This window comes from Butyricicoccus sp. OF10-2, from assembly GCF_003481925.1.
GTDB lineage: Bacteria > Bacillota > Clostridia > Oscillospirales > Butyricicoccaceae > Agathobaculum > Agathobaculum butyriciproducens.
Genome location: NZ_QUMC01000031.1, coordinates 1 through 41,952 on the forward strand (window position 1 = coordinate 1; position 41,952 = coordinate 41,952).

42 protein-coding genes and 2 pseudogenes are annotated in these 41,952 nt (G+C 59.2%); 42 read left to right on the forward strand and 2 right to left on the reverse strand.

All coding sequences use genetic code 11. The annotated features are described in order from the left end of the window. The first annotated feature begins 254 nt into the window (after nt 1-254). The 34 genes and pseudogenes from DXB00_RS13635 to DXB00_RS13800 all read left to right on the forward strand — a co-directional run bounded on the left by DXB00_RS13635 (nt 255) and on the right by DXB00_RS13800 (nt 31,841). Nucleotides 255-503, forward strand: a complete 249-nt coding sequence (locus DXB00_RS13635; RefSeq protein WP_158581326.1) for a putative Se/S carrier-like protein — start codon at nt 255-257, stop codon at nt 501-503. A 1-nt stretch (nt 504) separates the two neighbouring features. Continuing rightward, nucleotides 505-1,632, forward strand: a complete 1,128-nt coding sequence (locus tag DXB00_RS13640; protein ID WP_119215048.1) for an aminotransferase class V-fold PLP-dependent enzyme — start codon at nt 505-507, stop codon at nt 1,630-1,632. A 127-nt stretch (nt 1,633-1,759) separates the two neighbouring features. Continuing rightward, entirely contained in the window at nt 1,760-2,668 is a 909-nt protein-coding gene (cdaA, locus tag DXB00_RS13645) for a diadenylate cyclase CdaA (RefSeq protein WP_243024021.1), read from the forward strand. After that, nucleotides 2,665-4,035 (forward strand): CdaR family protein, encoded by a 1,371-nt coding sequence (locus DXB00_RS13650; protein WP_117751688.1) that lies wholly within the window; start codon nt 2,665-2,667, stop codon nt 4,033-4,035. Before cdaA ends, DXB00_RS13650 begins: the two co-directional genes overlap by 4 nt. A 5-nt stretch (nt 4,036-4,040) precedes the next feature. Continuing rightward, the gene (locus tag DXB00_RS13655; RefSeq protein WP_242994885.1) at nt 4,041-5,612 is read left to right on the forward strand and encodes an NAD(P)/FAD-dependent oxidoreductase; all 1,572 of its coding nucleotides are present in this window, start codon (nt 4,041-4,043) and stop codon (nt 5,610-5,612) included. Nucleotides 5,613-5,725: 113 nt separating this feature from the next. Beyond that, a complete protein-coding gene (locus DXB00_RS13660) occupies nt 5,726-6,139 on the forward strand; it encodes a SoxR reducing system RseC family protein (RefSeq protein ID WP_158578381.1) in 414 nt (137 codons plus the stop codon). A 165-nt stretch (nt 6,140-6,304) separates the two neighbouring features. Continuing rightward, entirely contained in the window at nt 6,305-6,592 is a 288-nt protein-coding gene (locus DXB00_RS17800; protein WP_119215049.1) for a DUF5685 family protein, read from the forward strand. After that, a pseudogene (locus tag DXB00_RS17470) lies at nt 6,559-7,188 on the forward strand (DUF5685 family protein); the annotation flags it as partial. The gene DXB00_RS17800 and the pseudogene DXB00_RS17470, both read left to right, overlap by 34 nt. Continuing rightward, nucleotides 7,175-7,807 (forward strand): J domain-containing protein, encoded by a 633-nt coding sequence (locus tag DXB00_RS13675; protein ID WP_110435122.1) that lies wholly within the window; start codon nt 7,175-7,177, stop codon nt 7,805-7,807. The pseudogene DXB00_RS17470 and the gene DXB00_RS13675, both read left to right, overlap by 14 nt. A gap of 1 nt (nt 7,808) precedes the next feature. Continuing rightward, on the forward strand, nt 7,809-8,315 hold the full coding sequence (locus DXB00_RS13680; RefSeq protein WP_118730259.1) for a hypothetical protein: 507 nt from the start codon (nt 7,809-7,811) through the stop codon (nt 8,313-8,315). A gap of 18 nt (nt 8,316-8,333) precedes the next feature. Next, nucleotides 8,334-9,209, forward strand: a complete 876-nt coding sequence (locus DXB00_RS13685) for a YicC/YloC family endoribonuclease (RefSeq protein WP_118730260.1) — start codon at nt 8,334-8,336, stop codon at nt 9,207-9,209. Between the two features lie 30 nt (nt 9,210-9,239). Then, nucleotides 9,240-9,503, forward strand: a complete 264-nt coding sequence (locus DXB00_RS13690) for a DUF370 domain-containing protein (RefSeq protein ID WP_110435119.1) — start codon at nt 9,240-9,242, stop codon at nt 9,501-9,503. Continuing rightward, nucleotides 9,496-10,053 carry a guanylate kinase gene (gene gmk / locus DXB00_RS13695; protein WP_118478414.1) on the forward strand — a complete coding sequence of 186 codons (558 nt, stop codon included), beginning with the start codon at nt 9,496-9,498 and terminating at the stop codon, nt 10,051-10,053. Before DXB00_RS13690 ends, gmk begins: the two co-directional genes overlap by 8 nt. Nucleotides 10,054-10,122: 69 nt before the next feature. After that, nucleotides 10,123-10,521 carry a DNA-directed RNA polymerase subunit omega gene (gene rpoZ / locus DXB00_RS13700; RefSeq protein ID WP_118730261.1) on the forward strand — a complete coding sequence of 133 codons (399 nt, stop codon included), beginning with the start codon at nt 10,123-10,125 and terminating at the stop codon, nt 10,519-10,521. 3 nt (nt 10,522-10,524) lie between these two features. Continuing rightward, nucleotides 10,525-11,718: a bifunctional phosphopantothenoylcysteine decarboxylase/phosphopantothenate--cysteine ligase CoaBC gene (gene coaBC, locus DXB00_RS13705; protein WP_117751696.1), complete on the forward strand. Its 1,194-nt coding sequence runs from the start codon at nt 10,525-10,527 to the stop codon at nt 11,716-11,718. A 338-nt stretch (nt 11,719-12,056) separates the two neighbouring features. Beyond that, nucleotides 12,057-14,507 carry a replication restart helicase PriA gene (gene priA, locus DXB00_RS13710; protein ID WP_118730262.1) on the forward strand — a complete coding sequence of 817 codons (2,451 nt, stop codon included), beginning with the start codon at nt 12,057-12,059 and terminating at the stop codon, nt 14,505-14,507. 35 nt (nt 14,508-14,542) lie between these two features. Then, nucleotides 14,543-15,142: a GNAT family N-acetyltransferase gene (locus tag DXB00_RS13715; RefSeq protein WP_117488804.1), complete on the forward strand. Its 600-nt coding sequence runs from the start codon at nt 14,543-14,545 to the stop codon at nt 15,140-15,142. A gap of 4 nt (nt 15,143-15,146) precedes the next feature. Next, nucleotides 15,147-15,638 carry a peptide deformylase gene (def, locus tag DXB00_RS13720; RefSeq protein ID WP_117488802.1) on the forward strand — a complete coding sequence of 164 codons (492 nt, stop codon included), beginning with the start codon at nt 15,147-15,149 and terminating at the stop codon, nt 15,636-15,638. After that, nucleotides 15,638-16,564, forward strand: a complete 927-nt coding sequence (gene fmt / locus DXB00_RS13725; protein ID WP_117488800.1) for a methionyl-tRNA formyltransferase — start codon at nt 15,638-15,640, stop codon at nt 16,562-16,564. The genes def and fmt overlap by 1 nt, the downstream gene beginning before the upstream one ends. Before the next feature lie 77 nt (nt 16,565-16,641). Continuing rightward, nucleotides 16,642-17,355 (forward strand): zinc metallopeptidase, encoded by a 714-nt coding sequence (locus DXB00_RS13730; RefSeq protein ID WP_117488798.1) that lies wholly within the window; start codon nt 16,642-16,644, stop codon nt 17,353-17,355. Further along, nucleotides 17,345-17,869 (forward strand): transcription antitermination factor NusB, encoded by a 525-nt coding sequence (locus tag DXB00_RS13735; RefSeq protein ID WP_119215050.1) that lies wholly within the window; start codon nt 17,345-17,347, stop codon nt 17,867-17,869. Before DXB00_RS13730 ends, DXB00_RS13735 begins: the two co-directional genes overlap by 11 nt. Further along, nucleotides 17,833-18,690 carry a 16S rRNA (cytosine(967)-C(5))-methyltransferase RsmB gene (gene rsmB, locus DXB00_RS13740; protein WP_158581327.1) on the forward strand — a complete coding sequence of 286 codons (858 nt, stop codon included), beginning with the start codon at nt 17,833-17,835 and terminating at the stop codon, nt 18,688-18,690. The genes DXB00_RS13735 and rsmB overlap by 37 nt, the downstream gene beginning before the upstream one ends. Before the next feature lie 68 nt (nt 18,691-18,758). Then, nucleotides 18,759-19,808 (forward strand): 23S rRNA (adenine(2503)-C(2))-methyltransferase RlmN, encoded by a 1,050-nt coding sequence (gene rlmN, locus DXB00_RS13745; protein WP_118730265.1) that lies wholly within the window; start codon nt 18,759-18,761, stop codon nt 19,806-19,808. A gap of 44 nt (nt 19,809-19,852) precedes the next feature. Next, entirely contained in the window at nt 19,853-20,605 is a 753-nt protein-coding gene (locus DXB00_RS13750; protein ID WP_118730266.1) for a Stp1/IreP family PP2C-type Ser/Thr phosphatase, read from the forward strand. A 6-nt stretch (nt 20,606-20,611) separates the two neighbouring features. Further along, a complete protein-coding gene (gene pknB / locus DXB00_RS13755; protein ID WP_119215052.1) occupies nt 20,612-22,714 on the forward strand; it encodes a Stk1 family PASTA domain-containing Ser/Thr kinase in 2,103 nt (700 codons plus the stop codon). A gap of 18 nt (nt 22,715-22,732) precedes the next feature. Continuing rightward, nucleotides 22,733-23,632 carry a ribosome small subunit-dependent GTPase A gene (gene rsgA / locus DXB00_RS13760; protein ID WP_243107239.1) on the forward strand — a complete coding sequence of 300 codons (900 nt, stop codon included), beginning with the start codon at nt 22,733-22,735 and terminating at the stop codon, nt 23,630-23,632. Then, on the forward strand, nt 23,602-24,258 hold the full coding sequence (locus tag DXB00_RS13765) for a thiamine diphosphokinase (RefSeq protein ID WP_118647662.1): 657 nt from the start codon (nt 23,602-23,604) through the stop codon (nt 24,256-24,258). Before rsgA ends, DXB00_RS13765 begins: the two co-directional genes overlap by 31 nt. A 147-nt stretch (nt 24,259-24,405) precedes the next feature. Then, a complete protein-coding gene (locus tag DXB00_RS13770; protein WP_199697301.1) occupies nt 24,406-25,605 on the forward strand; it encodes a pyridoxal phosphate-dependent aminotransferase in 1,200 nt (399 codons plus the stop codon). A gap of 302 nt (nt 25,606-25,907) precedes the next feature. Beyond that, nucleotides 25,908-27,337: pseudogene (gene purB / locus DXB00_RS13775) on the forward strand (adenylosuccinate lyase). A gap of 175 nt (nt 27,338-27,512) precedes the next feature. Beyond that, nucleotides 27,513-29,903 (forward strand): protein translocase subunit SecD, encoded by a 2,391-nt coding sequence (gene secD / locus DXB00_RS13780; protein WP_118730268.1) that lies wholly within the window; start codon nt 27,513-27,515, stop codon nt 29,901-29,903. Between the two features lie 219 nt (nt 29,904-30,122). Continuing rightward, on the forward strand, nt 30,123-30,578 hold the full coding sequence (gene nrdR / locus DXB00_RS13785) for a transcriptional regulator NrdR (protein ID WP_118478438.1): 456 nt from the start codon (nt 30,123-30,125) through the stop codon (nt 30,576-30,578). A 58-nt stretch (nt 30,579-30,636) separates the two neighbouring features. Next, nucleotides 30,637-31,227: an HD domain-containing protein gene (locus DXB00_RS13790; RefSeq protein WP_118730269.1), complete on the forward strand. Its 591-nt coding sequence runs from the start codon at nt 30,637-30,639 to the stop codon at nt 31,225-31,227. Between the two features lie 105 nt (nt 31,228-31,332). Continuing rightward, on the forward strand, nt 31,333-31,578 hold the full coding sequence (locus DXB00_RS13795) for a hypothetical protein (protein WP_118285681.1): 246 nt from the start codon (nt 31,333-31,335) through the stop codon (nt 31,576-31,578). After that, nucleotides 31,575-31,841, forward strand: coding sequence for a phage holin (locus DXB00_RS13800; RefSeq protein ID WP_118478442.1), 267 nt, complete (start codon nt 31,575-31,577; stop codon nt 31,839-31,841). The genes DXB00_RS13795 and DXB00_RS13800 overlap by 4 nt, the downstream gene beginning before the upstream one ends. Nucleotides 31,842-31,912: 71 nt before the next feature. Here DXB00_RS13800 and hisC read toward each other — a convergent pair whose 3' ends face one another. Next, entirely contained in the window at nt 31,913-32,968 is a 1,056-nt protein-coding gene (gene hisC / locus DXB00_RS13805) for a histidinol-phosphate transaminase (RefSeq protein ID WP_119215053.1), read from the reverse strand. Nucleotides 32,969-33,238: 270 nt separating this feature from the next. Here hisC and DXB00_RS13810 point away from each other — a divergent pair, with 270 nt between their 5' ends. Then, nucleotides 33,239-34,489, forward strand: a complete 1,251-nt coding sequence (locus tag DXB00_RS13810; RefSeq protein ID WP_199697303.1) for a replication-associated recombination protein A — start codon at nt 33,239-33,241, stop codon at nt 34,487-34,489. A 50-nt stretch (nt 34,490-34,539) separates the two neighbouring features. On the opposite strand, the gene DXB00_RS13815 is transcribed toward DXB00_RS13810, so the two are convergent. Continuing rightward, nucleotides 34,540-35,478: a S1 RNA-binding domain-containing protein gene (locus DXB00_RS13815; protein ID WP_119215055.1), complete on the reverse strand. Its 939-nt coding sequence runs from the start codon at nt 35,476-35,478 to the stop codon at nt 34,540-34,542. Between the two features lie 120 nt (nt 35,479-35,598). On the opposite strand from DXB00_RS13815, the gene DXB00_RS13820 reads away from it, so the two are divergent. From DXB00_RS13820 to DXB00_RS13845, 7 genes are all read left to right on the forward strand, one after another. Further along, nucleotides 35,599-35,838 carry a FeoA family protein gene (locus DXB00_RS13820; protein ID WP_119215056.1) on the forward strand — a complete coding sequence of 80 codons (240 nt, stop codon included), beginning with the start codon at nt 35,599-35,601 and terminating at the stop codon, nt 35,836-35,838. Then, a complete protein-coding gene (feoB, locus tag DXB00_RS13825) occupies nt 35,835-37,682 on the forward strand; it encodes a ferrous iron transport protein B (protein WP_119215057.1) in 1,848 nt (615 codons plus the stop codon). The genes DXB00_RS13820 and feoB overlap by 4 nt, the downstream gene beginning before the upstream one ends. Before the next feature lie 273 nt (nt 37,683-37,955). Continuing rightward, complete coding sequence (locus DXB00_RS13830; protein WP_119215058.1) at nt 37,956-39,053, forward strand: HD-GYP domain-containing protein; 1,098 nt, start codon at nt 37,956-37,958, stop codon at nt 39,051-39,053. Further along, nucleotides 39,050-39,190 (forward strand): hypothetical protein, encoded by a 141-nt coding sequence (locus tag DXB00_RS16485; protein WP_158581328.1) that lies wholly within the window; start codon nt 39,050-39,052, stop codon nt 39,188-39,190. The genes DXB00_RS13830 and DXB00_RS16485 overlap by 4 nt, the downstream gene beginning before the upstream one ends. Next, on the forward strand, nt 39,187-40,335 hold the full coding sequence (locus DXB00_RS13835; RefSeq protein WP_158581329.1) for a GGDEF domain-containing protein: 1,149 nt from the start codon (nt 39,187-39,189) through the stop codon (nt 40,333-40,335). The genes DXB00_RS16485 and DXB00_RS13835 overlap by 4 nt, the downstream gene beginning before the upstream one ends. Before the next feature lie 14 nt (nt 40,336-40,349). Next, nucleotides 40,350-40,697 carry an Hpt domain-containing protein gene (locus DXB00_RS13840; RefSeq protein WP_118478452.1) on the forward strand — a complete coding sequence of 116 codons (348 nt, stop codon included), beginning with the start codon at nt 40,350-40,352 and terminating at the stop codon, nt 40,695-40,697. A 196-nt stretch (nt 40,698-40,893) separates the two neighbouring features. Continuing rightward, entirely contained in the window at nt 40,894-41,775 is an 882-nt protein-coding gene (locus DXB00_RS13845; RefSeq protein WP_119215060.1) for an aldose 1-epimerase family protein, read from the forward strand. Nucleotides 41,776-41,952 lie beyond the last annotated feature (177 nt).

Genomic DNA, 41,952 nt, shown 5'->3' on the forward strand with positions numbered 1-41,952 from the left:
CGCGGTTCCTTGCGCAGGCTCCGGTCGCGCTGCCGGCGGCTCCTTGTGCAGGCTCCGGTCGCACTGCCGCGGCGCTTTGCGGAAATTTTGTGCCCTGACTTTGGCTTCGGTTCCTTGCGCGAGTTCCGTCCGCGCTGCCGAGATTTCACGGTAATACATCAAGTATTACTGCAAAACTGCGCCTCGTCAGTCCGCAAAATTTACTCACAAATCGCTTTTGTTCAATTATGCGGTATTGCCATAGTTTCTCAGAATTGGGAGGGAGGAGTGCCCTTATGGGCGGTTATGCGCTGTTGATCTGCCGCAGTCAGACCGAGGCCATCGGCCTGCGGCGGCATTTGGCGCGGTTGGGTGTACCGGGAGAGGTCGCGCGCCCGCCGCGTCACGAACGAACCGAATCCTGCGGATGGGCGGTGCGCGTGAGCGCGCAGCAGGCGGACTGGGCTGTGCATCGGCTGCGGCAGCTTGGTGCGCCGCTGTGCCGCGTGCTGCGGGAGGACTGACATGATCTATCTGGATAATGCTGCCACCACCTTGTATAAGCCGCGGGCGGTCGAGCAGGCGGTTCGCCGTGCGATGTACGGCGCGGCAGGCTACGCGCGAGGCGGCTACGCGGCAGCCAATCGAGCGGGAGAGTTGGTGTACGCCTGCCGGGAGCAGGCAGCGGCGCTGTTCGGCGTGGGCGAGCCGGAGCGAGTCATTTTCACGCTGAACGCCACGCATGCACTGAATATTGCGATAAATGCGCTCGTAAAACCGGATTCCCGCGTCATTGTGAGCGGTTACGAGCACAATGCGGTCATGCGGCCGCTGACGGCTCGAAATATCGAGCCGACCGTGTTGGATACGCCGCTGTGGGACGGCGCGGCTATGGTTTCTGCGCTGAAACAGGCGCTGGAACACGGTGCCAACCTGATGATACTGAGCCACGTTTCCAACGTGTTCGGCAGCATTGCGCCGCTGGACGAAATCGCGGAATTGCTGACGGCGGCAGGCGTGCCGCTCATCTTGGATGCGTCGCAGTCGGCGGGCGTGGCAGAGATTGACGTAAAGCGCTATCCGTGTCTTGCGGCGGTGTGCATGCCCGGACACAAGGCGCTGTACGGACCGATGGGCACGGGCATTCTGCTGGCGCTCGACGACCGGATTGCTGCGAAGCCGCTGCTGACCGGAGGAACGGGCAGTCTGTCCGAGAAGCTGCGCCAGCCGGATTTTCTGCCGGATGCGCTCGAGAGCGGCACGCCGAATGTGCCCGGCATCGCGGGACTCGCGGCGGGCATCGCCTTTGTCCGGGCGGTCACGCCGGCGCACATTGCCGGGCAGGAGAGACGGCTGGTGCATGAGCTGGCCCGTGCGCTCTCCCGCGAAAGCAAAATCGAGTGCTTTGCCGGAAAGGAGCAGACCGGCGTGCTGTCCTTCCGCGTTCCCGGCACGCCGAGTGAGGTGCTTGCGGATATGCTCTCGGACGAGGGGGTGTGCACCCGGGCGGGGCTACACTGTGCGCCGCTCGCGCACCGGACGGCGGGCACGGAGGACACCGGAACCGTGCGGCTGTCCCTGTCGTTCTACTCGACGGCGCGGCAGCTGGAGCAGGCCGCAGACAAAGTTTGCAGATTGGTAAAAAAACTGTGAACACGCTATACAGAAAGCCGGATTTGTGGTAGTATAAGTAAGGTAAAACATGGTGTTTGCGTGCAATCTGCTGCGTGCATCCGCAAATGCCCGCGAATATGAGGAACAAGTTAGGATAGGTGACAAAATGGGAGCGCTGCAAAATGTATTCTCACCGAATTTATCATGGCGGACCATGATAAGTTCGTTTTTCAGTGCGTTTGATCAATTCCGCACAATGACGCCGATCGACGTGGTGGATATCCTCGTCGTGGCGTATATCATTTACCGTGTTATGAAGCTGCTGAAGGATACCAGCGCCGCACGACTGGCCAAGGGTATTCTTATTCTGGTGCTTATCATGCTGTTCGCCAGCTTCCTGCGTCTGACCATGATCTCGTGGCTGCTGCGCAACGCGCTCAGCGTCGGCGTATTCGCCGTTGTGGTCATTTTTCAGCCGGAGCTGCGCCGCCTGCTCGAGCAGATCGGTAAGGGCAACCTCAGCCGCATGCTGATTCCGGATACCGACCCGAATGTGGTGGAGAGCATGATCGTTGCAACAGTTTCCGCGTGCGCGGATATGTCCAGGACCAAGACCGGCGCGCTCATCGTGTTCGAGCGCAAGGAGCGTCTCGGCGAGATCATCGCCACCGGCACGAGAGTGGACGCAGCACCGTCTGCCGAGCTCATCAAGAACATTTTCTTCAAGAACAGCCCGCTGCATGACGGCGCCATGATCGTCCGTGCCGGACGGGTGTGCGCTGCAGGCTGCGTGCTGCCGCTTTCCGGCAATCAGGGTCTGTCGCGCGACCTCGGCACACGCCACCGCGCGGCTGTCGGCATGAGCGAGACCGCGGACAGCGTGCTCGTCGTTGTCTCCGAGGAGACCGGCGCGATCTCTGTCGCCATCGGCGGCATGCTTAAGCGCCATCTGTCGCCCGAGATTCTGCAGAAGATGCTCGAGAGCGAGCTGCTCGGCGATGAACTCAGGAACAGGAACGAAAAAAGCCGTATTGCCGCCATCCGCGACAAGTGGAAGGGAGGTGCCGGCAAGTGAAGAAGAATTTTATCAAAAAGCAAGATTTTCTGCTGAAGCTCCTGTCGCTGGCACTGTCTATCGTTCTGTGGGCAGTTGTTATGGATATTGACAATCCTGAGCGCAACATGCGCTTTGACGATGTGCCGGTGCGCGTCATCGGTGCGTCCCAACTGAAAGCATCGACCGGTCTGGAACTCATCGAGGGCGAGAACACAACGGTCACCGTCAGCCTGCGCGGTCAGAGCAAGAGCGTCGGCGAGGTCCGCGCCAGCCAGATCACCGCAACGGTGGATATCTCGGGTCTGACCGAGGCGAATGAATACGATCTTCCGGTCACCGTGTCGGTCAGCAAGTCCGGCGTGGAGACTAACTATGTCAATCCCGGCAAGGTGCACGTCCGCGTGGACCGCGTGGAGAGCAAGGATGTTCCGATCGAGGTCAATGTGACCGGCACACCGGACGACGGCTATCGCGCAGGCAAGCCGACCACGGCAACCAAGAAGGTCACCGTTTCCGGTCCGGCAACCGATCTGGCGCAGGTGTCCAAGGCGGTTGCATCCGTGGATGTTACCGGCCGCAATTCCTCGCTGGCCGACTACGAATGCAAGGTAACCCTGTATGATCAGGACGGTGCGGCGTTCACCTCGAACTATATCACCAGCCAGACCGAAAAGATCAAGGTTTCGGTTCCGATCTACCGCGTCAACAACATTCCGCTGACCGTTACCCTCAAGGACGGCGGCAGCCTGACGCAGAATCAGGTACAGTGCGTCATCGACCCGGAGAACGTAGAGGTTATCGCGAGCAATCAGGCGGTGCTGAGCGACATCAAGGAGATCAACCTCGGTGAGATCGACCTCGGCAGCGTCCACACGGGCACGCCGATCTCCATGTCCATCAAGGATAAGCTGCCGAGCGGCGTTTCGCTCGTCAGCGGTCAGCCGGAAACGGCAAACGTCACAATCTCGGTGGACGGTGTTGCGACCCGCAAGGTTCAGGTCTCCAAGTTCGCGTGGAACGACACCGCGCAGGAGAATACGCCGTACACGGTCAACATCCTCACCAAGTCGGTCGAGATGGAGCTGCGCGGCAGTGAAAGCCAGCTGAAGAAGGTCGATGTGAATAACCTGTCCATCGGTCTGACCTACGATTCGGTATCGCTCGGCGTCGGCAGGCACACGGTCAAGGGCGTGGCTACGACCGTCGGTCTGCCGAGCGGCGTAACGCTCGTCGAGGAGGATATCGAGGTCGAGATTGAGATCACCGACCCGCATGTGTCGGATGAGACGATCACCTCGGATAAGACAGACAGCACAGACGATACGGACAGCACGGTCGCAGAGCCGACCGCGCACCGTACAAGGAAGGGCGGTGGCAGCCAGTGAGCCTGATGGTAACCGGCATCCGTCTGCCGTTTGATCTGCCGGAGCAGGCCGCCATTGCGGAGGCACGCCGGCTGACCGGTCTGACGGCAAACGACATACAAGCGGCGGTCTGCCGCGTCAGCATTGACGCGCGGCGCGGACAGATCAGCCGGGTATATTCGGTGCGTCTGGACGCGCCGTTCGACGAAAAGGCATTTGCGGAAAAACTGCAAATGCCCTTCGTGCGTTATAAACCCAATACGAAAATCGTCATTCCGCACGGCGAAAAGCGGCTCGAGCACCGTCCGGTGGTAGTCGGTCTCGGCCCTGCGGGACTGTTCGCCGCCTATGTGCTGGCAAAGCACGGCTACCGTCCGCTCGTGCTCGAGCGAGGCGGAGATCTGAACGAGCGCGACAAGGTTGTGGATGCGTTCTGGAAGGGCGGTGCGCTCGATACCGACTGCAATATCCAGTTCGGTGAGGGCGGCGCCGGCGCCTACTCGGACGGCAAGCTGACCACGCGCATTGGTGATCCGCTGTGCGACAATGTGCTGGAAATACTTGCCGCGCACGGTGCTCCGGCGGATATCGTCAAAAAGGCGAAGCCGCACGTCGGCACGGATATCCTCAAGAATGTAGTTCGTGAAATGCGCCGCGAGATCATCAAAAACGGCGGTGAAGTGCGCTTCCGCACGCCGCTGACCGGCGTTTCGGTCAAAAACGGTGCGCTCTGCGCCGTCGAGGCGGACGGGCAGGACATCGCCTGCGAGCGGGCGGTGCTGGCCATCGGTCACTCGGCGCGCGACACCTTTGCCGCGCTGCACGGAAACGGCGTGTACTTTGAGCCGAAGGCGTTCTCTGTGGGTGTGCGCATCGAGCACCTGCAGACCGAGATCGACCGCGCTCTGTACGGAAAGGCGGCGGGACATCCCATGCTGCCGCCTGCGGAGTACAATCTCTCGCGCAGAGCCGACGGACGCGCGTGCTATTCCTTCTGCATGTGCCCGGGCGGCGTGGTCGTTGCGGCACAGAGCGAGGAGAACACGGTCGTCACCAACGGCATGAGCTATCATGCGCGCGACGGCAAAAACGCCAACGCGGCGCTTGCCGTGTCGGTTGACCCGAAGGACTACGACGACGGAACACCGTTCGGCGGCGTGGCGCTGCAGCGCCGGATCGAGCACGCGGCGTACACGCAGACCGGCTCGTACCGCGCGCCGTGCCAGAAGGTCGGGGATTTTCTGAACGGCAAGCCGACCCGAAAACTCGGTGCGGTCAAGCCCAGCTATCCTATCGGCGTGGAGCTGGGAGAGGCGGCAGCCTGCCTGCCTGACTTCGCGCAGACCATGCTGCGGGACAGCCTGCCGTATTTCGGCCGGAAAATTCGCGGCTACGACACAGCGGACGCGCTGCTGACCGGTCCGGAAACGCGGACCTCGTCTCCGGTGCGCATGACGCGCGGCGAGGACCTGTTCGGACTCGGCTGCAGCGGCATCATTCCGTGCGGCGAAGGCGCCGGATACGCCGGAGGCATTATGTCTGCCGCCGTGGACGGAATCAGAGCGGCATTTCGGATTATGGAAGAGTTTGCAGATTGAGAATGGAAAATGGAGAATGAATGTGCTTTGGACATGACCATAATTTTCAATTCTCCATTCTCAATTTCCCATTACTGCAACTGGTTTTGAATAATAGAGAGGAAGATTTCAACGTGACCCAACAGGGAACCATCAAAAAGCTGCTGCCGAACGGTCTGGCAGAGGTCGAGGTAACGCGCCGCTCGGCGTGCGGCCACGACTGTGCCAAGTGCGGCGGCTGCGGCGGTCTGGAAACCCAGACGCTTTACGTTACCGCACGCAATCACGCGCATGCGTCCGTCGGCGACCGCGTGCTGCTCGAGGGCGAGACCAGGCAGGTGCTCGGCTTTGCCGTGCTCGTGTATCTGCTGCCGCTCGTGCTGTTTTTTGTCGGCTACGGCGTCGGCGCAGGAATGAAACTTGGCGGCGGACTGTCCGCGCTCATCGGCGGCGTGCTGTTCGTCGGCGGCATTCTGGCGGCGATGTGGTACAGCCATAAGCTGAAGCTCAGAAATGAAGCGCCGTTTGCCATCACCGAGCGGCTTTGATGCGGAATAGAGTCGGCGAAACCGTGGTTTCACGACAGGCAGTTTTAATTTTTTATGAATTTTCGCCAATTTTCTGTGTTCGCCCTTGTCAGATACGCAAAAGTTCGGTAAAATAGATTGAATACGAAAGTCCGTGCACACCGCACGGCGGGAAAGGGCTATGCGATGTTTGGCTTTATCCGTCCGGTGAAGGTCGAGCTGCGGGTGAAGGAGGCTGACCGTTTTCAGCAGGTTTACTGCGGCTTATGCCACGCGATCCGCGCAGAATACGGCAGATTTTACACCTTGTTTTTAAGCTACGATATGACGTTTTTTGCACTTGTTGCAGGAAGTGAGGAGCGGAGACTGCTCCGCCGTGCAGAAAACGATGCGACGCTTCTCCGTTTCGGCGGAAAAGCTGTGCCGAGACAGACGATGCACTTCGTCTGGCGGCGGACGCGAGCATCCTGCTGACCTATCACAAGTTTCAGGATGACCTGGCGGACGAAAAGGGCGCGAAACGCGCGCTTGCGGCGCTGCTGTGCCGCCTCGGCCGCCGCGGCTACGAGAAGGCGCGCGCACGCATGCCCGAAGCGGATGAGGACATCCGGCAGGCGCTCGAGGATCTGCGCCGTCTGGAGGCGGAACGCTGCCCGTCCATGGACCGTGCGGCGGATACGTCCTCGCGCATGACAGCTGCCGTTGTGCCGCGCACCGGAGACACCCGCGAGCGTATTCTGCACCAGATGTTCTATCAGATCGGCAGGTGGATCTACCTTGTCGATGCGGTGCAGGACATCCAAAAGGATATGGAAGAGAACAGCTACAATCCGGTCGTTCTGCGGTATGAACTGCAAACGCCGGACATCTCTGCGGTCAGGGAACCGCTCGAGCGCACGCTCGAACGCTCACTGGCGGATATCTGCATGGCATTTGACCTGCTGAGTCCCCGGAGAGATGCGGACCTGATCCGCAATATCATTTTTCTTGGTATGCCGACCGTTACCCGACAGGTACTGAACGGCACCTACCAGACGAACGAAGGAAGGGGAAAACATGGATCCCTATAAAGTGCTCGGTGTAACACCGCAAACGAGTGATGATGACGTCAAGCGCGCGTACCGTGAGCTGGCGCGCAAGTATCATCCGGATAACTATGTAAACAATCCGCTGGCAGATTTGGCCGAAACCCGCATGAAGGAGATCAACGAAGCGTACGACATGATCATGAACGAACGCAGGAATCCGGCGGGAGGCAGCAGCGGACAGCAGCAGAGCTATGGCGGCGCATACAACGGACAGCAGTACGGCGGCTATCAGCAGCGCACCTACACCGGTGCGAATGCCGCGCTGTACAGTCAGGTGCGGCAGGCCATCAATCAGGGCAACCTCGGCATGGCAGAGGCGCTGCTGCAGAGAGCCGCAGGACGGGATGCGGAGTGGTTCTATCTGACCGGCACGGTATACTACCGCAAGGGCTGGTACGATGAGGCCGCCCGCGCGTACACGCAGGCGTGTCAGATGGACCCGAACAACGCGGAGTATCAGCACGCGCTGCAGAATCTCCATCTGTCCGGCGGCTACGGCGGCTACCGGCCGATGCAGGAGACAAGCATGTGCGACTGCTGTGTGCAGACGCTCATCTGCAACTGCTGCCTGAACATGTGCTGCGGCGGAGGCGGCTGCTGATATGAGCACGCGCGAGATCGCCCGCGGCGGACTTCTGGCAGCGGCGGCCACGGCGTGGCTGTATTTCGGCGGTGTGATGCCGCAGATCGGACCGGCGGCCTGCCTGATAGCAGGTGTGGCCTCGGCGATACCGCTGCTGCGCCGCGCGAACGTAAAAACGGCTGTGCTGCTGTACCTCGTCACCTCGGTGCTGGGACTGCTGCTGACACCGCGCAAGCTGATCGTGGCGGCCTATGTGCTGCTGTTCGGCCTGTACCCGATCGTAAAATATCTGATCGAGTGCCGTCTGCCGGTTTTCACGCAGCTGAGCGGCAAGCTGGCGTATTTTAACGTGGTGCTGGTGCTCGCAGCCGTTCTGGTAAGCTGCGGTCTGTTTCCGCAGGTGCAGATGCCGGGTATTTTCCGGCTTGCCGGACTGTGGATCGCGGCAAATATCGGCTTTATTGTATATGATATCGGGCTGTCAAAGGTGATCGCGCTGCTGCGCCGCACCCTGCCGCCCGAATAAGAAGGGAAAGAGATATCTATGAAGAGTATGACCGGCTACGGACGTGCCAAGCAGGAGCTGCACGGCAGAACCATCACAGCAGAGCTGCGTGCGGTCAACCACCGCTATCTGGACTGCACGGTAAAGGCTCCGCGTCAGTACGGCTTTCTGGATGATGCCGTAAAAAAGGCCGCTGCGGCGCGTATTGCACGCGGCAAGGTTGAGGTTTACATCGGCGTGGAGACGCAGGAGGGCGGCGACATTGCGGTTACGGTGAACAATGCGGTCGCGGAGCACTATCTGGCGGCGCTGCATGAGCTGGCCGACAAGTACGGTCTGCGCGATGACGTGAGCGTGATGAGTCTGGCGAAGCTGCCGGATGTGCTCGGCTCCGAGCGCATCGAGCAGGACGCGGACGAGATGACCCGCGATGTGCTGTCCGTATTTGGCGAAGCCTGCGACAATTTCGACGAAATGCGTACCCGCGAGGGTGCTAAACTGGCTGAGGATGTGCGAAACCGCGCGTCCGAGATCGAGCGCATGGTCGGTGAGGTGGAGGTCCGCTCGCCGGAGCGCGTGCGCGAGTACCGCGAGAAGCTGCTCGCCCGCATGAAGGAGGTGCTGGCGGATACGTCCATCGACGAGACCCGCATCGTCACCGAGGCGGCCATCTACGCGGACAAGACTGCTGTGGACGAGGAAACCGTGCGTCTGCGCAGCCATCTGCAGCAGCTGGACGGCATGCTGAATGAGGTCAAGCCGGTCGGCCGCAAGCTGGATTTTCTCGTGCAGGAAATGAACCGCGAGACCAATACCATCGGCTCCAAGGCAAACGATGTGTCCATGGCGCAGGTCGTGGTCAATATCAAGAGTGAAATTGAGAAGATCCGCGAACAGATTCAGAATATCGAGTAATTTACAGTATATCGAGGAGTGAGGTCAGCGATGAAGCTCATCAATATCGGATTTGGCAATATGGTCGCTTCGTCGCGGCTGATCGCCATTGTCAGCCCGGAATCCGCGCCGGTCAAGCGTACCGTGCAGGAGGCCCGCGACCGCGGCATGGTCGTGGACGGCACCTACGGCAGACGCACCCGCGCCGTGCTCATCATGGACAGCGACCATGTGGTGCTCAGCGCCCTGCAGCCGGAGACCGTTGCGGCTCGTTTTGCGGGCGAGACCGAGGAAGGAGAACCAGAAGATGCGTAAGGGAACGTTGTATGTATTCACCGGACCGTCCGGTGCAGGCAAGGGCACCGTGCTGTCCAGGCTGCTGAGCGAGGACGAGAAGCTGTTCTTCTCGATCTCTGCGACGACCCGTGCGCCGCGTCCGGGCGAAAAGGACGGCGTACAGTATTATTTCCTCACGAAAGAGGACTTTGAGGCGAAGATCGCCGCTAATGCGTTCCTCGAGCACGCGAAGTACGTTGATAACTACTACGGCACGCTGGAGGCTCCGGTGAACGAAAAGCTGGAGGAAGGCTGCGATGTTATCCTCGAGATCGAGGTGCAGGGCGCGATGCAGGTGCATGAAAAGCGTCCGGATGCCGTGATGGTGTTCATTGCGCCGCCGTCGTTCGAGGAACTTGCGAACCGTCTGCGCGGACGCGGCACCGAGGACGAAGCCAAGGTGCAGAAGCGTCTGGAAACGGCGAAGGGCGAACTCGCGCAGCAGGATAAATTCGATTACGTCGTCGTAAACGACACGGTGGAGCGTGCAGTAAACGAACTGCATGAAATCCTTAACAAGCGTCGATAAGCGACAGTATATAAACAGAAACTTTCATAAAATAAAACTATATCTGGTAAATAAGGAGAACTGATTACTATGCTGAACCCTTCTATGCAGGAACTGATGAAACGAGTAGGCAACCGCTATCTGCTGGTAAACCTGGCAGCACAGCGTGCCCGCGATATTGCCGATGAGTCGGAGGAAAAGGGCGAGCCGCTGCCGGACAAGGCTGTTAAGCTGGCGCTCGATGAGATCGCAGCCGGCAAGATCGTTTACCGTCCGGGTCCGCGTGTAGAGACTGCTATTCCGCAGAACAATGCCATTGCAGCCGCTATGGTTGATGTGGACGATACCCTTGATCTGGATGAGGACGAGGAGCACTCCGACTCCGAGGATGACGAGGACAAGGATGAGAACGCGGACGAGGTGCGCCGCCTGAACGAGTTTGACGACGGCTCTCTGAGCGACGGCGACATTCCGGAGGAGGACCTCTAAGCCATGCGTTTTGCAGGGAAAACGGTCGTTCTGTGCGTGACGGGCGGCATTGCGGCCTATAAAGCTGCCGATCTCACCAGCAAGCTGCACCAGAACGGCGCGACTGTCCATGTGCTGATGACCGAGTCCGCGACTCAGTTTATCGCGCCGATGACGTTTGAAACACTGTCCGGCAACCGCGCGGTCGTGGATACGTTCGACCGCAGCTTTCCGTGGGAGGTGGAGCACATTTCGCTCGCGAAGGCGGCTGACGTGTTCGTGATCGCACCGGCGACCGCCAACGTCATCGCCAAGGCGGCGCACGGTATCGCGGACGACATGGTGACGACCACGCTGCTTGCCACCAAGGCGCCGGTCGTTGTCGCTCCCGCGATGAACACCGGCATGTATGATAATCCGGTAACGCAGGAGAATCTGGCTGCGCTGAGAAAGCGCGGCTTCCACATCATCGAGCCGGACGCAGGTCATCTTGCCTGCGGCGACAGCGGACGCGGCAAGCTGCCGGACACGCCGACGCTCCTCTGGGGCATTGAAAAGGCGCTGACCGAGCAGGATCTGGCAGGCAGGCACGTTCTTGTCACCGCCGGTCCGACACAGGAGGCCATGGACCCGGTTCGGTTCCTGTCCAATCACTCCACCGGCAAAATGGGCTATGCGATCGCGGCCCGCGCGGCCATGCGCGGCGCGGACGCAACGCTTGTTTCCGGACCGACGGCGCTCGATACGCCGCACGGCGTCACGCGTGTGGATATTGTTTCCGCGCGGGATATGTACGACGCGGTGACGAGCCGCGCACCCGAGCAGGATTTTATCATCAAGGCTGCCGCCGTCGGTGATTACCGTCCGGCGCAGACTGCGGATGAAAAGCTCAAAAAGGGTGACGGCGAGATGAATATCGAACTGACCCGCAATCCGGATATTCTCGCCGCACTCGGCAAGGATAAAAAGCCGGGACAGCTGCTGTGCGGCTTTGCGATGGAAACGCAGAACCTTCTCGATAACGCCGAGAGCAAGCTGCGCCGCAAGAACTGCGATATGCTTGTAGCGAATTCGCTGCGCGATAAGGGTGCGGGCTTCGGCACGGATACCAATGTGGCTACCTTGCTGTTCAAGGACGGACACAGAGAGACCCCGCCGATGATGAGCAAAGAGGCGCTTGCCGACCTGATTCTTGACCGACTGCTCTCTATGAAATAATTAGTAGTTAGTAATTAGAAATTAGTAATTTTGCGAAGGCAGATGTTTTCGCAATTATCGTAGGGTGCGACGACCTCGGCGCACCGTATCTAACGATTGGCACAATCTTCACCGTAGGGGCGGTCATTGGCCGCCCACGTCCATTTAACGATAATGTGGGAGGTCACTGACCTCCCCTACGGGCTACATAATGCCAATGAATTTACATGCGGTGCGCCGAGTCGTACCCCAGGGCACCTTCTCTTGCGGCGTTGCCGCAATTCACCTTGTCGCACCCTACAGTATAACGAAATCCACATCGTAAAATTGATAAGAAAGATGAGAAAGGTTGTGATTCTATGGCGGAAAAAATCTGTGCGGCCGCCGTGGATGCGGCAACCTATGCCATCGACAAGCTATATTCTTACCGTGTGCCGGACGAGCTGCGGGAACAGGTGCAGATCGGCACCCGCGTTCTCGTGCCGTTCGGCTTTGGCAATAAACGGGCGGAAGCGGTGGTGCTCGCCTTCCGCGAGGATGCGGGCGAGTTCAAACTCAAGCCCATCGTGGAGGTGCTGGACGAAACGCCGATTCTGACCGCTGAGCAGCTGAGACTTGCGGCGTGGATGCGGGAGAGATTGTACTGCACCTACTTCGACTGCGTACACGCCATGCTGCCCGCCGGATTGTGGTTCAAGCGCAACGAGACGTACACGCTCGCGCCGGACGCGGATTTGGCGGCTCTGCGGGAGCGGGACGGCGAAGACGGTCAGGTGCTGGCGCTGTTTGAGCAGCCGGGACAGACGCTCTCGGTGAGTGAGATACGCGATCGGCTCGGCAAAGGCGCGGGACAGACGCTGGACGCGCTGGCAGGCGAGGGGATCCTCATCTACCACAGCAATACGGCGCAGAAAACCGGCGATAAGACCGAAAAAATGCTCCGTCTGGACATGGAAGCAAGTGAAGCCATGTCGCACATCAGCCGCCGCAGTCCGGCGCGGATGGACGTGGTGTCGCTGCTGTCGGACGGCGGCGCGATGAGCCAGAAGGAAATCGTCTACATGACCGGCGTGAGCGACGCCGCGCTGCGCGACATGACGAAAAAGGGCATCCTCCGCGCGGAATACGAGGAAGTGCTGCGCGCACCGGACTTTTCCGAGGTGCCGCGCGCCGCGGCTCCGGTGCTTTCGGCGGCGCAGCAGCAGGCGTATGACGGCATGGCGGCGCTGATGGACGAAAACGCGCCTCGTGCGGCGCTTTTGTTCGGCGTGACCGGCAGCGGCAAGACGCAGGTATACCTGCAGCTGATCGCGCACGCGCTTGAGCAGGGAAAGAGCGCCATTGTGCTCGTGCCCGAAATTGGACTGACACCGCAGCTTCTGCGGCAGTTTGCCGCCCGATTTGGCGAAGAAGTCGCGGTTCTGCACTCGGCGCTGTCCGCCGGTGAGCGGTACGACAGCTTCAAGAAGATAAAAACCGGCAGAGCAAGGGTGGTTATCGGCACACGCTCGGCGGTGTTCGCGCCCGCGAAGAATCTCGGCGTTATCATCATCGACGAGGAGCAGGACGCGGCGTACCGCTCGGAGCAGTCGCCGCGCTACCATGCGCGGGATGTGGCAAAGTACCGCGCGGCACAGACGGACGCGCTGCTCGTGCTCGGCTCGGCAACGCCGTCGGTCGAGACGTATTACGGCGCAAAACAGGGAAAATACCCGGTTTTCACGCTCACCGAGCGGTTTCTCGGTGCCGGACTGCCCGAGGTCATCATCTCGGACATGCGCGGACTGGCCCGCGAGGGACGGAGCGGCATCATCGGCCCGGATCTGGAACGCGAACTGATCAGCACGCTCGAAAAGGGCAAGCAGGCCATCCTGTTCCTCAACCGGCGCGGAAACAGCCGCGTGATCGGCTGCGGCGTGTGCGGCTGGGTGCCCGAGTGCCCGTCCTGTTCGACCACCATGACCTACCATTCGGTGTCCGGCCGCGCGATGTGCCACTACTGCGGCGCTTCCATCAAGATAACCGGCAAGTGCCCGGCCTGCGGCAGCACGAGCCTGTTCACCGAAACGCCCGGCACGCAGAAGCTGGAGGAGGAGCTGCACGAGCGGTTTCCGTCCGCACGGGTGCTCCGCATGGACGCGGACACCATGACCGCCAAGGGCGCACACGAACGCCTGCTGAATCAATTCGGCAAAGGCGAAGCCGATATCCTTATCGGCACCCAGATGGTGACCAAGGGACTGGATTTTGAGAACGTCACGCTGGTCGGTGTGCTGGACGCGGATCAGAGCCTGTACGCGCAGGACTACCGCGCACATGAGCGCACGTTTTCGCTCATCACGCAGGTGGTCGGCCGCGCCGGACGGCGATTTGACACCGGACGCGCCGTGATCCAGACGTACAGTCCGCTGCATCCGGTCATCCTGACCGCCGCGCGGCAGGACTACGAGGCGTTCTACGAGAGCGAAATGCAGACGCGCGAGGCGCTTCGGTGCCCGCCCGTGTGCGATATCACCATGATAACCGCCGTCGGCGAACTGGAGCAGCAGGTGCTCAGCAGTCTGCTCGCGCTCAAAACGCGCCTGCAGAGCCTGATGGAAGGGCAGTTTGCCGATGTGAAAGCGCCCGTGCTCGGCCCCGCCGCGGCGCAGATGGTCAAGGTGATGGGACGGTATCGCTACCACCTCACCATCCGCGCGAAGGACTGTGCAAGATGGCGCAGGCTCATCTCGGGCGTGCTGCGGGAGTTTATGCAGGACGGTAAAAACCGGGGCGTTACTGTGTTCGCGGATTCCAATAATGAAATGTAGCAGTACTTGAGACCCCGGCAAAGAAGGTTAATTCAATGAGCAAATTTGTCATTCGCAGGGCAACAGAAAACGATGCAGAATCGCTTTTGAAGATTTACGAGCCTTACATAACGGATACAACCATCACGTTTGAATATGATGTGCCGACGGCTGAGGCGTTTGCGGGCCGTATCCGCGAAACGGCGGCTGCGTTTCCATATCTCGTCTGCGAGTGTGACGGCGTTATCATGGGTTACGCCTACGCGCACCGCATTCGTGAGCGCGCGGCGTACGACTGGGATGCGGAGCTGTCCATCTATCTGGCACAGGGCACCCACGGACATGGTGTGGGCACGACCGTGCTGGCGTGCCTGATCGACCTGCTCGAGCTGCAGGGGCTGCGCCACCTGTACAGCTGCGTGACCCTGCCGAACGAAAAAAGCATTCGCATGCAGCGCAGACTGGGTTTCGAAGACGCAGGCGTGTGGCACGACTCCGGCTGGAAGTTTGACGGCTGGCACGATGTGGCATGGCTGGAAAAGCATATCGGCAGCGGAAAACCGCAGCCGGTGACGCCGTTTCCGGCGCTCGATGAGAAAAATATACAGGAATGTTTACAAAAATACATGGATAAGCTGAATCAAGTGGAGGAATAAAACAATGGCACTGAGAAAGATTTTGACCGAGGGCGACGAGCAGCTGCTCAAGCACAGCCGCAAGGTAGAGAAGTTTGACGACCGTCTGCACACGCTGATCGACGATATGCGCGAAACGCTCGAGAACTCCGGCGGCGTTGGTCTGGCGGCACCGCAGGTGGGAATCCTGCGCCGCGTTGTCGTGCTGCTGGATGTGAACAAGGAGCCGGAGGAGATGGTCGAGCTGGTAAACCCGGAAGTCATCGAGCAGAAAGGCTCCGAGCGCGTTGTTGAGGGCTGCCTGTCCGTGCCGGGCGTTTACGGCTATGTGACCCGTCCGACCTGGGCGAAGGTTCGCGCACAGGACCGTTTTGGCAACTGGTTCGAGCGCGAAGGCGAGGGCATTGTAGCGCAGTGCTTCTGCCACGAGACCGAGCATCTGGACGGCCATCTGTTCACCGAGAAGGTCGAGGAGTATATCGACCCGGAGGCAATGCAGGGTGGTGACGAGGAATAATGCGTATCGTATTCATGGGCACGCCGGACTTCGCCGTGCCGAGCCTGCAGGCGCTCATCGACGCCGGACATGACGTCTGCGCGGTGTACACGCAGCCGGATAAGCCGCAGGGCCGCAAGCAGATTCTCACTGCACCGCCGGTGAAAACGCTCGCACTCGAGCATGATATTCCGGTTTTCCAGCCGAATACCCTCAAAAATGAGGACGAGCAGGCGCGTCTGCGCGAGCTGGCACCTGAGGTTATCATCGTAGTGGCATACGGCAAGCTGCTGCCCAAGGCGGTACTCGATATCCCGCCGCACGGCTGCATCAACGTGCATGGTTCACTGCTGCCGCGCTGGCGCGGCGCCGCTCCGATCCAGTGGGCGGTTATCGCGGGCGATGAAATGGCAGGCGTTACCACCATGCAGATGGCGGAAGGTCTGGACACCGGCGATATGCTGCTCACCTATGAGACCAAGGTTGGCGAGAAGGAGACCGCAGGCGAACTTTTTGACCGTCTGGCGCAGTCCGGTGCGGAACTTTTGACCCAAACGCTCGTCAAATTAGATGAGATCGAGCCGCGTCCGCAGGACGATGCACAGAGCTGCTACGCCCATATGCTGGATAAGCAGATGGCGGTGATCGACTGGAGCAAATCGGCGCACGAGATCGACTGTCTGATTCGCGGACTGAATCCGTGGCCGATCGCGCTGACTACGCTTTCCGGTGAAAGGCTGAAGGTGTTTGCCGCCGAAAAGGCAGCCGGCAATGGCGAGCCGGGCACGGTGCTCGAAGCTGACCCGAAAAAGGGCCTGACCGTGGCGTGCGGAGAGGGCGCGCTGGGACTGACCGAGATTCAGCTGGTCGGCGGCAAACGCATGAAGGCTACGGACTTTCTGCGTGGGCACGCAATCGAAGTCGGCACTAAGCTGGGAGACGAATGAAAAAGCGTGAGGAGTGAAGAACGGAGAGGACGTAAGCTCCAATCTCCAATTCTCCACTCTGGTATGGAGGTTTTCTTATGCCCTATCATGGTTACTACTACGGCATTGATATGTACTACATCGTACTGGTTCTGCCGTGCGTTTTATTTGCATTCTGGGCGCAGAACAAGGTAAACAGCACGTTTAACCGCTACTCGCGGGTGCAAAATCTGCGGGGACTGACCGGCGCACAGGCGGCGGAGGCGGTGCTGCGGTACAACGGCGTGTCCGGTGTGCGCATTGAGTACGTTTCCGGCAAGCTGACCGACCATTTTGACCCGAGAAGCAACGTCATTCGGCTGTCGAGTGCGGTGTACTCGTCCACGTCGGTGGCGTCCATCGGCGTCGCCGCGCACGAGGCAGGGCATGCGGTGCAGTACGCCATCGGCTATGCGCCGATCAAGCTGCGCGCGGCGATCATCCCGCTGACGCAGTTCGGCTCGATGGCGGCGATGCCGCTGCTGATCCTCGGCCTGATCCTTAACACGAGCACGCTCGTCACGATCGGCATTGCGGCGTTCGGTCTGTCCACGCTGTTCCAGCTGGTGACCCTGCCGGTGGAGCTGGACGCATCCCGCCGCGCTTTGCAGACCATTCAGCAGAACGGCCTGCTGACCGCAGACGAGTACCCGATGGCGAAAAAGACGCTCACGGCAGCGGCGCTGACCTATGTTGCCGCGCTGGCGACCTCGCTGGCACAGCTGCTGCGTCTGGTGCTGATTTTTGGAGGAAGAGACCGCAATGATAGATAAACGTCCCAAAACACCGCGTGAGGTGGCGGCGTTCTCGCTGTTTTCCATGGCAGAGGAGGCCGCCTGGTCGGACGGTGCGCTGCACCACTATTTATCCCGCGCGGGACTGGACAGCCGTGATGCGGCGCTGGCCTCGCGGCTGACCTACGGCACGGTGCAGAACCAAATTTTACTGGACTGGTACCTGCGGCACTTCTCAAGCGTGCGGCTGAAAAAGATCGCGCCGCGCGTGCTGGCGTGCCTGCGGATGGGGCTGTATCAGCTGATCTTGATGGATAAGATTCCCGCGCATGCGGCGGTTGCCGAGACGGTCGCGCTGGTCAAGCACTACGGCCACGCAAATGACCGCACGGTCGCCTTTGCCAATGCGGTGCTGCGAAATGCCGCAAATGCGGCGCAAAACGGCTCTTTGCCGCGCCTGAACTGCCCGGATAAGGAAAGCTACTACGCACTGCAGTACAGCCACCCGGAGTGCTCGTGCGCCTGCTTTCCGAGCAGTACGGCCAGAAGCTGACGCAGAAAATCTGTCAGGCGGATAACGCGGACGCGCCGATTTCGGTGCGTGTGAACACGATGAAATGCACGCCTGCCGAGGCTCAGGCAGAGCTGGAGGCCGCCGGACTGACCGTGCAGCCGCACGAGGCATTCCCGGAAATCCTGCTGTGCAGCGGCGGAGACGCAGCCGCGCTTCCGGCGTTTATCGAGGGCCGTGTGACCGTGCAGGACGCGGCAAGCGCACTCGCGGCGGCGGTCGCTGACCCGAAACCGGGCAGCACCGTGCTCGACTGCTGTGCGGCGCCCGGCGGCAAGAGCTTTGCCATGGCGGAGAAGATGCAGGGGAAAGGCAGCGTCACCTCGTGCGACATTTACGAGCACAAGCTGAAACGCATCCGCGACGGCGCAGCCCGCCTCGGACTGCCGAATATCCGCACCGAGCTGCAGGACGCCTCGGTCTGCCGCGAGGAATGGAAGGACAGCGCGGACGTTGTGCTGTGCGACGTGCCCTGCTCGGGACTGGGCATTATCCGCAAGAAACCCGAAATTCGGTTCAAGAATCCGGACGAAATCCAGACTTTGCCGGAGATTCAGGCGAGAATCCTTGCAAACTGTGCACAGTATGTAAAGAAGGGCGGCACGCTCGTCTACTCGACCTGTACCATCCTGCAGCGGGAAAACGAGGACGTTGTCCGCGCGTTTCTCACCGAAAACCCGGAGTTTGAAGCGGTTTCTTGGACGCATCCGGTCTGCGGAGAGAGGGCAGACGGTATGGTGACGCTGCTGCCGCCCGTTCACAATACGGATGGGTTCTTTATTGCGAAAATGTACCGTAAGTGATAGTGGAATCGTAGGGCGGGGCGCCCGCCCTACAGGAAAACGAGAGAGAAGATTTGAAGGAGAGACACATGGTCGAAATCAAATCCCTTACAATAGATGAACTGAAAACCGCCCTGAAGGAAATGGGCGAAAAGCCGTTCCGTGCGGGACAGATCTTCAAATGGCTTCACGAGGGTGTGGAGTCCTTTGAAGAGATGTCCAACTTATCCAAGGACTTACGGGCGCGTTTAGCGGAAAATTTCCTGCTGACCGTACCGGAGGTCGCCCGCAAGCAGGTGAGCCGCGTTGACGGCACGGTGAAATACTTATGGCGTCTGCGGGACGGCAACTGCGTGGAGTCCGTTCTGATGCACTACGAGCACGGCGTGTCCGTCTGCGTTTCGACGCAGGTCGGCTGCCGGATGGGCTGCAAGTTCTGTGCCTCCGGTCTGAACGGACGCACGCGCAGTCTGTCCGCAGGCGAGATTCTGGACGAAATCCTGTTCATGCAGAAGGACAGCGGCGAAAAGGTCTCCAACATTGTGCTGATGGGCACCGGCGAGCCGCTCGACAACTACGACAACGTGCTCAAATTCCTGCATCTGGTGAGCTGTCCGGAGGGGATCAACATCGGACAGCGCCATATCTCCTTGTCAACCAGCGGAATTGCTGATAGAATAGAGATGTTAGCACGGGAAAAGCTGCAGATCACGCTGTCTGTGTCGCTGCACGCGCCGGATGACGAAACACGCTCGTCCATCATGCCGGTGAACGACGCGTATCCGGTCGAGCGCCTGATGAAGGCGTGCCGGTACTATTTTGACACCACCGGACGGCGCATTTCCTACGAGTACATGATGGCGCGCGACAAGACCGACCGCCCGTGGCAGGCCGACCTGTTGGCGAAGCTGCTGAAAGGAAGACCGGCGCACGTCAACCTCATTCCGCTGAATGAGGTGGCGGAAAGCCCGCTGAAACCGTCCAGACCGGAAACCGTCCGCAAGTTCCAGCAGGCGCTCGAGAAGCGCGGCGTTACCGCGACCGTAAGGCGCAAGCTGGGTCCGGATATTGATGCGGCCTGCGGTCAGCTCCGTCAGCGACAGCTGAAGGAGGACGGAAAGAGCAGTTCTCGTGATTAACTTGAATATTCTCACATATAAACACAATCGAAGGAGGTTGTGAAATGGAATATTTCGGCTTGACCGATAAGGGACGGGTGCGCCCGACCAATCAGGATATTTTTCAAATCGAAGCGCGGGAGGACAACCAGACCGCGCTCCTCGTCGTGTGCGACGGCATGGGCGGTGCAAATGCGGGCAACGTAGCCAGCCGCTTTGCCGCGCAGAGCTTTATCGAGTCCGCGGGTGACGCTTTAAGCGGCACGCTGGACGAAACGGCACGGCAGAACCTGCTGACGCAGGCGCTCAAGCAGGCGAACGAGACGGTTTTCTCTCTGGCGGGCAGGCAGCCGGAGTTCCGCGGCATGGGCACGACCCTGGTTGCCGCGCTCATTCAGGGCGACTGCGCGACCGTTATCAACGTGGGCGACAGCCGCGCGTACCGCTTTGACGGCGAAGCCATGCACCAGATCAGCGAGGACCACTCCTATGTGGAGGAGATGCGCCGCCGCGGCAAGATCACCGAGGCGGATGCGCGCACCCATCCGCAGAAAAACCTCATCACCCGTGCGGTAGGCGTGGAGCCGTATGTCGAAGGCGACCTGTTTGAAGTGCGCCTGACTGAAAAGGACATGCTGCTGCTCTGCTCGGACGGTCTGACCGGCATGGCGGAGGACAGCCGGATCGCGGAGGTGCTGGCAAACGCGCCGACGCTCGAGCTGGCCGGTGACGCGCTGCTGCAGCTGGCGCTTGACGGCGGCGGCCGCGACAACATCACCGTTGCGCTGTTCACCCTCGGCAAAAAGCAGGGAGCGTGACGGATTATGGATAAATATATCGGCAGTATGCTCGGCGGACGCTATCAGATTGAGGAAATCGTCGGCGTCGGCGGCATGGCGGTCGTTTACCGGGCGCGGGATACCGTTCTCGGGCGCGATGTGGCACTCAAGGTGCTCAAAAAGGAGTTCGCGGAGGATCCGGATATCCGCAAGCGGTTCTCCATTGAGTCGCGCGCCGTTGCCAAGCTGAGCCACCACAATATTGTTTCCGTGTTCGACGTCGGCAGCGAGGACGGCACGGATTATATCGTTATGGAGCTGATCGAGGGCATCACCCTCAAGCAGTATCTGCAGCGCAAGGGCCATCTGTCGTGGGAGGAGACCATTTTCTTCGCTGAGCAGGTTGCCCGCGCACTCATGCACGCACACTCGCGCGGCATCATCCATCAGGACGTTAAGCCGCAGAACGTTATCATTCTGCGGGACGGCACCGCAAAGCTGACCGATTTCGGCATTGCCTCGTTCGCTGCCGCGCAGGAGACCCGCGTGGTGCAGGAGGCCATCGGCTCGGTGCACTATATCTCGCCGGAGCAGGCCAAGGGCAGCAAAATTGACTACCGCACCGACCTGTACTCGCTCGGCGTGATGATGTACGAAATGCTGACCGGCAAGCTGCCGTTTGAGGGCGAAACCGCGCTCCAGATCGTCATGCAGCACATCAATGAGGTTCCGATCATCCCGAGTGCGTTTGTGCCGGGCATCCCCAAGGGCATGGACGACATTGTCATGCACGCCATGAGCGCGAACATCAGCCGCCGGTACGAGTCCGCGGAAAAGATGTACGAGGACATGGAGGTGCTCCGCTCGGACCCGAATGCACGCTTCCACTATGTGGCAAGCGAGGACAACTCGGGCGAGACGCAGATCATCGGCGCGGACATTCAGCGCGCGGCGCGCCGCAGTGCGGCAGAGCATGAAGCCGCTTCCGTTGAGGGCGCAGCTGCGCCGCGCACCCGCACGCGCACGCAGACCCAGCCCCGCACCCGCACCGGTTTCCGCAAAAAAGAGCAGGATGAGCCGAACGGCTTTTTTGAAAAGCTGGCCGAACGGCCCGGAATGGCAGTCGGCATGGCGGTCGGCGTGATTGCGGTGATCAGTCTGCTGCTGGTCGGCATTCTGATGCTCACCGGCAGCAGCGACAAGTCGGAGAAGATTATCGTGCCCGGCCTCATCGGGCGCAATATCGACGAAGTACTGGCCGACCCGGATATAACCGACAACTTCACGGTAAAGGAAGCGACCGAACGGCAGGAATCCGACCGTCCGGTCGGTGAGATACTCGAGCAGGACCCGAACGCCGACGGTAAGAAAAAGGCAACCAAGGGTACGATCATCACGGTAACGGTGTCCTCGGGCGGCGAAAACGTCAAGGATACCTACAAGGTGATCGACTTTACCGGCAAGACGCTCGATTATGTACAGGCGGCGCTGGCATCGCGCGATATCAAGTGCGAGGTCGTTGAGGAATACAGCGACGACGTGGAGGAAGGCAAGGTTATCCGTACCGACCCGGAGGCGGGTGCCGAGCTGGAAAAGGGCGCGACGCTGACCGTCTATATCAGCAAGGGCAAGCAGAAGGACGATAACGAAAACGTTGCTGTGCCCGGTCTGCTTGGCATGACCGAGGACAAAGCGCGTGCGGCGCTGGAGGCAAAGGGCTTGAAGATCGGCTCGGTAGACCAGGTGGACAGCTCTGCGGAAGCCGGTTCGGTCGTATGGCAGTCGCAGGATGCGGGCGCGGAGGTCGCAAAGGGCACTGTCGTCAACATCCAGATCTCCAAGGGCAAGAGCACATCGAACAATAACTCGCCGGATAACAGCGGCGGCAATTCCGGCGGTCAGGACAACGGCGATGGCGGCTACGACGATACGCCGAGCCTCGGCAGTGCGACCATTCCGGTTTCGCTGCCGGACAACACGGATACCGCGCACGTTATCATCTATGTGGACGGCGTGATCCAGTATGACGACACCTGCAGCACGAGCGGCGGCAGCACGTCCATCTCGGTGAGCGGCTCGGTGGGCGACCATGATGTTACGGTCAGCGTGGACGGTTCGACTACCTCGCAGACGTACACATTCAGTTAAAAAACGGAGGAATTAAGTTTGATCGAAGGGATCATTCTGAAGGGCATCGGCGGTTTCTACTATGTGGATACCGCCGAAGGCCTCATTGAATGCAAAGCACGCGGACGGTTCCGCAAGACCGTGGGCAAGCCTATTGTCGGGGACCGTGTGACGCTGGAAATCCAGCCGGAGGACGGCACCGGCTATCTGCAGACGATCGCGCCGCGCAAGAACAGCCTGATCCGGCCGGCTGTGGCGAATCTGGATCTGGTCGTTGCCGTGGCGAGCGCGGCACCGCCGGTGACCGACCCGTTCCTGATCGACAAGGTAACGGCGATCGCGGTGCACAAGAACATGGACGCACTGGTCGTCATCAACAAGACGGATGCGAATCCGGGTGACGAGCTGTATGAAACCTACCGCAGGAGCGGCATCGAGGTGCTGCGCGTGAGCGCGCACACCGGCGAAGGCATTGACGCACTGCGCGAGCGCATCCGCGGCAGGGTAAGTGCGTTTGCGGGCAACTCGGGTGTCGGCAAGTCGAGCGTGCTCAACCGTCTGGACAGCTCGTTCGACGCTGAGGTCGGTGCGATTTCGGACAAGATCGGCCGCGGCAAGCACACCACCCGTCATGTGGAGCTGCACCCGATCGAAGGCGGCGGCTACATCGCGGACACGCCCGGCTTTTCCTCGTTTGAGACCGAGCAGATGGATTTGGTGCTGGCCGAGGATCTGCAGTACGCATTTCCGGAGTTCGAGCCGTACATCGGGCAGTGTAAATTCACCGGCTGCGCGCATGTCAAGGAGAAGGGCTGCGCCATCCTTGCGGCGGTGGAAAACGGCGAAATTGCGAAAACCCGTCATGAAAGCTATGTAAAGCTGTACGAAAGTGTAAAGGATCTGAAGGAATGGGAACTTACCAAGGGCGGCACGCGCTGATTTTTGCGGCTGCACCGGAAACCGATTACGGTTATATCCGCGCGTTTCTGCGCGAGCATCCGGACGCGCTCGTTGCGTGTGCGGACGGCGGCCTGCGGCATGCGCGGGCGCTCGGTCTGCACCCGGATTTCATGATCTCCGACCGGGATTCCATGACCGAGGTGGAGGGAGAGGACGTTATCCTCTTGAAGCCCGAAAAGGACGACACGGATTCGCAGAGCTGTCTGCGGGAGGTGTTCCGCCGCGGCTGCCGCGAGGCGACGCTCGTGTGTGCGACTGGCGGGCGCATCGACCATATGCTGGCAAATCTCTCGCTGCTCGAGGAAGCAAAAACGCTCGGCGGCCACCTGACCATCCTCGATCCGTACAACCGCGTCGAGCTGCATCAGGGCGGACGGCAGGAATTCATCATGCCGGAGACGTTTACCTACTTCTCGGTCGTGCCGATGGACGCGGTGCTCGAGGGCGTGACCATCGAGAATGCAAAATATGAATTAACGAACGGCACGGTTACCCGTGTCGGCATGATCTCCACCTCGAACGAGGCAAAACCGAACAGCCGCTTTGCCGTCACGATTGAACGGGGAACGGCTCTGATTATCTTCTCACGCGACCGTGTTTTGTGAAAATTCCACACCTGACCCGCCAATATCGGCGGGTTTTTTTATTGTGTCGATTTTGCAATTTATTAAGTCAGGACTTGCAAAAATAAGTTCGCAGGCATATAATAAAAACACATGATAACTGATGAGAGATATAAGGGAGTGCTGAGCATGGCATTGAAGCCGATTTCCAAGATTGCAGCAGGTGTGCAGGCGTCTACGACGCTCGCTATCGATTCGCTGTTCAAGCAGATGAAGGCAGAGGGCAAGGACGTTGTCGGCTTTGGTGCCGGTGAGCCGGATTTTCCGACGCCGGAGCACATCAAGCAGGCCGGTATCGAGGCCATTGAGAACAACCAGACCAAGTACACGCCGGCAGCCGGTCTGATGGACCTGCGCAAGGCAGCCTGCTACCGTCTGAAGGAGGACTGCGGTCTGGACTACGAGCCGACGCAGATCGTTGTGGCTTCGGGCGCAAAGCACTCGGTCTATATCGCGCTGATGACGCTGTGCAACCCGGGCGATGAGGTCGTTATCGCGGCTCCGTACTGGGTAAGCTACTCCGAGATGGTAAAGCAGGCAGGTGCAATCCCGGTCATTGTAGCTGCAACCGAGGAGGCGGACTTCAAGATCACCGCAGAGCAGCTGGACGCCGCCATCACCGACAAGACCAAGGTGTTCATGCTGAACTCTCCGTCCAACCCGACCGGCATGGTATACACCAAGGCCGAGCTGGAGGCGATCGCTGAGGTTTGCTGCCGCCATAACATCTACGTTATCGCGGATGAGATTTACTGCAACCTTGTATATGATAACAATGAGTTCGTTTCGTTCGCTTCTCTGGGCGAGGACGTGAAGGAGCGCACCATTCTGGTCAACGGCGTGTCCAAGAGCTACGCGATGACCGGCTGGCGTATCGGCTACAGCGCGTCCAATCCGCAGCTGGCCAAGGTGATGGCGAACTACCTGAGCCACTCCACCTCTGCACCGTCCACCATTTCCCAGCAGGCGGCCATCACCGCGCTGACCGGCCCGCAGGAGGACATGCAGGTGATGAAGCAGGCGTTCGAGCAGCGCCGCGACCATCTGGTAGAGCGCATGAACAAGATCGAGGGCGTTTCCTGCATCAAGCCGGAGGGCGCGTTCTATGTTATGATGAACATGAAGGGCTTCCTCGGCAAGACTATGTACGGCAAGGTCATCGAGAGCGCCGAGGACTTCGCGCAGCTGTTCCTTGAAAAGGGTCTGGTGGCGACCGTTCCGTGCACCGCATTTGCCGCGCCGGGCTTCGTCCGCTGGAGCTATGCGACCTCGCTCACCGAGATCGACAAGGGCCTTGACCGCCTCGAAGCGTTTATCAAGAACGCGTAAGCATTCGTAATTCCGAGCAGCACTCTGAAAAGGGTGCTGCTTTTTGGTTTCTGCACCGAACCTCTGGGGCACTTGAACCGCGCAGGCGGTGCAGGAAAAAGGGGAGGACGCAAAATCTAACGGCGAAACCGCTGCAAACTTTGTTTATTGCTACAAGATAGCGCAAAACCGGTCGGTTTTGCTTGAAATGACCGGTGCAAAGTGTTAAACTAAAATCGGACTGTTATGGAAGATTAGATACCATCCAAGTCCGTTATTTCGTTATAATTTGGATAAAATACACACCGGAAAGGACGAATAACATGAACAACGTGTACGAAAGCCCGCTTTCCTCGCGCTACGCTTCCAAGGAGATGCTCTACACCTTCTCCTCGGATATGAAGTTCTCCACCTGGCGTCGGCTGTGGCTGTCGCTGGCTAAGGCGGAGCTGGCGCTCGGTCTGCCGATCACGCAGGAGCAGGTGGACGAGATGGCCGCGCACCTGACCGACATCGACTACGATGTGGCCCGTCAGCGCGAGAAGGAGGTACGCCATGACGTTATGGCGCACGTTTACACCTTCGGCAAGGCGGCTCCCAAGGCGGCCGGCATTATCCACCTCGGCGCTACCAGTGCGTATGTCGGTGACAATACCGACATCATCCAGATCCGTGAGGGTCTGCTGCTGGTTCGCAAAAAGCTGGCGACCGTACTGGACAAGCTGGCGCAGTTCGCGGATGCGCACAAGTCCCAGCCGACTCTCGGCTTCACCCACTTCCAGCCCGCACAGCTGACCACGGTCGGCAAGCGCGCTACCCTGTGGATGAACGAGCTGCTGATGGATTTGAACGAGGTAGAATACCGCATCGAAAACCTGCGCATGCTCGGCAGCAAGGGCACGACCGGCACGCAGGCGTCCTTCATGGAGCTGTTTGACGGCGACGAGAGCAAGGTTAAGGAACTCGAGAAGCGCATTGCCGATGATTTCGGCTTTGCAGGCGTGGTTCCGGTCTCCGGCCAGACCTACTCCCGCAAGATCGACGCGCAGACGCTCGCAACGCTCGCCGGTATCGCAGAATCCGCTTCCAAGTTCGCAACCGACCTGCGTCTGCTGCAGCACCTGAAGGAAGTAGAGGAGCCGTTTGAGAAGAACCAGATCGGCTCGTCCGCCATGCCGTACAAGCGCAACCCGATGCGTTCCGAGCGTATCTGCGCACTGGCGCGCTACGTCATCTGCGACAGCCTGAACCCGGCCTTCACCTCGGCTACCCAGTGGTTCGAGCGCACGCTCGACGACTCTGCGAACAAGCGCATTTCCGTGCCGGAGGCATTCCTTGCCGTTGACGCAATCCTCAACATCATGATCAACGTCGTTTCCGGTCTGGTCGTTTACCCGAAGGTCATCGAGCGCACGTTATGAACGAGCTGCCGTTCATGGCAACCGAGAACATCATGATGGACGCCGTAAAGCGCGGCGGCAACCGTCAGGACCTGCACGAGCGCATCCGCGAGCACTCCATGGCTGCGGGCAAGCGCATCAAGGAGGAGGGCCTCGAGAACGATATGGTTGACCGCATTGCCGGCGACCCGATGTTCGGCATGACCCGTGAGCAGATCCTCGAGCACCTCGACCCGTCCGCTTACATCGGCCGCTGCCCGTCTCAGGTAGACGAGTTCCTGAGCGAGTGTGTTCGTCCGGCGATCGCGCCGTACCTCACCGGTGAGGACGTAAAGGTAGAGATCAACCTGTAAACCGGAAAGTTTATCCCTGAAATTGACAGATATCCCGCTCACGCGGGATATTCTGCCGCTTATGCGTCAATGACGCATAAATGTTGCACAATTCATGCAGAATGATTGACTTTTTGGCTGTTATGCTGTATACTAAATCAGTTGTGTAAAAAAAAAATAAAGGAGGCACTTGCAAGTGAAAAAGAGTGTAACTTCCTTTATCGCGGTCATGCTGATCATCATTTTCCTCGGCGTGACGGCGGTAACAGGAGTGTACATTCCGGGCGGCTGGACCATGCCGTTCCGGAACACGGCAACGTCCGACACATCTGCGACGGATACGAGCGACACCTCGTCTACCGACAACAGCGCAGACACGGCGGACAACACGGCAGACAGCACGGATGCGTCTGCTGACACCTCTGCTGACTCGGCTTCGACCGATTCCGCAGACACGACAGACTCCGGTCTGAAGGCCATCATCCCGAGCGTACTCGATACCGACAATGGTATCCGTCTGGGTCTGGATCTGGTCGGCGGCTCCCGTATCGTATACGAGGCCGAAATCCCGGACGGCTACGACACCAGCAACCTGTCCGACGACATGAACTCGGTACAGAAGGTCATCCGTCAGCGACTGACCGGTAAGGGCTTTACCGAGGCTACCGTATCCCTCAGCGGCGACAACCGCGTAACGGTCGAAATCCCGCAGATCACCAACCCGGAGGAGGCCGTACAGACCCTCGGCACCACCGCACAGCTCACCTTTGTTGATGCTGACGGCAAGGAGTGGCTGACCGGCTCTGACGTTAAGAAAGCTACTTACGGCTATGGCCGCCCGACCGGCAACGAAGTTGCGGATACCCATTATGTAGAGGTACAGTTTACCTCTGAGGGCAAGCAGAAGTTTGCTGAAGCGACCGAGAGCATCGCGGCCCGCACTGACGGCACCAACGTGATGGCTATCGTCATGGACGATCAGGTTATTTCCGCACCGTCCGTTTCTTCCAAGATCGACAGCGACAGCTGCGTAATCTCCGGCTCGTTCACCCGCGACAGCGCGACCGAGCTGGCAAACCTCATCAACGCAGGTCAGATCCCGTTCTCGCTCAAGCAGGTAGAGCTTCGCTCTGTCGGCCCGCAGCTCGGCGCTGACGCGATGAGCTCCAGCCTGAAGGCAGGCCTGATCGGTCTGGTACTTGTTATGCTGTTCATGATCATCATGTACCGCATCCCGGGCGTTGTTTCCTGCTTCGCTCTGTGCTTCTACATGGTTATCGAGGCGCTGCTGTTCAGCCTGATTCGCGTAAACCTGTCCCTGCCGGGCATTGCAGGTATTATCCTGTCCATCGGTATGGCGGTTGACGCAAACGTCATTATCTTCGAGCGCATCAAGGAGGAAATGGCTGCCGGCAAGACTGTCAAGAGCGCCATTGACTCCGGCTTCAAGCGTGCGTTTACCGCAATTCTGGACTCCAACATCACCACCCTGATCGCGTGCGGCGTGCTGTTCTTCCTCGGCACCGGCACGATCGTCGGCTTCGCTACCACGCTGGGCATCGGTGTTATCGTGTCCATGTTCACCGCGCTGACCATCACGCACTTCCTGCTCAACCGCATGGTGGATTTCCACATCCGCAACCCGAAGGCTTACGGCCTGCGTGAGCGCAAGGAAGAGAAGAAGCATTTCCCGATCCTCAAGAACTTCAAGATCTTTGGCGGTATCTCTGTCGTACTGGTCGCTACCGGCCTTGTCGCGCTGATCCTGCTGCCGTTCGGCAAGAACCTGTTCAACCTGAGCATCGACTTTGCCGGCGGTACCGAGATGGAGTTCAACATGCATACCGCTGTTACGCAGGATATCCAGACCGAGGTCAGCGATCTGTTCAAGGACGCAACCGGCGTGGACGCATCCTCTGTAACCTCCTCCGGTGACGGCAACGAGGACGTGCTGATCCGCTCCACCTCGATCGATTCCGAGCAGCGTGCTGCCGTGATCGACAAGATGCTGGAGAAGTACAGCCTTGCCGATACCGATATCCTCAACAACAACGACGTATCCGCTTCTGTCGGCAGCGACCTGCAGCGTTCGGCATTCCTCTGCTCGATCCTTGCAATCCTGCTGATGCTGGTGTACATCACCTTCCGCTTCGAGCTGACCAGTGGTCTGGCTGCGATCTGCTGCCTGGTTCACGATCTGCTCGTTATGCTGAGCGTTTACGTTCTGCTGCAGATTCCGCTCGACAGCAACTTCATCGCTGCTGCACTGACCATCCTCGGCTACTCCATCAACGCGTCCATCATCGTATTCGACCGCGTTCGTGAGAACCTGCGCACCGCGCGCAAGGAGCCGTTTGAGGTCATTGGCGAGAAGAGCATCTGGCAGACCATGGGCCGTACCATCAACACCACGCTTACCACGCTGTTCACCATCGGCATGGTATACATCCTCGGTGTTCCGTCGCTCAAGCAGTTCACTCTGCCGCTGATCGTCGGTATCCTGGCCGGCGGCTGGTCGTCCGTTATGCTGTCTACCGGTCTGTGGGGCTTCTTCCGTAAGAAGTTCCGCCGTCGCCGCAAGATCTAACGACTATCGAAAAGGCACCCGTTCGGGTGCCTTTTTTGCGTTTGTTTATCGGCGCAGGGGACTGGTACAGAGAAAGAAGCCGACCGGATAGGGCAGTGCAGGAAAAGGTGCCGCTTTATCGCAATAAAAAATTGACTTAACAGCACTCCGCGTAGTATAATAACAGCAGACAGATAACAAACCACGCGTGTGAAGCGGTGTTCACAAGGGGGAAGTACGATGAAGTGCCCATTTTGCAGCTTTGAAGACAGCAAGGTCGTGGACTCCCGTCCGACGGACGAGGGTACCAGCATCCGCCGCCGGCGTGAATGTCTCCACTGCGGAAAACGCTTTACCACCTACGAGACGGTGGAGCGCATGCCGCTTATGCTGATCAAGCGCGATGGCACGCGGCAGGCGTACGACCGCCAGAAGCTGCTCAACGGTCTGGTGAAGGCTTGCGAGAAACGCCCGGTTTCGCTGATGCAGTTGGAGCAGATCGTCGATTACGTCGAGCAGAAGCTGTTCAGCTCGCTCGAAAGCGAGGTCTCCAGCAAGGTCATCGGTGAGCTTGTCATGGAGCAGCTGCGTAAGGTTGATGAGGTCGCGTATGTGCGGTTTGCCTCGGTCTACCGCCAGTTTAAGGACATCAACACCTTTATGGAAGAGCTGAACACGCTCCTCAAAGATAAATAATTCGGCGGGTATGGCGCAGGCTGTACCCGTTTTTTCATATCGAAAGGAAGATGGATTTATGGACGAACGGCTGCAGAAACAGCTGAATTTCATTCTTGAGATCGACAAGGAGAAGAACATTTTCCGGCAGACGCATCTCTCCGGCCACGGCCGCCGCGAGAATGACGCCGAGCACGCATGGCACATGGCTGTCATGGCGTATCTGCTGCAGGAATATTCCAACGAGCCGGTGGATGTGGCGCGGGTCATGCTCATGTGCCTGCTGCACGATGTGGTGGAGATTGACGCAGGCGACACCTACGCCTACGACACCGACGGTCTGCAGACGCAGAAGACGCGCGAGGACGCGGCAAAGCAGCGCATTTATTCGCTCCTGCCGGACGACCAGAAGCGCGAACTGATGGCTGTTTTTGACGAATTTGAGGCCGATGAGACCGCCGAGGCGCACTTTGCCCACGCGATGGACAATCTGCAGCCGCTCTTGCTCAACAACAGCAACGGCGGCAGCGACTGGGCTGACCACGATGTGACCGCCAAGCAGGTCTACGGCCGCCAGAGCCGCACAGAGAAAGGCTCGGCGTATCTGTATGAGCTGACGGACAAAATCCTGCAGGCGAACATCGAAAAGGGTGCGCTCAAAGAAAAATAAAAGAAAATAGGAATAGTTTTCGACCGAGTTGACCATTCGTGGTCAATTTTCGCCGCCGAACGGCGTATGGGTGCAGGCACTTATGCGAAGCAAGGAGGTGAAAACGTGTCAGCTGAGATCATCATTGCGGGACTGAGTCTGCTGGGGACGCTGGCGGGCACGGCCGGCGGCATTATCGTCTCCGGCAAGCTGGTCAATTACCGCATCGAACAGCTTGAAAAGAAGGTCGAAAAGCACAATAACCTCATCACCCGAACCTTCAGGCTGGAGCAGCAGGTCGCGCTGCTGGACGAGCGTGTCCGCGTGGCTAACCACCGCATCAGTGATTTGGAAAAGGAGGAAGTCGAGTGAACTGGAAGGTGCGGTTTAGGAATCCGGTGTTCTGGGTGCAGATCGTCGTGAGCGCGTTCGCCGCGGTGCTGGCGTATGCCGGTCTGACCGCCGCTGACCTCACCACCTGGGAGAGTGTCGGCGCGCTGCTCTGCAATGCGGTGCGCAATCCGTATTGCCTGTTCCTTGTGCTGTCGAGCGTGTGGAACGCCGTCAACGACCCGACAACTAAGGGTGTCGCGGACAGCGAACGGGCAAGGCAGTATACCATTCCGCAGAAGTAAACAGAAAAAATCCCTCTCATAGAGCAATGCCAGCTTAACTTACTGACATTGCTCGTTTGAGAGGGTTTTTCTTACAGAATCTCTTTCAGCGCGGCGATAAGCTTATCCATCTGCTCATCCGTGCCGACGGTGATACGCAGGTAATTATCAATGCGCGGCAGCTTGAAATAGCGGATAAAGATACCCTTTTCACGCAGGGCGGCGAAGATATCCGGCGCTTTCTTCTCCGGGTGGGTGACAAACAGGAAGTTTGTCAGCGACGGCAGCACGGTAAAGCCGAGCGCCCGCAGCGCCTCCGCCGAGCGGTCGCGGGTGGTGCTGACCTTACGGCAGGTCTGCTGGAAATAATCCTCGTCGCGGATGGATGCCTCACCGACAGCGAGTGCGATGGCGTCCATCGTGTACGAGTTGTACGAGTTTTTAACCGCTTCGAGCGTGGAAATCAGCGTCTCCGAGCCGAGCGCGTAGCCGATGCGCATGCCCGCGAGCGAGCGCGACTTGCTGGTCGTCTGCACGATGAGCAGGTTTTCGTACTTGCCGAGCAGCGGAACCGCGCTCTGCGCGCCGAAGTCCACATACGCCTCGTCGATGATGACAACGCAGTCCTGATTGTGCTGCAGCAGGTCCTCGAGGAACTCGAGCGTTACGCCGCGTCCGGTCGGCGCGTTCGGGTTCGGCAGGACGATACCGCCGTTCGGCCTGTCGTAATCACGCACATTGACGCAGAAATCCTCGTCGAGCGGCATGTTTTCGTACGGAATGCGGAACAGATCGCACCAGACCGGATAGAACGAGTAGGTGATGTCCGGGTAGAGGATGGGCTTGTCCGAGCAGAAGAACGACTGGAACGCCAGCGCGAGCACATCATCCGAGCCGTTGCCGAGGAATACCTGCGACGGCTGCAGGTCAAACCGCTCTGCGATAGCGGTTTTGAGTGCTTTTGCGTTCGCATCCGGATAAATTGCGAGTTTTGCGGCGTCAAACGTGCGCAGAACCTCGGTCACGCCCGGAGCGGGCGGGTACGGGTTCTCGTTGGCGTTCAGCTTGATGATATCGGCGGTTTTCGGCTGCTCGCCCGGCACATACGGGTCGATCTTGCGCAGCTTATCGAGAAAAGGCTTGTCCATAGGGAGACCTCCTGTGTTCGTTTTCTTTGATGGGGATAGTTTATCATAATAAAGCGATAAAGTCAAGAGGGTTTGTCGATAACGAAAATTTATGATATAATTCATAACATATGAACGATAATCGTAGGGCGCGACGACTCGGCGCGCCGCATTGAACGGTATGCAGATGGTTTACAACGGCGTGCCGAGGTCATCCTCCAGAGGACCATCTCTTGCCCTGCAGGCAATTCACCTTGTCACGCCCTACGAAAAAATGGTTAAGGTGAAATTATGTACCAACCTTTAGCAGACAAAATCCGTCCGAAGACTTTGGACGATGTGGTCGGGCAGCGGCATCTACTGGGCGAAAACGGCCTTTTGCGCCGCGTTATTGAAAGCGGCAGCATCCCGAACCTGATATTTTACGGGCCGTCCGGCGTGGGAAAGACCACGGTCGCGTCCATCATCGCGCAGCAGACCGACCGTAAGCTGTACCACCTGAACGCCACCACGGCGGGCATTGCCGACATCAAGGCGATCATTGACGAGCTGGACACCTTCCTTGCGCCGAACGGTGCGCTTGTGTACCTTGATGAGATCCAGTATTTCAACAAAAAGCAGCAGCAGAGCCTGCTGGAGTTCATCGAAACCGGCAAGATCACGCTCATCGCATCCACGACGGAAAACCCGTATTTTTACATCTACAACGCGATTTTAAGCCGCTGCACGGTATTCGAGTTCAAGCCGGTCGAGGCTGCCGATATGCGCCGGGCAGTGGAACGTGCGTTGAAACTTGCGATGGGCGAGGACGCAAAGCCGGTCGAGGACGGCGTGGCGGATTACATCGCGCAGGCGGTCGGCGGCGACGTGCGCAAGGCGCTGGGCGCGGTCGAGCTGCTCGTCTCCGGTGCGGGGGCGGACGGCATCACGCTCGCGGACGCGCAGCAGGCGGCGCAGCGCTCGAATATGCGCTACGACCGCGACGGCGACAGCCATTACGACATCCTCTCGGCGCTGCAGAAGTCCGTGCGCGGCTCGGACCCGGACGCCGCCCTGCATTATCTCGCGCGGCTGCTCGAGGCGGGCGATATGATCTCCGCGGCGCGGCGCATGCTCGTTATTGCAAGCGAGGATATCGGTTTGGCGTACCCGCAGTGCGCCGCCATCGTCAAGGCGTGCGTGGACAGCGCGTTCCAGCTGGGATTGCCCGAGGCGCGGATTCCGCTTGCGGAGGCGATCATTTTGATGGCGACCGTGCCCAAGTCCAACAGCGCCATCAATGGTATTGATGCCGCCATTGCCGACATTCGGGCGGGCAGGGCAGGCGATATTCCGGCGCACCTCAAGGATACGCATTACGGCGGCGCAAAGAAATTAGGCCGCGGGTTGACGTATCAGTATCCGCATATGTATCCTAATCACTGGGTGCAGCAGGAGTATCTGCCCGAGGAGCTGCGCGGCGCACAATACTACGAATACGGCCCGAATAAGACCGAACAGGCCGCGAAAGCGTACTGGGATAGAGTGAAAAATCAGAAATAATGGAAAATGGAGAATGAACGTGACGGTTTCATTCTCCATTTTTTTGCTGTTCACTCGAAAACGGTTTTAACCGGCTTTTTATCGCACCCAACCGGCGTATAGGTCCACGCATCAATATGTCCGCCCGTGATGAAATACCGTGGCGGTGTCGGTGCGTCATACGGTGAGAGAACGTCGATGATGGTCAGCTTTACCTTCATACGCTGCGGCAGGATGGACTTGATGTACACGGATACCGCCATGCCGGGATGAAGATCCGCACGCGGCTCCGCAAGGCCGGACAGGTTGGGCGTAAGCTCGATGAACACGCCGTACGGCTCGATGGAGCGGACAACGCCGCGCACGGTCTCACCGACGGAGAACAGCGCCGCGTTCTGCGCCCAGGTGCCGAGCAGCTCGCGGTGGGTGAGTGAAATTCGCCGGTTTTCCGGCTCCACGGTGCGGACAGCGGCTAAAATGGACTGCCCGACGGTCAATCGGTCGCTCGGGTGGCAGATGCGCGACACGGACAGATTTTCGATGCCGATGAGCGATGGCACGCCGCAGCCTGCGTCCACGAATGCGCCGAACGGCTCCAGATGCGTTACACGCGCCGGAATCACGTCACCCGGACGGAGGGAATCAAGCATCCGGTCCTGCGCCTTCTGCTGAACGATGGTGCGCGACAGCCACGCCGTGGGCGGGTCCGTGCTCTCGTCGATATCGGTGACGACGAAGCAGGTGGGCTTGCCTACACGCGACAGGATGGCAATCTCGCGCGTGTCGCCTTGCTCGATGCCGAGCGCGCAGGACACGCGCGGCAGGATGCCCTGCGCGATGCCGAGGTCGAACAGCAGGTCGTGCGCGGCGGTGCACCGCTGTGCGACGGCTTCCAGAATACGTCCCTCGTCCTGCGCCTGCCGCAGTGCGCCGAGCGTTGAAAATGCCTGCCGAACCGCAGGCTGTACCATGTAGCTGCCCTCGGGCAGATAGGATTCGCTTGTTTTCATATGCAGCCGAGCCTCCTTTGGGGTCTGCCTTACTATATGATGTGCGGTGACGGATTAGCACCGAATTGTCCGTATCGGCATAGATTGTAACCAGAATCTATGGATAAGGGGCTGATTGGAATGGCCAATTCGGCAAATATTTCGCTGTCGGCGCTGCGGGACGGACAGCAGGCGCGGGTCGCAGCGCTGCATCTCAGCGGCGGCATGCGGCGGCGCGTGCAGGATTTAGGGTTAGTGCCGGGCACGCGCGTAACCTGTGTGCGGCGTGCGCTCTCGGGCGACCCAATCGCGTACTGGATACGCGGCGCGGTGGTTGCCCTGCGTAAATGCGATGCCGCTCAAATCGAGGTGCAGCCATGAGGCGCACCGTGGCGTTGGCGGGCAACCCGAACGTCGGCAAATCGACCGTGTTCAACGCCCTGACCGGCAGCCGTCAGCACACCGGCAACTGGAGCGGAAAAACAGTCGCGTGCGCCGAGGGCAGGCTGCGCGGCGGCGGTCTGACGCTGACCGACCTGCCGGGTACTTATTCGCTGCGGGCGCACTCGGAGGAGGAGCGTGCCGCGCGGGAATTTCTGGTTTCGGGTCAGGCGTGCGCGGTGGTGCTCGTGGCGGACGCGGGCTGTCTGGAGCGCAGCCTCATCCTTGCTTTGCAGGTGCTGGAGGTGCAGAAAAACGCCGTTCTATGCCTGAATCTCATGGATGAAGCCGCGAAAAAGGGCATTGAGATTGATGCTGCCGCGCTCGAGCGGGAGCTTGGCATACCGGTGATACCGTGCGCCGCACGGCAGGGAAAGGGGCTGCACGAGCTCGAAGCCGCGATACGCCGAGCGGCGGCAGGCGAAAATGAAACGCACCCGACCGCCATCCGCTATCCGGCGATGGACGAGGATTTGACGGAGGAACAGAGGGACGATATTGCAACCGCAGCGGCGGCACTCCGCGCGGAGGAGATCGCGCTGACGTGCGTCAGACAGCCGGAATGCGCCTGCGCGCGGGATGACCGAGCGGACGATGTGATCCTCAGCCGGAGGTTCGGCGTGCCGCTCATGCTTTTGCTGCTCGCAGGCGTGTTTTACCTCACCTTATTCGGCGCAAACGTGCCGAGCGAGTGGCTGAGCACGCATCTTCTGGCACTCGGCACGCCGTTTGCGGGTGCGCTTGCGAAGCTGGGACTGCCGCCGTTTTTCGTCTCGATGCTGACCGACGGGTTATGGCGCGTACTGGCAACTGTTGTCTCGGTCATGCTGCCGCCGATGGCGATTTTCTTCCCGCTGTTCACGCTGCTCGAGGACGCAGGCTACCTGCCGCGCGTGGCATTTCAGCTTGACCACGCCTTCCAGTGCGCGAGAGCGAGCGGCAAGCAGAGCCTGACCATGTGCATGGGCTTCGGGTGCAACGCCTGCGGCGTGACAGGCTGCCGCATCATCGACTCGCCGCGGGAGCGGCTGATTGCCATCCTCACCAACAGCTTTGCGCCGTGCAACGGACGGTTTCCGCTGCTCATTTTTCTGTGCTCGGTGTTTTTCGCGGGCAGCGCGGCAGGCGGCGCGCTGCTGCTGACCGGCGTCATCGCGGCAAGTGTTGGCTTGACGCTGCTCGTGTCGCGCATTCTCTCGGCAACGGTTTTGCGCGGAGAGGCGGTGTCGTTTGCGCTCGAGCTGCCGCCGTACCGCATGCCGCAGATCGGGCGCGTTATCGTGCGCAGCGTGCGCGACCGGACGCTGTTCGTCCTTGCGAGAGCCGCCGCCGTGGCGGCTCCGGCGGGCGTGCTCATCTGGCTGCTTGCCAATGTGCAGATAGGGAATACAGCTATCCTGTCGCACATCACGGCATTTTTAGACCCGGCAGCGCGGGTGTTCGGGATAGACGGCGTGATTCTGCTTGCGTTCATCCTCGGCTTTCCGGCGAACGAGCTGGTCATGCCGCTCATCGTGATGGGCTACCTCTCGTCCGGCACGATTGCCTCCGGCGTGGACTTTGCCTCCTTCCGCGCGCTGCTGCTGGCAAACGGCTGGACGGTGCAGACCGCGCTCTGCACACTGGTGCTCACCGTGGCGCACGCACCGTGCTCGACAACCTGCCTTACCATCCTGCAGGAGACGCGCAGCGCAAAGTGGACACTGGCGGCGGTGCTGATTCCTGCGGGAGTCGGGCTTGCACTTTGCATATTGATACACTGCATGCTTGCTTCGGCAGGCTGAAAAGCAGGAAAAAAGTGCGTTTTTTTTTTTTTTAGGGTAAAACGTGTGAAATGTTAAAAAATCTGCATTTTCAAAACAAAATAGCTTGCATAAACCTGTAAAGAATGTTATCATACTAATGGATTATTTTAGCGTTATCCCTGCCGGTTTTCTGCCCTGCAGACCTCGGCTTTTATGCATGCAGATGCATGCAGGAACACGATTTGTTTTTTGCGGCCTGTGATCGATCAATCACGGTATCTATTGCTTGACCGGCAGGAGGTTTTAGCACGAATGAAAGAGAAAAGCACGATTCTGATCGTAGATGATTCCGAGCTGAATCGCACGATCTTAGCCGATATTCTTGGTGATGAATACAATTTTATCGAGGCGGAAAACGGCGCACGCGCGATCGAGCTGCTGCGGACGCACACCGATATCGACCTTATTCTGCTGGATATGGTCATGCCGGAGATGAACGGCTTTGACGTGCTGACCGCGATGAACAACAACCGCCAGATCGAGGATATCCCGGTGGTGATGATCTCGGCGGAGAACGGCATCGAGCACATCGAGCGCGCGTATGACCTCGGCGTTACCGACTATATCAGCCGCCCGTTCGACCGCATGGTCGTGCACCGCCGCGTGGTCAACGCGCTGATACTGGCCGCCAAGCAGAAGCGGCTGATGCGGCTTGCCGCCGAGCAGATTTACGAAAAAGAAAAGATCAGCGACCTGATGATCAATATCTTCAGCCATATTGTCGAGTTCCGCAACGGCGAGAGCGGCCCGCATGTGCTGCACATCCGCACCATCACCGAGGTGCTGCTGAGCCGTCTGGTGCAGAAGACCGACCGCTATTCGCTGACGCAGGAGGATATTCAGCTGATCTCGAGTGCGTCCGCGCTGCACGATATCGGCAAGGTCAGTATTCCGGATGAGATCATCAACAAGCCCGGCAAGCTGACAAAGGAAGAGTTCGAGATCATGAAGTCGCACACGACGGTCGGCGCGGATATCCTGCACGACCTGCCGTTCTCGAATGAGGAGCCGCTGCTCAAGACCGCGTATGAGATCGCGCGCTGGCATCACGAGCGCTACGACGGCCGCGGCTATCCGGACGGCCTGACCGGCGAGGAGATCCCGATCGCGGCGCAGGTCGTTTCGGTTGCCGATGTGTACGACGCGCTGACAAGCGTGCGCTGCTACAAGTCCGCGTATGACCACGAGACCGCCCTGCGGATGATCGTAAACGGCGAGTGCGGCACGTTCAATCCGCTGCTGCTCGAGTGCCTGCTCGATGCGTCGCTGCAGATCAGGGAGCGTCTGCGCGAGGCCAACGAGGGATATATGCACAGCACGGCGCACACGCAGCAGCTTCGGCCGAAATGATGCTCAAACGGGCGACGCCGCAGGTCGGGCGCTCGATTCAGGCGCTCGAGACCGAGCGTATCAAGACCGACTTCTTTGCCAAGCAGTCCTGCGGCATCAGTTCGACTATGATGCGGCAACGCGCACCATCTCTGTGACGGACCACACGGATACGCTGCCGTTTGGCAGCCGTCTGTATGATGCGGCGGATACGGAAAAATTCACGATCTTCAGCAAGGATGACCTTCACCGCCTGGAAAACGCGCTGTATGTTACCACGCGGGATGCTCCGGATGTCAGCATGCCGATCACCCTGCGGTTTCCGGAGAACGGCTGGGAACACGAGTACATGCTCGCGGCCCGTGCGCTCTGGTCGAGTGACGCCAAGCCGCGGTATCTCGGCGCTGTCGGTCAGTTCCGCGAGATGCAGACCGATATCATGCTGCCGGAAATGGCGCTGCCGGATTCCGGCGCTGTCACCGGCAGGCAGCTTGCGGCTTCAATGGAGGGCATGAGCCGTATTTTTGATGTGGTGCGGCTGGTTGATCCGCAAAGGGGCGAAATCCTGCAGCTGAATGCGGACGGCACGTTCTCGGACCGCGTCCTGCCGTGCTCTCCGGTGTGGAATCACGGAAAAAGATGCAGCAGATGCATTTCCTGCCGCTGCATGGAGGACAAGACGCGCATGAGCAAGCTGGAGCTTACCGACGAGTGCGCGTATCAGCTGATTTCGCGCTATCTGGTCGTGGACGGACGCGAGTGCGTGCTCGAGCTGGGCAGCAGACTCAGCGACAGCGTTTGGGTGACGAGCGGCGGACGGCAGTTCCGTCTGGATGCCTCGCACGGAGAGGATTTTTATCTGGATCCGGTGACGGGCGCGTATGGGCGCCGCTACCTCGAGGATCAGCAGCTCGAGCTGGAAAAGGCGGAGGCACTGGCGGTGATCGACATTGACAACTTTAAGGAGATCAACGACGAATACGGCCACCTTGCGGGCGACGCGGTGCTGCGGCACGTTGCGAATGTCATTCTCGCGCGCGTCAACACAGCGGACACACTCGTCCGCTACGGCGGCGATGAATTTGTGCTGCTGCTGTCGCATATCCCGGCGGAGAAATTCCGTTCGACACTCGAGCGCATTCGGGGAGCCGTGTACACAACTGAAATACCGCAGTACGAGAATATCCACCCGACCGTCAGCATCGGCGGTGTGTATCAGGCGCATCCGCTGCTCGAGGCCATCCGCCGGGCGGACAAGCTGATGTACTGGGCAAAGCAAAAGCGCAACGACGTACAGACCTGAGGAGGAGTACATACATGAATCTGGAAGAGTTTTACGCACAGATCGGCGGCGATTATGCGGACACGCTGCAGCGCCTGTGCAATGAGAACATGGTGAAAAAGTTCGTGAAGATGTATCAGGACGACCCGACCTGCGCCGACCTGCACAACGCGGCCCTGCAGCAGGACTGGGAGGCTGCCTTCCGCGGTGCGCATACCCTCAAGGGCGTAGCGCAGAACCTTGGCTTTGAGCGGCTGTATCAGGTCAGCGCTGTGCTGACCGAGGCCATGAGAGGCAATAAGCCGCTCGAGGACAGGAGCCTGCTCGACGCTGTGGAGCAGCAGGATGCCGCAATCCGCAGAGCGATTTCGGAGCTGGAGTAAAAGCAAAGGACGAACCGTTGGTTCGTCCTTTTTTCTTGACTTTACCGGATAAAGTGGGTATCCTGAACTTAAGGTAATACCACATAATTGCACAAGAGCGATTTGCGTAAAGCGCCGCGGCAGCGCGACCGGAGCCTGCGCAAGGAGCCGCAGCTTTAATTATGTGGTATTGCCTCAAGTAAAGGAGGAAAAACCCATGCAGGTATTGGAAAACGAACGCTTTCGCGTGGAAATTAACGAATTCGGTGCCGAGCTGACCCGCTTTACGAGCAAAAAGGACGGCACGGAGTACGTCTGGAAGGGCGATCCGGCGGCATGGAAACGCCATGCGCCCATTCTGTTCCCAATCGTGGGACGGCTCAAGGATAAGACCTATACGGTGGACGGTAAGCCGTATGAGATCACGCAGCACGGCTTCGGGCGCGATCTGGAGTGGCAGGCACAGAAAATCAGCGGCACCTGTGCGGAATTCACGCTCACGCCGAGCGAGTACACGAAAAAGATGTATCCGTGGGATTTTATCTGCACCGTGCGCTATACACTGGACGGAAATGCGCTGAAAAAGGAGCATATCGTCAAGAATACGAGCGATTCCGTGATGTATTACGAGGTTGGCGGCCATGACGCCTACACGCTCTGCTGGGAGGACGGCGAGAAGATAACCGACTACTATGTGGAGTTTGAGGGCACGGATGCGCTCAGCCGCATTGTAACCGACGAGAACGTCATGCTGACCGCCGACCGCGTTTCCGTTCCGCTGACCGACGGCAGACTGCCGATTTCCCGCGAGCTGTTTGCAAACGATGCGGTCATGACCGAGGGTCTGCCGTTCCGCACGGCGACCATTGCCAGCAGCAAAAATCACCGCCGTGTGACGATGGACTTCACCGACTTCGACTATTTTGCAGTGTGGAGCCCGTACAAGGATTTCGAGGTGCCGTTCGTCTGCCTCGAGCCGTGGAGCACCCTGCCGGACGGCAATCACCTTGACCATGCCATTGAGCATAAGCAGGGCATCCGCAAGCTGAATCCAAACGAGAGCGAAACCCTGACGTTCACCACCATCATCGACGAGTAATGCACAGCCTGTGCATAAAAGAGGACTGCGTTTGCAGTCCTCTGAGGCTGCTCGAAAACTATCGTTTTTCGAGCAGCCTCTCGATCGAAACCACGCTTTCGATCGAATTCCGAAGAAAAAACGCGCCTTGCAGGCACATTTTTTCTTCCCTTGTATAAATTCCGAGATACATGCTCT

Coding starts and splice junctions, on each gene's coding strand:
- DXB00_RS13640 (WP_119215048.1), top strand. CDS start 505: ATGATCTATCTGGATAATGCTGCCACCACCTTGTATAAGCCGCGGGCG.
- cdaA (WP_243024021.1), top strand. CDS start 1,760: ATGGGAGCGCTGCAAAATGTATTCTCACCGAATTTATCATGGCGGACC.
- DXB00_RS13655 (WP_242994885.1), top strand. CDS start 4,041: ATGGTAACCGGCATCCGTCTGCCGTTTGATCTGCCGGAGCAGGCCGCC.
- DXB00_RS17800 (WP_119215049.1), top strand. CDS start 6,305: ATGTTTGGCTTTATCCGTCCGGTGAAGGTCGAGCTGCGGGTGAAGGAG.
- DXB00_RS13675 (WP_110435122.1), top strand. CDS start 7,175: ATGGATCCCTATAAAGTGCTCGGTGTAACACCGCAAACGAGTGATGAT.
- DXB00_RS13680 (WP_118730259.1), top strand. CDS start 7,809: ATGAGCACGCGCGAGATCGCCCGCGGCGGACTTCTGGCAGCGGCGGCC.
- DXB00_RS13685 (WP_118730260.1), top strand. CDS start 8,334: ATGAAGAGTATGACCGGCTACGGACGTGCCAAGCAGGAGCTGCACGGC.
- DXB00_RS13690 (WP_110435119.1), top strand. CDS start 9,240: ATGAAGCTCATCAATATCGGATTTGGCAATATGGTCGCTTCGTCGCGG.
- gmk (WP_118478414.1), top strand. CDS start 9,496: ATGCGTAAGGGAACGTTGTATGTATTCACCGGACCGTCCGGTGCAGGC.
- rpoZ (WP_118730261.1), top strand. CDS start 10,123: ATGCTGAACCCTTCTATGCAGGAACTGATGAAACGAGTAGGCAACCGC.
- coaBC (WP_117751696.1), top strand. CDS start 10,525: ATGCGTTTTGCAGGGAAAACGGTCGTTCTGTGCGTGACGGGCGGCATT.
- priA (WP_118730262.1), top strand. CDS start 12,057: ATGGCGGAAAAAATCTGTGCGGCCGCCGTGGATGCGGCAACCTATGCC.
- DXB00_RS13715 (WP_117488804.1), top strand. CDS start 14,543: ATGAGCAAATTTGTCATTCGCAGGGCAACAGAAAACGATGCAGAATCG.
- def (WP_117488802.1), top strand. CDS start 15,147: ATGGCACTGAGAAAGATTTTGACCGAGGGCGACGAGCAGCTGCTCAAG.
- fmt (WP_117488800.1), top strand. CDS start 15,638: ATGCGTATCGTATTCATGGGCACGCCGGACTTCGCCGTGCCGAGCCTG.
- DXB00_RS13730 (WP_117488798.1), top strand. CDS start 16,642: ATGCCCTATCATGGTTACTACTACGGCATTGATATGTACTACATCGTA.
- DXB00_RS13735 (WP_119215050.1), top strand. CDS start 17,345: ATGATAGATAAACGTCCCAAAACACCGCGTGAGGTGGCGGCGTTCTCG.
- rlmN (WP_118730265.1), top strand. CDS start 18,759: ATGGTCGAAATCAAATCCCTTACAATAGATGAACTGAAAACCGCCCTG.
- DXB00_RS13750 (WP_118730266.1), top strand. CDS start 19,853: ATGGAATATTTCGGCTTGACCGATAAGGGACGGGTGCGCCCGACCAAT.
- pknB (WP_119215052.1), top strand. CDS start 20,612: ATGGATAAATATATCGGCAGTATGCTCGGCGGACGCTATCAGATTGAG.
- DXB00_RS13765 (WP_118647662.1), top strand. CDS start 23,602: ATGGGAACTTACCAAGGGCGGCACGCGCTGATTTTTGCGGCTGCACCG.
- DXB00_RS13770 (WP_199697301.1), top strand. CDS start 24,406: ATGGCATTGAAGCCGATTTCCAAGATTGCAGCAGGTGTGCAGGCGTCT.
- nrdR (WP_118478438.1), top strand. CDS start 30,123: ATGAAGTGCCCATTTTGCAGCTTTGAAGACAGCAAGGTCGTGGACTCC.
- DXB00_RS13790 (WP_118730269.1), top strand. CDS start 30,637: ATGGACGAACGGCTGCAGAAACAGCTGAATTTCATTCTTGAGATCGAC.
- hisC (WP_119215053.1), bottom strand. CDS start 32,968: ATGGACAAGCCTTTTCTCGATAAGCTGCGCAAGATCGACCCGTATGTG.
- DXB00_RS13810 (WP_199697303.1), top strand. CDS start 33,239: ATGTACCAACCTTTAGCAGACAAAATCCGTCCGAAGACTTTGGACGAT.
- DXB00_RS13815 (WP_119215055.1), bottom strand. CDS start 35,478: ATGAAAACAAGCGAATCCTATCTGCCCGAGGGCAGCTACATGGTACAG.
- DXB00_RS13820 (WP_119215056.1), top strand. CDS start 35,599: ATGGCCAATTCGGCAAATATTTCGCTGTCGGCGCTGCGGGACGGACAG.
- feoB (WP_119215057.1), top strand. CDS start 35,835: ATGAGGCGCACCGTGGCGTTGGCGGGCAACCCGAACGTCGGCAAATCG.
- DXB00_RS13830 (WP_119215058.1), top strand. CDS start 37,956: ATGAAAGAGAAAAGCACGATTCTGATCGTAGATGATTCCGAGCTGAAT.
- DXB00_RS16485 (WP_158581328.1), top strand. CDS start 39,050: ATGATGCTCAAACGGGCGACGCCGCAGGTCGGGCGCTCGATTCAGGCG.
- DXB00_RS13840 (WP_118478452.1), top strand. CDS start 40,350: ATGAATCTGGAAGAGTTTTACGCACAGATCGGCGGCGATTATGCGGAC.
- DXB00_RS13845 (WP_119215060.1), top strand. CDS start 40,894: ATGCAGGTATTGGAAAACGAACGCTTTCGCGTGGAAATTAACGAATTC.